The sequence below is a fragment of the Saccharicrinis sp. 156 genome (genome assembly GCF_050589685.1).
GTDB lineage: Bacteria > Bacteroidota > Bacteroidia > Bacteroidales > Marinilabiliaceae > Saccharicrinis.
Window position 1 is genome coordinate 1 of sequence record NZ_JBNGOS010000001.1, and the last position, 57671, is coordinate 57671.

Sequence of the window (57671 nt, forward strand, 5' to 3'; positions counted from 1 at the left end):
AAAGTCCTGTAGCCCGATAAAGTTCTTTAAATTTTCAAAATATATAAAACAAGAACTTAGGGCGGTGGTTCATGTTTGCAATGTGTTTTCGTGCTGGTTCTCAGACACTTTTTGTGAAATTGCAGACTCTTTCACAATTGAAAAGAGATTGAAAAAACAAACGCATCCAGAAATAATTAATTTAATTTTTAATGGCTAAAGTTAACGGCTATGGAAAGTAATCGGGACAATCGTTATGCCTCGTTTCAGTAAAGCCTTGTTTTATTGCACTTTCAATGTTCACGACGAGGTTCTATCGCATAATCCGGGTTTAAAAACGAGGAACGTACTTATTGAACTTTAAAACACCTTGTTCTCCCTTTCCTGCTTTTACTTTGTTGGGTAAACCTTTTACTATAAGGTTGGAAATGGAAAAATCGTGATTTAAAAAGAGACTAGTTTATCTTCAGTGGAATTGTTAGTAAAAAAACAGACTTAAATAAGTTTGGTGCAATACTAAAAAACTATAAAACATCCAATTGATTCTTTCCCTCGCGCTTATCCGTGTAAATTTATTGATAATATTCTTTATTGATCACCTTTTCTTTTATCAATTCCCGTAAGGTAATTTCAGTCATGTCACTTTTAAAAATAAACTCGTTTTGTATATCAGAAACGTATGCCTTTAAGCGCATCTTAATGATACTACGCCTATCTTTCATTTCATTAAAAAAGAGCACTGCCACAGGTTTGTTCAAATAAATATATTTCGAAACCATGGCTGCTTCCAAGGCAATCCTCCTTACTTTTTGTGTATCTACGTCCAAAGGTAAAAAAAACTCCGCCACTACCTGACAATTGGTTTCACCACTGTTTGAGTTAGAGATGGATTGGTTCATCATTTCTCCATTGGGAATAGTCACTACAGAGTCATCCGCAGTAACAATGCGAGTAGAGCGCAATCCTATTTTTATCACTTCTCCATACGCACTTGCAGCTTCTATTTTATCACCGATCTGAAAAGGCCTGTCAAAAAGTATCATTAGACCTCCAAAAATGTTTTTTAGCAAGTCCTGGGCTGCGAAACCTATTGCCACGCCTATTGAAGTAAAAAAGGCTATCACTGTGGCTAAAGGTGGCCTTATAATACCTTGAATAATAATGTAGATCACAAAGGTCCAACCTAGAATTTTAATGATAGGTATCAATCGTTTAACTACAATTCTGTATTGAGCACTTTTTCTGCCAAACCTGTTCAGTAACAACTCAATTATCTTGATAACTAAAACCCCGATTAAAATGATGATCATTGACCACACTATTTTTCCCGTTGTAATAATTTTATTTACAGGAGGCGCGCCTAATTGATTTATTTTTTCCTGCAAACTTGTATTTTTTACTTTTTCTTCGGCTATGGGTTGTTCTTTTGTCTGTTCTTGAATAATTAAAGTATCAGGCTTGCTGGTGCTTATGGTATCTTGAACAGACAAATTACCAATGGCATATATGCTATTGATAAACAAAAAAATAGTTAGTATAATGAATTTTTTCATGCTTTTATGCTTTTTCTCTATTTGCCACATGGAACTTCTAAATGAATTTTAAGAATACTCTTCTACGAATAAATGAATTGTTTCGGTTAAGCGGGTTATACTATTCGTTTAAAATTTAATGTAACAGGTTTCTCGCTTTCAATGCCTCTATTGTAGGTCGGTACAATAATAAATTAATCACATATCTTTTATTGATCTCCATTAATAGGCCGTCATCAACCATTTGAAATAGTTTCATTCTTCCTTGTTCAGGTGGGTATCTCATCACCTTACAAAAGCCATTCAGATTTAAACCGTCGTGCAATAAAATGGCATACAGGCAAAAAAGTTTCTCCTGACTTAAACCTCTAATAAAAGAAATATTGAAATCGTTCATAGAACTTATATATAAGGTATTGTTTTCGATGCGCTTAATGGATTTCAACCAAAAAATAAAGGCTACGCTCAGGTTACCTTTCGCCAGCGAATTGAGTACCTGAAAGTATTGTTTTTCCAATAGGGGCTGTACCTCTACGGGACTTAATTTTGACATTTTTTTGTTCTGAACATCTGCTTTGCTTTTTAAGTAAACCAGATCGTAGCCGCTTACTGTATGTCTTTTTTTAACAATATCAACCATGTCGTCTTTCGAAAATTCACCCAACTTAATGACGTGCCCAAAGTATTCTTCTATAAAAATGGCTTTGTTTAAATAGTTCCAGGCGTGTAAAGTGCACGTACAAATCCAGAAAATGGACTTGTTGGTTTTAGACATAATTTCAAAAAGAAGTTTTAAGGTTTCAAAACCATCTACTTTTTTGAGGTAAGCAAACTGCAAGCCTTCTAAAACAATAATTCCTTTTGTATTATTAAGTTCATCAATAAATAAATCAATTTCATTTAATGGCGTTAAATCTAATATTTCAGAAAGCGTAAAAATGAATTCTTCCTTTTGATATATATTATTGTATTGCTGAAAATTTATAATGGTTGTAGGTAGGTTTTTATTTTTAAGCACATAGTTTATTATAGATGTGATACCTGCCCCTTTTTCTGCGGTAATGGCCAGTGTGGCAAATCGACCTTTCAGCCAATTCAGGTAAATATATTCGAAATCGCCAATCTCCTTAGCTCTTTTGAAATACAAATAACCACCTTCAATGGCTTCCAGTTTAAAAAGCCGTTGGTATAAAAACGGAAGTTTTTCTGTAGAGCTTTCAATATCGCTTAAAAAAACAGAGATCTCATTGTTAATTTGCGCCTGTACTTCCTCTTGTGAATATATTTTTGTTAACTGCTTCGTAATTATAAATCCTTTTGTTTGAAGAACTGACCATTGCGATAACCCTTTGGTAAGCATTTTATTTAAATGTTCCAGTGCAAGGGTTTTAAAATGTGTTGTTTTGCGGATGGCCTTGGCTTTGAGTAATCTGATGTTTAACTCTCCAACCTTTTCATTTTCTGTCAACTCGATTAATGCATTCAATAATGTTTCTATGATTTGGTCAATTCCTTTTTTAATTAAATGTTGTAAATTCTCCAATTGACCAGTGATTACCTCCAGTTTCTTAGTCACCTTTACACTTCCCTCGTCAAATAACGTTGCAACATTATCTTTACTTTGGGATGACTCCGGATTATCCAGAATTGATGTGATGGTTTCGAAATTATATTCCGATATTTGTATCAGGTTCAAAATTTCGGTTTCATAACCTGCAATTTGCAGTAAAACTTTTTGCTTTAAAGTGTCCAATTCAGCAGAAAATAAAGGGAGAATTTCAAATTGAATTAACTCTCTGAGATATACAGCGGATAGATCAGAAAGCTCCATTTGGTTCCATTCCACCTTTTTGCTGGTAATCATTCGTTTGTCATTGGTATTGTCAATCTCGGTAATGATAACCTGCTGTAATTCATTTAAGGCATAAAGAATGGTTTGTGATTGATTCACTTTTGACAAGTAAAATTCATCGGCCGATAGTGCTTCCGTTATTTTTTTGCTTTGCAGCAGTAGCGATTCCTTATTCTTTTTGTTGAAGCCTAAATTACTCTTTGTATGGTTGTAGATGGCAATAATCTTTTCTTTAGCCTGTTGTAGTTGCGCAATTGTGGTACCAATTCTTCCCGAACTTGATTTAATTGCGTTAGATTGATAAGCCATTAAGGCTTTGTTTTTTACGATATACAAATCGGCATTAAAACACCAATCCTCCGATATACTAAATAAAGAAATTTCCCATGCCAGTATCTGTTTTTGTTGCTTTGAGGATATTTTTTTTAAGGCCTTGGTGGTATACCATTTGCTGTTTTTAAGACTTTTTGCTTCGAGTGTTCCCAATTGATTATATTGGGTGGTAATATGATTTGTTTTGGCAGTAATAACTTTAATGATGGATTGTTTGGTGTTATCAAGAAAACCCTTTAAGGTAGATTGGGTATCAGAACATTTTTGTAAAATTTCAACGAGTAACCTTTTAATGTCTTCAAGGTTAACGGGTTGATTAAATTGAATACAGTTGTTGATACGTGTAAATGACTGACTATAATATTCCAATAATTCAATTTCGATACTAACTACTTGTTGGTAGTGCAGCCACAATTGAGGAAAGGTGCTTATATACAACTCATTGGTTAGGTAATGACGTATCGGTATCCATTTTTTAATTTGGATATTTGTTTTGTCTTTTTTGAACAATGATTTTGTCCAATATCTGAATTGTTTTAATTTCTTAACACTCTTGATTATTGGGCTATTATCTGTTTGAGGTATTCTGTTTTCTTCCGGTTCATTGTCGCGGATCTTTTTATCCAATTTTGAAATTAATTGATCTCGTTCTGAATAAAATTGTTTTATCTCGTTTTTACTATTTAATTCAGACCCTAAAGGATATGATTTTTTGTTGTATGCCAGAACACTATTAAGATATTGATTGTGCAACTTTAAAAAATGCTGCATATCCATATTGGCGGCATCTATTTTTTCAACCTGATGATGATAATCGGCATGGATAAGGCTTATTTGTTCCAACAGGCTCGTAACATCGCTAATTCTATTTTCAATAAAAGACATAAATCTGTCATTGTACAGATTTTCAAAATCGACTATTGCTGATGTAAATAAATGTTGCATAAATCAAGATAATTATATGTGCCTATTTAATAAACTATTATAGCTGGTAATCATACATTAGATTAAAGCCTAAGGTAATATACCATAAAAATTAGAAAGTTTTAAATATTCATATAAATTCAATTTCAAATCCCTTTAAGCAAACGCCCCAGGACATCGGCACCTGTTATGATTATTTTTTGATCATTGGTCCAGAATAACACCATGTCTTTTTCAATTGGGTTATCCATGTTTTTATCCATCTCTCCGCGCATTTTTTTTATGATAACTCCTAAGTTGGTATCTTTTTGTCGGATAATGATTGGAATATGGCAGTATTCTTTGATGTCGGTAGGTTTTTTACTGAACACGGCCGAACGTAAAAAACCATCTGCATCCAGCACCCCTATGGGCATTTCTTGTTTATTGGTTAAAATGATCCACTTTTCTCCCGAGTCATTTATTTTCTGTATGAAATGGTCCTCGGTGTTTTGAACGAAAGTAGGAAATATTAGCTGATCATTTTCCGAATCCAGCTGGACAATGCTTTTGGGGTTTACCCGTTCCCCTTCTTCAGCAACAAGCATGTCATCCAACGAAAGGAAATTAATGGCACCTATACCTTCAATAAGGTCAATTTCGTTTTCTCCCCCATACACATGTTTCTTCAGGAAAACCTTGACATTCTTCTCTTTAAAAAACTCGATAGACTCTTTACCTAACCAGGCATCCAGCAACAAAGCGCTAGGTTTGGCAACCGGGTACAGCAAGAACTGGTACAATTTAAGTACCGGGGCTAATAATGAGGCCATTTTTAAGGAATGGCGCGAAAAATAAGCTTGAGGTATAATTTCACCAAACATGGTAATGATGACAGTGGAAAACAGAAATGATGCAACACCGGCCATTACAGAATCAGATAACAAAGTCAACAACACATTGATTCCCACATTCCCCCACAAGATGGTGGTGAGCAAAAAGTTAGAATCTTTTCTCATCTTCAGAACTTTCTGTGCTCCAATGGATGTTAAACTATCTGCCTCAATTTCAAGTCGGAGCCGTGTAAAACTGAAGAAAGCCAGGTTTAGCCCAGAAAACATGGCGGACTGTGTGATACAGAATAGTATTCCAATCCAAATTATCATATCATCCATATTAAAACCATTTATGCCTTTTGAAGAAATACAACATCACCCCGGCTACAGAAAACATAACTCCCCACATTACAAAATAGGCATTTTTAAATTGCAGCTCCGGAACGTATTCAAAGTTGGTACCGTAAATGCCTGCAATAAATGTTAGCGGAATAAAAATGGAAGCGAAAATAGTCAATACTTTCATCACCTCATTGGCCTTATTACTTACATTGGTGTTATATAAGTTTAGCAGGTCGTTTGTCATGCCAAAATAATTTTCCACTGCATCTATAGATTGTTCCACCAGGTCATATAACTCTTGATAATACGGGATGCTTTCAGGGTGGATCATTTCGGTCTTAGAACGTAATAAGCGTATAAGGACCTCTTTCAACGGCCGTATCGTTTTACGGAAATAAGAAATTTCCGTTTTATAATGAAACAACAGGTTACTGAGTTCTTTCTGCGGATTAGAAAGCTTGTCTTCAACACTCTCGATCTGATTCCCCAGCTGTTCCAGGTTAATCAAGTAATTATCAACCAATGTATCCATCAGGGCATATAATAAATAGTCAGCCTGTGACTTTCTTATTTTACCCACATTATTTCTGATTCGGGAACGGACAGGATTAAAATGGTCACCGGTCTTTTCCTGAAAACTTATCACCACCTTGTCCAGAAGAATAAAGGAAATCTGTTCCACGGATATTTTGCTTTCTTCTTTGTGATAATATACCGCTTTGGAAATAACAATAATAGCCTCCTCATCTTCAAAATATTTAGACCTTTGACCTGTATTTAAAACACTTTCCAATCCCAGAAAGGATATATTAAAGTGGTTGCCTACCTGCTTTATAATTTCCGCCTCATGAATGCCATCAATATTCAACCAGTTAATTTGTTTTTTGTCAATGGCCTTAAGTGCCTCCCCGATATCGGAGAATTCATGTTCAGATGATTGGTCTGTATTAAATTTGATCAAATGTATCTTGGTGGCCTCCATTTTTTGATAACCCATAAATATTAGGCTACCGGGTGCGGCTCCTTTAGCTTTAGCCCTACTTTTAAGAAATCGTGCCATGTTCTTATTAATTTACAAATTATTTTTTTGGTCTTTGTCCAGATGAAGCTGAAGCGGAGCAATTTCCTCGCCCCAATAAACTGTGGTATGTGGGAACGGAATTTCAATATTGTTTTCATCGAAAGCAATTTTTAGCCTTTTTCTGTATTCCCTGCCTATCGCCCATTGCATAATCGGTTTTGTTTTAAACCTTGCCTTGATAACCAAAGCACTGTCGGCAAAATCATCCAGGCCCATAATTTCAATAGGCTCAATAATCTTTTCCTTAAATTCCGGGTCGTCCTGTAATTCTTTTCCGGTTTGCTTCATGATTTCCATCACCTGGTTGACATCTTCCTTGTAAGCTACCCCAATATTAAATACCATGGCCGACCATTCTTTGGTCATGTTTGATAAGGTGTTAATTTTTCCGTTCTGGAATACATGAACCACTCCGGAGAAATCGCGCAAGGTGATAGTCCGCAACTCAATTTTTTCAACCAGACCACCCGTACCGTTAATGATGCCTACATCACCTGTTCTAATCTGGTTTTCAAGCAGTATAAAGAACCCTGATATTACGTCACGGACCAGTTCCTGCGCGCCGAAACCAACCGCCAAGCCAATAATACCGGCACTAGCTAATATTGGCGCTATATTGACACCAATTTTTTGGAGGATAATCATAATAACTATCGTGATTAACACAACCTTTGTGACCCCGTATATAATTCCGACGAGGGTATTGATTCTCTTTTCAGCTTCGTTTGAATCAATATGCTTGTTTTTTTCTGCACGATGAATTAATGTCCTCTTTAAACGTTTGAAGGTAAACTTAATGATTTTGATGGCCACAAAAAGAGCAATCAATAAGACAATGATGACAGGGAGTTCCATGATCAACCATTTTTGAATTTTCGAAGCCTGTTCGGCGAGCAATTGATTATCAATTAAATCAAACATTGGATTTATTATTTTAAAGTTATTTTTTTTCTTGTTATGTTACCTGGCAACAAAAGCGTTATCCTTATAGTTTTTTATTTCAACAATATCTGCTGGCAAATAGATACCGTTTTTATTTAAATCTTCCATCATTTTTATAATAACTTTGGATTTTATGTTTAGATGAAATGCCCTTGATTTTGACTCGAAGGTATCTATCCAGTACTGAACCCTGACATTAATGGTACTGGCGGCTAACTCATCCACTACTACCACCGGTTTTTTTTCTCCTTGCAACACTTCTGTAATATCACCAAGGGTATCTTTAATTATTTTTATAATCCCTGTTAAGTCCGTGGAATAATCAATGCCCAATACCACCTCATAACGCATGAAGCCATCAATGGTATAATTAAAAAGGGGAGCCTTGATGATTTGCGAATTAGGGATGTAGACATCCTTGCCATCAAGGGTTTTCACAATGCTCTCGCGCATGTTTAGTTCATTTACATACCCTACCGTACCAACCGTTTCAATTAAATCGCCTATTTTGAACGGACTTTTAAACGCCATCAAAATTCCGGCGAGAAAATTCTCGCCAATATCCTTAAAAGCAAATCCTATAACAAAGGTGGTGATGCCTGCTCCAGCCATTATATGCGCTGCGATACCGCCCAGTCCGACAGTATTCAGGAATAGGACAAAACCTATAATGGTTATAATTAAAGCAACGATTTTACCTAAGAAATCTGCCAACAAGGGGTTTTTGGTTTTTGGCTTAACACGTTTGGTAACTAACTTCTTAATCATCCAGGATATAAACATGAAAATCAGTAATATCAATATTCCGATGCCAATTTTAGGAATCACCTCAATGAATTTTCCGATCATATAATTAAAATCAGTCATACGTGTTAATTTTTAAATAGGTAAATAATTATGGGCTATTTTATTAAATTCAATCAATTGCGTTTGCTCCCATGTTTTATCGTATGCCAGTTCTTGCGCCAGCAATTGAGCTACTCTTGGGGCAATGATCATGGCTGCTTCGGTATCCAGGAACAAGAGCCGTATTCGTCGGGCAATAAAATCCTCAATGCACCTTACCATCTCATGCCTAACCGACCACACCACTTCCCCTTCCAAATAAGGGTAATCAAGGTGCAGTTGATTCCTGTAACTTGTTTTTTCTTCTAACAAAACCTGAAGCCTCGGGGCGTCCGAGCCATAGTAATGCAAAGACCCGAATATTTCTGCATGCTGATGGTATCCATGCATTTGCAAATGTTCCGTTACCGAGGGCTTCGGATTTAAGTCTCCGATTAAAATGGCTTGATCAACAACATCCTGTGCCATCTTTCTGTAAGTAGTCCATTTTCCGCCAGCAATGGACAATAAGCCGCTGCGTGAAATATTGATGGTATGCTCCCTTGAAATGGAAGCCGTATTGGTTTCTCCGCTATCCTTCACCAAAGGCCGAAGACCAACAAAAACACACTTGATATCACTCTGCATAAGGTCTTTGGTAAGATATCGAGCGGCATGTGTGATTAAAAAATCAATTTCCTCAGCCTTGGCAACAGGCTCCAAAGGGAATTCATCCACTGGTGTATCGGTAGTTCCAACAATTATTTTATCGTACCAGGGCACGGCAAACAAAACCCTGCCATCATCGGTATGGGGGACCATAATTGCACTGTCGCCCGGCAAAAAACTTCTGTCCAATACAATGTGTACCCCCTGACTACTTGTCATTATGGGAATAGCATTTTCATCATCTAATGTTCTTATTGAGTCGGTAAACACACCTGTTGCGTTAATAACCACTTTTGAACGAACAGCGTACTTTTCAAATGTTTCCTGATCCTCAAGAACAACACCGCCAACTATATTCTCCGATTTTCTCAGGGAAACCACCTTCATGTAATTCATGACCGTGGCACCTTGCTCCTGTGCCGTTTGCGCTAAATTTATAAGAAAACGGGCATCATCAAACTGTCCATCATGATATTTGACACCTCCCCTCAGATCTATAGCTTCCACGGTAGGAATATGCGCAATGGTTTCTTCTCTCGAAAGAAATTCCGAAGCACCCAAACCTTCTTTCCCGGCCAACATATCGTACAACTTTAACCCTATCCCGTAGAATGGACCTTCCCACCAGTCGTAAATGGGTACCACAAATTCTAAATCGCTTACCAGATGTGGGGCATTACGCCGCATGATTCCTCGTTCTTTTAATGCTTCTAAAACCAATGAGAGATTACCTTGCTGCAAATAACGCACCCCCCCATGAGCAAGCTTTGTGCTTCTGCTGGATGTTCCTTTTCCAAAATCCGACTGTTCAACCAGTAAAACCTTATAACCCCGGGAGGCGGCATCAACGGCCGTACCTACCCCTGTCGCACCTCCGCCAATGACCACAATATCCCAAACTATTGAACCGTCCTTTATTTTGGATAATTGGTTATCTCTTGCCATTGATTCTTGTTTTTATAATGGTCATCACATTTTTATATTTTACCCGGGTATTATAAACCATCGATTGAACACTATATAATGTTTTATTCCATATGTTTCGTTTTTCTTCACCAATAAAATCAGCTATTATTTTAGACACCTCCACCGTCCTTAGGTAACCAAAAGACTTATGCGGATTTTTTTTCCCATTGATTTCATAATCATTGCTGACGATAAAATCAACCGGAAGAACTCCCCATTTATTGGTCGTAAAATTATCGTATAACTTATTGTCCAAGGCTACCTTATCAAACACATCTGCTATATTAAACCAACTTTTGGTGATGCTTGATGGGGATGTTATTGCAGCCGTGTAGTTCAATGTTTTTTTTTGTTCGGCTGCTATTTTACCGACAACAACAGGTAAACCAAGGGGGGAACCCATAGTGATTAATGTGTTTATTTTCATTTCGGGAATGACAAAGCTTAATACATCGAAGGCAACAATAGATCCCATAGAATGGGCTATGATTAATATCTCGTGGTCGGGATATTTTTTTATACAGTCAACTAATCTTTTCCTAATCAAATTGCGGGCTTTACATGTAATGTCATTTGAATCCTTACACTCCACAGTATAATAAGCATCCAAATCTTTAAAAAACGATTTAAGTATTACGTCATATATAAAGCTATAATTTAAGGTATTATCATCATTTAAAAAAACTTTATTCAACTGTTCTGTGACAAAATCGAGAAATGATTCCCGAAATGAATTGTCTTCTTTATTATAATTGTTATTTCCTACTAATGATTTTTGATAAGGTTCATTTAAGAAACATGGGCTTTCATCATCTTTTTCCCATTTGTTTAGTGGTTTTTCATACAAAATATCAGCCCAGTAAACCAATTCGAAAACGGGAAGGCTTTTGGAAATATGATTCCTTTTTAATCCTTCGTTAATGGCATCCTTCCACCATTTCTGAAGCAAATATTTAGGTGGTTTATTACCCAGACCATGAATGCCGATGATTACTTTCTTCATTTGATTACTAATATAGAAATACTTATTATTTGTACCATTAGCAACTTATCTGCTAGAGTCCACGCTTTTGGTTAAGGTATAATTGTTGTTTACGATAATTATTAAAGCTGATCAATGAGCCAGCCCGCCTTATCGGAAGTTATAGCATCCACTTGCATAGCAAGCAGGTTCCTGGCAGATTTTATATCATTCGTGGTCCAAGTATAAACCAATAATTTACATCTTTTAACCTGTTCCACAAAAAGCGCATTTATTTTTTTACCAGCCCAAACATCCACTCCGTCCAGCTTATGTTGTTGGAGTTTGCGAATAATTTTTTGTGTATTCACGTATAACATCCAGGCCGGCAGATAATAGTCTAAATCCAATAACCATAGCACTTTATTCTGAGGCAATAGCTTTTTAACTTTTGCCAATATCTTAATGTTAAACGATATGATTTCGATTTGGTGAGCAGCCAATCCAGAACTTTTAATGACATCCACCAATGGTCCAATAATTTCAGAATCACTTTTAATTTCGATTATTAATTTACCGTTTACAGGAACAGTTTTCAATACTTCTGATAGCTTGGGGATTTGCTCTCCTCGCCATTTTTTTCCTTTGTAAACTCCTATATCCACTTTTCTCAATTCATCAAGTGTCGACTTGGCTATTACATTATTGATGTCACCTGTCCGTTTTGTGGTTTTGTCGTGCATTAGTATTACTTGATTATCCAGCGTTAATCGAACATCCACTTCAACAGCTTTTACTCCTTTGTTCCAGGCAAGTTGGACAGAAGCTAAAGTATTTTCCGGAGCTATAAATGATTCCCCCCTATGGGCAATTATCATTTTATCCTTTTCAGTATCCATCGGTATCGAATGATTATATTAGGTGTAAAAATGGTTGTTTATGCATACTACCTTCGATATATTCTTGGTTAAATATTTCTTTCAGTTTCCGCTATAGTGTAAATTGATGAACCAGCCCCCTATTTCCATTTTCGTTTAAAGATCAAATCAAAGCCGGAATTGCTGTTTTGGTTGGTGGCCTTTAAAACTATGTTTCTAAGGAATTCATATTCCAACATCATTTTTTCGGTATTTACTGTTTTTGTTTTTTTGTCCAAAAGGAAAGCTTGTTCATAACTTAAATAAAGCTTGTTGGTGATATATTTACCCAAGGTCACATTGCTTGTTTTCCAATTGTTCTCGCCGGTTATTTCAATCACGTCTAATCCGGTTGATTGCTTCAACGATTCCTTAACGACAAATGATAGTTGGTCCAGGACAAGGCCCATAGCCAATTCTTCACCGCTGAAAACCTTACTTTTTTGGTTGCTGCTTAACTGATCTGAGCTCTTTTTAAAAACAATATAAGCGATGGCATCCTTTTCAGCTATCTCGTCATCATCCAATACGAATTCCATGTCTGGTTGCAACATTCTTCCGGTAATATGAATTTTCAGTGTGCGCAGTTCCATTTCTATATCCCTGAATTTATAAAGGATGGTGAAGTCCACATATGGATTTAGCTCTTTCCCTCCGGTAAAAGTCAATTCACCTTCCTTGATATTGAAGTTTCTTCCGTACATTTTGTAGGATCCTTTCCTTACTATCATATTCCCCACAATATCTATATCTTCTGTGGTTTTTAGGAACCGCAGCGAACCGTTCATTTCAAAATTCATATTTTTTCCGCGAACCCAGGTGTTGGAAGGTATCTTTAAATCTATCGTACCCCGCAAGTTTTTGAATATGGTGGAGGATGAAATCATAAAATCAGATTTAATGGAGTCGGGCATTCCGGTATCGTTTTGTTCTTCACCCATCGCCTCCAGCAGTAACGGTGGGTTGGGATCGTCGGTTTTTTGATTAGCATATTGCGTTAAATAATCGGCGTTTATTCGCGAACGGTTAAGTGTTACCTGACCATTCAGGATAGGGTGTTGACTGGAACCCACGATCACCATATCGGCATCCATGTTCATATCCATCCTATTGGATCTTAAGGCCTGAAAGCTAGTAGTTTTTAATTTTATAAAAATATTGCTAGAATCGGTAGACAACCCATTTTCCAGGTTAAGGTACCCGTTCAAATCAAGCTTGCCTTTTTTATTGGTCTTGGCACTCAATCCGTTTAGTGTAACCAAACTCTTATAAACACTGGCGTTTAGGTGAATATCCTTATAGTAGGCACCCAACTCACTATCTTCAAATAGTCCTTTCGTTAATTTAAATTCCCCATTAATCATGGGATTAGCGATAGTATTAGAAACCTTGATGTTGGCAAATGCAAAACCTTTAATAATGACATTTTCTAAAGGATTAATACGGTACATGGCATTCACGTCAAGGCTGTCTACATGCAGGGATGCCGAAAACAAAGGGGTATCACGTAATAAATAGATACTATCGCTGAGTGACAAGTGCAGTGGAATGCTAAAAGATGTTCGGATAGGTTGACCGTCTTTTTTGTTAAATATACCGGTATGCGTCAGCAGCTGGTTTTCATAATGCTGGTTGGTGGTGATTTTATCAATACTATATTCGTTAATATTAAGTTGCTCGATAGAGGTTTGATTGTGGATGATAGGATAATGAGCGGTTCCGGTAAGATGGGAATAGGAAGATAAGCTTCCTGATAACCGGAAGGGTACATGGCTTTGCAGCGGCACATGGCTTAAATCAAAGTCTTGAATATCGATTTTCAGGTTTTGTGCTCCATCAAAAGAGAAAACGCCGTGTACGCCAATATTTTGAATTCCTGAATTTAAATTGAATTGATGTACATAAATGTTTTTGGGATTAAGATTGATATAGGTAGAATCCTGGTTGTTGGCCCATTGTACCCCGTTATAATTAATGTCTAATTGATCCACCTGAAGTGTGGGGCTTTGAAAATTCACCAAACCTCCACGAAATGATGCGTTTAACGAATCGTTTACTTCCAGTGTAAGTTGGGTATTTATTATATCCTTGGTAAAATCACCGGTTAAATCCAATGCTTGAAGGTGATAGGAAGTATGGCTTAAATCTGTTGATTTAAGGGTTACTTCACCCTGATATATTTTATCCGAAACATTTAACAGGATATGCGCATTACTGTTGCCTATCCGCAAAGAATCGTATTTAGCCCGATCCAGTGCCAGGTTAATATCAACGTTAAAATCTTCTGCTTTTCCGTTTATCTGACCATTCAGTGTTCCCTGCAATTCAATACCTGGAAGATTAAACTCGGACAACAATGGGCTTATGTTTCTGGCCTCAAAACCAAAACTGATATGATTGCTTTTTTTCAAGTTACCTTTACCTTGGGCCGTTAAGCCAAAATAAGGCGTATCAAAATTTAAGCCAGTGAAACGATAATCACCTTGTTTATAATTGGCCTGAATTTTGAAATCATCGATGGGATAATCCAACAGCATGGAGTTATTGGAATTAACTACCACATCAGCCATTAAATTATCTAATGATGTACCTGTACCAACAACTGAAATGGTACCGTTTAAAAGGGTGTAGATGGAATCAATGCCCGGCAAATGCTGTACGTTTAAGTTGCGGTACCTGGCTTTAACATTATATTTAGGCTGGCTAAAAATTGTAGTGAGACGATAATTGAGCTGAATATCCCCAAAGGAAGCCAACGTGCTTAATTCACCCTTTAAATCCCCTCTGTTTTTCGTACTATTTACTTTTAGATTACGGAAACTGTAATTATCATACATGATCTCTTTAAAACTGCCTTCCAAAGTTATTACACTCTCATGCATATCAAATCCTTTACCCTGCACCTGCATTTTACCGGTAACATGGGATTTTAAGGTGGGATCGTTCGTCCAATAAGCACCGTTAATCCCTTCTAGCAAAAGATTGCCTGAATATGTTGGTTCGCCGTGCCAATCGGATAAAACACTTTTAAGCCGAATTGTTTGCATCGCCTGTTTAATGCTGGCCTCCAGTGTATACTTATCCGAATTACCCTCTAACAAAAAATAAAGGGTTGGGCTACCGTATAATTTTAACCCCGGCAACAAGGCATTAAAATCCGAGAAATCCAACGGGGCAATATTGATATGGGCAGTAATTTTATTCTTCTCATTAAATTCAATATCTCCATCGGTTTTAGCCAATGTGCTGTTTAACTGCACCACTATATCAGTCCAATTCAGTTTATCCAATGTTCTATAGAATTTTCCGGACAACTTAACCACCTTAAAATCCGGATTTTGTGTAGCCAAGTCGAATGCTTTAAGATCTACTTCAAACTGATCACCGGAAAGTTGCAAGGAGGTCTGCAGATTAGATTCAATATAATCCGGAACAGATTGGTTTTTCTCCAGCATATTAATGTTGGAAGTAAGTTGGGACAAGGTGAATTCTTTAATATTCAGATCAAATGTCGAGCCATTGGTCTCCGAACCTTTTTTATCACTTGCTACAAAAACATTAGCCAAATTGAAAGTTGAATCTTGTTCCTGGACCACATTAAGATGCAGCCTGATTATTTTTAAGTGGTTAACCTCAACTTTATTTTGCAGCAAACTCCAAATCCGGTAGTCAATATGCATCGTCTGACAGCTTAATAAGGTATCGCCACCTTGACTAAGATGGATGTTCTCAAGGCTAAAATCAGAAAATATATTTCCCTGTAAAGATTCAATGATTAATTCACCATCCATATTTTTGCTGGCCTGGCTGGATACTATATTGACAATAGTGGTATTTAAATACCCAAACCTAACTAGCATTAACAGCAACAGTAAAAGGCCGATTATACCTCCCAACACATATGACGCTATTTTTATTATTCTGATGATCATTATTTGATACTTAAAAGGTTTGTCCGATTGAAATAAAAAATTGGAAATCAAAAGCGTCTTTAATAACCGGAGATGCCATGTCCAAACGGATGGGGCCTATAGGTGATTTAATCCTAAAACCCAAACCGGCATTATAGTGTAACGAGGCCATGGAATACTGGTAAGAATCTGACCAAACATTTCCAACATCCATAAAAACAACGCCTCCAAAAATATCGTAAATAGGAAACCTCAGCTCAGCGCTTGCTTCCATAAGTGTATTTCCCCCAATGGCAAAACCTTCCTGGTCCACCGGTGAAATACCATGTCTGGTCCAGCCTCTTAACGAGGAGGCCCCTCCGGCATAAAACCTTTCTTCAATAGGTGTTTCGTCCGAGTTTTGGATGTTTTGAATCACACCTGTTTTAAAACGTAAAGCAAGGATTAAATTTTCGGTTAATGCCGAATAATTACGTAGCGACAATTGAAACTGGTAATATTGAATATCATGGCCAAATCCTAGACCTGCATAAGATAATGTACCATCCATTTTATATCCCTGTCTAGGATAAAACCTGTTGTTGGTAGAATTGTACACACTACCAACAGTGAGGATAGATTTGTCATGTTTCAGTTCGCTTTCATCCAATTGCAAATCATTAAGTTCAGTCAGGTTGTCGCGCTCAATGGCATAAGTTAAGTTCACTTTTATTTTTTTATTCAAAGGATACAGGAAATTTATTCCACCGCCCACGCGGTCTATCTGATAGCTTTGTTCCCTTTCTCTTATGAAAAAAGGATTAAAAGAAAAATCCAGGTTATTCAGGAACAAGTCTGGTTGAATAAAATTGAGGTCAATGCTTAAGGGAACAAAATAGGAAGTTTTGCCTTTCAATATCAGCCTTCTAGCGCCGCCCAAAAAACTTAATCGTTTCATCTCTCCCGATAATCTTAACCTGTCTTCGGTGCCGTACCCCACCCCCCCCTCAAAAGCGTAACGCGGAAGTTCTTTTACAATGACTTCAATAGGTATGTTATTCTCGACAACACTGTCTTTCATCGCATTGATAATCACATACTGAAAAAGATCTGTATCAAATATATTTTCCTGTGTCTTGTTTATTTTTTCCTGGCTGTACAAATCAGACTTTGATAATAAGATGCGTTTTCTGATAAATGTCTCTGGTATCAGGGTATCGCCTGTAATGTTTATATCACCAAAAAAACTCCGATTACCGGGATCAACCTTAAAGTACACATTTACAGCCTTTTTCTGTTTATCAAATAGGATTTGATAGGTAGTTTGCAGTAAAGGGTAACCTTCATTTGAAAAATTCTGCCGGAGTATGTTCTCTGTTTTAAAAACATCAACATCCTTAAATCGTTGTTTTTGCTTTAATGGGATTTTGGTTTGTGAGTAAGCAATTATCGCCTGTGCCAGGCTATCCGTTGAACCCTTAAAATGTATGGAATCAACAGTTACATATTCATTTTCAAGAATGGACACAAGGATATTAATATGCTTTTTATGCTTTATGGTATCGAGCGAATAGCTGATTTCAGGATGTATAAAGCCATTGCGGATGTAGTAACTTTTTAACCGGTCAATATCGTTTTTTAGAACAGTCAAAGCAAACTCCGGTTTTTTCTTCCAAAATAACAACCTATTCAATTTTTGGCGCGGAACGGTATTAAACTGTTCCAGAAGCACTTCTTCTGATAAGATACTATTCCCGGTAAAATCCAGGCCTCTAATACGATACAGCTTCTGCGAGTAGGCGGAAAGAGCTGGGATCAGCAAGGTGATAAAAAATATAAATTTCAGTGCATTACGCATTATTACTACCGTTTCTATTCATCTGTGTTAACATCATTCATCTATCTCCCCTGGAAAATGAACAGTAGTAATATAATAAATTTTAGAACATAGTTTTATAAAAGTTGATCGAAAGTATTTTACCGGGGGATACCGCCAATAATGACTGGGTATATTTGTTAGCGTAGTTTTACAGATAGCAAATTGATTATGCCATGATCAGGTAGTCAAACATTTAATACTATGATATTTATCCCTTAGGTATTATGGTACACCTAAGGGATTATTTATGGCCTATATTACTTCTGCTTCATTTTCTTTAAAAAAGCAGTGATTTCCGCAGGCTCTGCACGATTTCTGTAATCGCTGTCTAAAAATGCATATACTATTTCCCCATCGGTATTAATAATATAAGTGGCCGCTAATGGTAGTTCGTTTGAATCATCCCCATTGTATGCGTTTAGATCAAATTTTTCATTATATATTTTGGCTACATCATCGGTTAATTTAAAAACCACACCATAGTCTTTTGCTACTTTATTACCCATGTCACTCAACACCTCAAAAGCTAAATCATGTTTTTCGCTAGTGCTAATAGATTGGTCAGGAATTTCTGGCGTTAGCGCAACTAAATTAGCGCCTTGCGCTTTAATATTGGGTAATTCTTGCTGTAAAAACTGTAAATTGATATTGCAGTAAGGACACCACCCCCCTCTGTACCAAACCAAAACAACAGGTCCTTTTTGCAAATAATCCTGCAATGACACTGCTTTTCCCAGTGCATTTTTTAAGGTAAAACCTGGGGCTGAATCTCCTACATTTTTAGCAGATTTTAATATGCCACTTTCCTTTACTGCTTCTAATCCTTCTTTATAAATTTGTTTCGTTTTTTCGTCGGCCTTTTTACCAAAACTTATTTTACGCTCTTCCAATACTTGGGATTGTGCAATGCTTACTTCCATAGGTTCTTCTTTAATTATAGATGATTTTTTGCCGTTTTTTACATCACAGGCATTCATTACGCTTAATAACATACAAATACTTAAAATATTTATAATCTTCATAATTCATGTGTTTTATTGAGTGACTACTATTGATTGATTTGCTTTTCTATTAATAATATATGCATTGAGAATTGAAAAGAATATGATACCTATGGCAATATATACCAAAGGCCATTTAGGCTGAATACGCAAAAAGAATTCTGCCAACAAAGCACCTACCATGGTAATAAAACCAAATGTATTGGCAAAGACACTCAATTTATAGTAACTCAATGGCGAGAAAAAATATTTCTTACCCATAAATAAAGTATAAAGAGCAGTGGCCATGTATGATAAGCACAAAATTGAAATTTGGACGCCTGTAATTAACCTAAAAAAAGTAGGATTTATGCTTAATGGTTTTGCCATTTCGATAAACGCATTGACTGAAACTTCCCAACCTGCTAATTTGGAAATGGAAAATCGAATTAATACAATACTCATTAGTAAACTACTTACTCCAACTACTATTTTTTCTATTTTATTCATGGTATTACATTTTATTGTTTCTAAACGATTAGTTAGTTATTGTTTAAATTTTTTTAAATATTCTTAAATATGTGACTTATATAGTTCTTTAATTGTGTGTAAGTAAATATTTTGGTAGCCGAAGAAAATCCGAACATGGCGATAAACAAATAATCTGCTTTTTCTTGCACTTCTTCTTCGCTATAAGTAATATTTTCCCTTAATTTTTCGGCAAAAACATCTCTTATTCCAGTGGTATAATAATTTAATAACTGTTGAATTTCCATATTGTTTTCTACTATACATTCATTGGCCGTATTAGTAATAAGACAACCTTTTTGCAAATCACTTTCTTTCGAGAAATTGATAAAATCGTAAAAATATTGTTGTATAGCTTTCACACCACCTGGTGTGTTTTGTAATTTTTCTACAATGGAATTTAGTTTTTGGGCATAACATTTTATGCTTTCTTGCAATAAGCCACTTTTACTACCAAAACTAGAATAAATAGAAAATTTGTTAATCCCCATTTCTTTCTCTAATTGTTGCATAGAAGTAGCTTCATAACCATTTTTCCAGAAAAGATTCATAGCCCTTTCCAGCACCTCTTGTTCGTTATATGCTTTATATCTTGGCATTTGCTTCAAATTATTTGACAAATCTAAACATTTGGTTAGATATAAACTGTTAATAAATTGTTAATGTTTACAAACAAACCTCATGGAGTCAATAATCATTATATTTGAATTGTTTGAAAAAAGATAATTTATTGTGTTACCATTTTTTTTTTTCTAGTCTAAAAAATAAAATTTTAATTTAGAATTTGTTTGGATTTGAGAAAATGGAAAATGAAATAAGCAATGTTCAGCTTAGTTACTTAAATATTAATGATTACGCCGAACTCAAAGAGGTCATGATTAGTTCGTATCATGCCTTAGATAACGCGTATTGGGCGCCGGAAAAAATTGAAAAACTTATCGATATATTTCCGGAGGGACAAGTAGTCATTAAGGTAAACGAAGAAATTGCAGGTTGTGCACTAAGCATAATTGTAAACTCTTCCGATTTAGAAGGCCACCATACCTATGGTGAAATAACCAGTAATTACACTTTTGATACGCATTCGGATGATGGAGATATTCTGTATGGAATTGATGTATTTGTAAAGCCCGAATTCAGAGGTTTAAGGTTAGGCAGAAGATTATATGATTATAGAAAAGAACTTTGCGAAAGGCTCAATCTTAGAGGTATTTTGTTTGGAGGCAGAATTCCAAATTACCATAAATATTCAAAGGAAATTACGCCCCGGCAATATATTGAAAAAGTAAAGGCAAAGGAGATAAACGATCCGGTTTTGAACTTTCAAATATCAAACGATTTTCATCCCGTAAGAATTTTAAAAAACTATTTGGAAGGCGATGTTGAATCGGAGGAGTATGCAGTGCTATTGAGGTGGGATAACGTGTTTTTTGAAAAACCGAAAACCAAAGCAGCATCTATTAAAAAGATAGTGCGGATTGGAGTTGTTCAATGGCAAATGAGGCCCTATAAAACATCACAGGAGTTGTTGCAACAGGTTGAATATTTTGTAGATGCTTTAAGCGGTTACAAAAGTGACTTTGCCTTGTTTCCCGAGTTTTTTAATGCACCTCTTATGGCTGCATATAATCATCTCAGCGAACCGGATGCCATTAGGGAATTGTCTAAATATACCGAAGAAGTTATACAAGCTATGTCCAAACTGGCTATCAGTTATAACATCAACATTATTACCGGAAGCATGCCCGAACTGGTGGACAACAGCCTTTTTAATGTAGGTTATTTGTGCAGAAGAGATGGTAGCATTGAGCGATTTGAAAAACTACATGTTACACCCGACGAAAGAAAAGTATGGGCATTACAAGGGGGCAGTGAAGTAAAAACGTTCAATACGGATTGCGGTAAAATAGGAATTCTTATTTGCTATGACATAGAGTTTCCCGAACTATCGAGATTGCTGGCAGATGACGGAATGGAAGTTTTGTTTGTGCCCTTTTTAACAGATACACAAAACGGATACTCCAGGGTAAGAAATTGCGCCCAGGCCAGGGCCATAGAAAATGAGTGTTATGTGGTTATTGCAGGTAGTGTGGGTAACCTGCCTAATGTTCACAACATGGATATTCAGTATGCACAGTCAATGGTATTTACGCCATGTGATTTTCAGTTTCCAACCAACGGAATTAAAGCGGAAGCAACACCGAATACCGAAATGATATTAATTGCGGATGTAGACCTGGATTTATTAAGAGATTTAAGAAACCATGGAAGTGTTAAAAACATGGCGGATAGAAGAAAAGACATTTATAATTTAAAACGAATTAATCAACATTGATGCTATTTACGTAAAATGAAAAATTCATACTTCGACCTAATTGAGCAAAGCTATTACTTTCCGCAAGAAGGATTTGACCTAAGAAATGATTACCTGACTTTTCATGGGGTATCGCTTAAATATCTAATTGAGCAATATGGCACACCTTTTAGGTTTATTTATTTACCCAAAATTGGAGACCAAATTAAAAAGGCCAGAAACCTCTTTAACAGGGCCATAAAAAACAACGGATATAAAGGCTCTTATAACTATTGTTATTGTACCAAGTGCAATCACTTTTATCATGTGGTAAATGAAGCATTAAAGCACAATGTAAACCTTGAAACCTCATCTTCTTATGACATTGATTTGATTTTACATCTATATAAGGAAAAGAAAATTGATAAGAATCGCACCATCGTTCACAACGGTTACAAAACGGAAGAATATTTAACCAAGATTATCCAACTTCAGCAAGCTGGCTTTCACAATTCAATTTTAATACTGGATAGCGAAAGAGAATTGCATAGGTTGAAAATGTTTAACCTTAACCATAAGGTTAAAATTGGTATGCGAATGGCTATCAATGAGGAAATACAGTCGGCATACTATACCTCCAGGTTGGGCATACCTAGTGGTGAGTTTAAAAAATTTTACAAGAAACATATTCATAACAATGCTAAAGTTGAACTGAAGATGCTCCATTTTTTCGTGGATTCAGGCATCAAAGATACGCTGTATTACTGGGGCGAATTTCAAAGAGCTTTAGGTGTGTATTCCGAGTTAAAAAAGGAGTGCGAAACATTAAATTCAATCAATCTGGGAGGAGGATTTCCAATTCGCAACCATCTGGGCTTTGAGTATAATTATGAGTACATGATTAACGAAATTATTAAAAACATTAAAGAAGCTTGTATTAAGGATAATATACCGGAACCGGATATTTATACCGAATTTGGCAAATATACGGTGGGAGAATCAGGAGCGATCATATTTGAGGTTCTGGAGCAAAAACAACAAAATGATACGGAAATCTGGTATATCATCAATAACAGCCTGATGAACACTATACCGGATGCCTGGTCAATCCACGAAAAATTCATTTTGCTTCCCTTAAATAAGTGGGATAATGAATATCAGCGGATAAATATTGGCGGTATTAGTTGCGACCATTCAGATTATTACAATTCGGAAGATTTGAACCAGGAGATATTGCTTCCTAAGTATAAGGAAACCGACAAGGAACCTCTTTACCTTGGTTTTTTTCACACAGGTGCTTATCAGGATTCAATTAGTGGATATGGAGGTATAAAACATTGTCTAATCCCTTCACCTAAACATGTCATCATCGACAGGGATGAAAAGGGTAACTTTAAGCACTATGTTTACAGAGAAGAACAGTCTGCTGATGAAATGTTTAAAATACTGGGATACAACACAAAAGAACATTCAACAAATCCGGTGCCCAATGTAGAAATAAATAATATGCGATTGCAAAAGGAGGTGAATTAATGAAACCGTTTGGAGGTATTGAACAAGAGTACACACTGTTTTCTAAAGCCAATATACTGCTACAGTCAATCCCATATGATGGAACAAGTACCTGGGGAAAAGGAGCGGATAAAGGTTTTGAAGCTTTCATGGAGGCATGCGAAAACATGGAACTTTATGATATAGAGACAAACTCTGAAGTATTCAAAAAAGGGATTCATATCCTACCTGGGATTTTAGCAGAAGAGACACCAGAAAAGATGTTTGATGGCATTTATAGATCCACAAAAAAGTTATTGGAACTTAACAAATTCTTGACCTTTTTTGGAGGCGAGCACTCTATTAGTATTGGAATAATTAAAGCATTTACAGAGGCTTATTCAGATTTAACCGTAGTGCAACTGGACGCCCATGCCGATTTGCGCGATCGGTACGAAGGCTCAAAATATAATCATGCCTGTGCATTACACCAAGCCTCGTTAAACACAAATCTGATTCAAATAGGCATCAGAAGTATGGATGTTTCTGAAACGAAATATTTTAAAAAAGATAACGCATTCCTGGCTCAGGATATCGCGGGAAAGAATGATTGGATTAAGCAAGCCATTGATAAGATGACAGATAAAGTCTATCTAACCATTGACCTGGATGTTTTTGACCCATCCATCATGCCATCAACAGGAACTCCGGAACCCGGTGGTTTAGGATGGTATGAAACCTTAACATTATTAAAAGAATTATTTAAAGCCAAAAAAGTATTGGGGTTTGATATTGTAGAGTTAGCACCTATAACGGATTTAAAAGCCCCAAACTTTTTGGCTGCCAAATTATATTACAAACTCCTGTCATATAAATTCAAATACAATGAACAATAAAGGGCCCATATCAAATTTTATGCTTGAGCACTATAAGCATTTCAATGCTGCCAGCATAGTTGATGCGGCACAAGAATATGAAAAACAATTGGCCCAAGGAAATAAAATGATGATTACCCTGGCCGGCGCTATGAGTACAGCCGAGATGGGAAAATCTTTGGCCGAAATGATCAGGCAGGATAAAGTGCATATCATATCATGCACGGGTGCCAACCTCGAAGAGGATATCATGAATCTGGTAGCCCATAAATCATATAAAAGGATTCCCGGATACAGAGATTTATCCCCCGAGGATGAGTGGGGGTTATTGGAAGATGGATTCAATCGGGTTACGGATACCTGTATTCCCGAAGAGGAGGCTTTCAGACGATTACAACAACATATTTATGAACTTTGGGATAAAGCACAAAACAATGAGAAAAGATATTTCCCGCATGAGTATATGTACCAATTGCTATTGTCCGGCGTGCTGGAAAATTACTACGAAATAGACCCCAAGCATAGTTGGATGCTTGCCGCGGCAGAAAAAAACCTTCCGATAGTGGTTCCCGGGTGGGAAGATTCTACCATGGGCAATATTTTCGCTTCGTATTGCATTAAGGGAGTTCTTCATCCATCTATAGTTAAGTCAGGAATAGAATATATGACATGGCTGGCTAATTGGTACAAGGAGAATACAATAAAAGGTAAAATAGGCTTTTTTCAAATTGGCGGTGGCATAGCAGGTGATTTTCCAATATGCGTGGTGCCCATGTTATCGCAAGATCTGAACGAAACCAGTATACCTTTTTGGGGCTATTTCTGTCAGATTTCAGATTCAACCACGAGTTATGGATCATATTCCGGTGCAATCCCCAACGAAAAAATAACCTGGGGGAAGCTTAGTACTGATACTCCCAAATTTATCATCGAATCGGATGCAACCATTGTTGCTCCTTTAGTGTTTGCATACTTATTAAACTGGTAAGCCATGAACAAATTCAATGCACAAAACAAAAAAAGAACTATTGTCGATTACCACAAGTTGCCAGTGGACTTGAAAGAACAACTCAAACTGGTAAACAGCGATGGGCTTCATGACGACATAATCACCTATAAGGATTCAAAGGGCCATCAAATATCGGCCCTTAGGTTGGAAACAGACGATGTTGTTTATATGGTACGAATGTCGAAAGAACTTGCTTTCCAGATCATGGACGAAGATGATGATTTTAATGATGATTACAGCTTAAAATCGGGCAAAATGAAGAAATACATAGACAAACATGGTGATATTGACTATATTAGTGAAGACAAGAACAACTCAAAATAAAAATAACCAATTGCGATGTTATTAATTATCGATAATCAAAGTGCATTTATTAAAAAGTTTAAAAGGCAATATTTGTCGGAGCAGGATTTTGATTATGTGTTTTTTGATCATAATCAACCGATCACCTTGTCTGCAAAAAGCAAGATAAAGGGAATCATTTTATCCGGAGGTAAGGGAAACCCGTACGAACCCTTAAACCTGACCTCTAACTTTGTGGCCATGCTTAATTTTAATGTCCCTATCCTGGGGTTTTGTTTAGGGCATGAAATAATTGCGGTAGCCAACAGAGGCCGGATAAAAAAACTACCTGATTATCATGCCAGAAAGGAGATAATCACCATCACTAAACCGGAAGACCCAATTTTTGAAGGTTTAGATAAAACAGAAGTGTCTTTGGTCAAAAGACATTCTTTTTACGTGTCTGAATTGCCGGATTCTTTCGAAAGCCTGGGCACCTCAGATACTTGTACAACCGAAATCATAAAGCATAAAAATAAACCGGTTTATGGTTTTCAGTCACACCCCGAAGTTTCAGGCGAAGATGGATTATTGATGGTGCGTAATTTCCTGAAAATATGTGGTGTCATTCAACAGTAACTTTTAAATACTGATCAAATGGCTCGTTTTCTAAAAAGTAACAAAGAACATATTGGCCTTTCTCCTGATCGCATTATGTTTAGGGGCGAGAAAAAGATAGACGATACGGTCATTCATTTAATCAGCTATGATGAAAAATCATTAATAGAAATTGAGGTGGATGACTTGGCAGATCTATACAGGTATGATTTAGAAAACGTTAATTCCTGGATTAATATTTACGGTCTTCACAATGAACAGATCATGCAAAACGTTTCTAACTATCTGAATATTGATCCCGTAATTATATCTGAAGTCTTAAATACACATAGCAGGCCAAGGGTCATTGAATATGAAGACTGTTTGTATGTCTCCGCCAAGATGGCTAGCCTGGCAAATAACGAAGCCGATAAAGTAAGCACCGAGAATATCGTATTTCTACTTAAAAACAAGCAATTAATCACGTTTCAGGAACGAAAAGGCGACGTGTTTACTCCTGTTCGGGAACGATTAAAAAACACCAGGAAAAAGTTACGGCTATTGGGTTCTGATTATTTAATGTATGCACTTATTGACATTATTATTGATAATTACACCTACATTATCAGTAAAATTGGCGAAAAAGTGGAAAACCTGGATGAAAAACTATTACATGTTACGGATAAATCCATCCTGATGGAAATCAATTTCTACAAAAGCGAAATGATTTACTTACATAAGTCCATTGCACCCTGTAAAGAAATGATATTTAACCTTATAAAACTGGAGTGCGAATATATTAACGATAATAATATAATGTTTTTCAAGGAATTACAGAGCAATATTAACCATGCGGTAGATTCGCTCAACAACTACAAGGAAATTCTTAGTAACCAATTGAATATATACCATACCCAGGTAAGCAGCAGGTTAAATGATATCATGAAATTTCTGACTATTTTTTCCGTTATTTTTATTCCGCTCACGTTTATTGCCGGTATCTATGGAACTAATTTTGAATTTATTCCGGAATTAAAGTTTAAGTATGGATATCCGATGATGTTATTGGTGATGCTTTTAATTGTTGGGGGAATGTTGATTTATTTTAAAAAAAGAAAATGGATTTAAAGCCCGAAATATTTAACCAGCATTTTTTTTATGTTTTCCGCATAAGACTCGCTTATAGTAAATATGTCGGCCTTTAGGTCGACTTTTCCATTCTCTATCTTCTCTATTTCAACGATTGGTTCATATCCAGCGGCAACCCAAGCCGTATTTAATATCTGTAATCTTAAATCAGAAACTATATCATTTATATTTTCGCTTTCTTCAAACGAAAATGACAGTTTTACTTTGGTAAGCCTTTGGTGGGTGCTTTGTGATTTAATTACATGGGAGCGAATTGCACTGTATGAAATGGAATTGGCATCTCCCTGTTTGTCCACAACATCTAACCTAAAATGTCCTGCTCTGATAATATTACCCTTAACATCCTCTAAATCAATATAATCTCCTTCGTTAATCTTATTTTGCGATTTAAGATTAATGCCGACAATAAAATCCTTTAGTAAAGCGATAGAGGGGATAGTAAATATAACAAGTAGAACAGAAACCGCTATCAGCATAAAGTTGTTACCTGAAGAGTAAACCTCGGCAAAAAACCATAAAACAAGGCCGATCCAGCTTAATAACTCTGCGATGGGCAAAACATAAAATAGGAAATGCCTAAAACGGCTTGTCAATGGCAGTTTGCTTTTTATATAGTTTATTAACCTGAAAACAAAAAATAGAAATATTGCAATCGCAACAATGGTAAGTATCATGATTCTGATTTTAAATTAATTCAAAAGTTTTACAACAATAAACCAAATAGGGCTCAATATTTCGGTCTAGCATAAATATTTGCGAGTCTTTTTCAACGATAACACCTGCGTTTTTCATCCCATGTATTAAATTGTTGGCCACCTCCATTTTGTAATTCGTTAAACGGACAAGTTTTTTTATATCAATATGTTTATGTTGAATAAACAAGGAAATTACCAGAAGCCACTCCTTCTGCAAATAACATAAAGGATCGGAATTATATTTCGCCGGTTTCCTGATAGAAATCGTGTCCTTCTCAAACTTGACAATATTTGCTTTCCAAATATTCATCGCAATGCCAGGTATTCCGCCCGATAAATAAAAGTATTGGTTAAACAATAAGGAAAACTTTAATTGCGAAATGGCATCTTCGGTTTTACCTTGATAACTTAAAGTTATTCCACTTGATTTGTGTCTGTTTAAAATAAGATGTTGCAGTTCTTTCGCATTAAAAGGTTCACAATCTACCAATTCAAGCACATGGTTTGAAATATGGTAAATGCTATTGATTACCTTGAATGAATTTGAATCGCAATTCAAAATAAAAAATATTCTATTGCCGTACCACTTGATCAATTCTATTAACTTTAAAATAACATCTCCTCCACCGGGTCGCCGTTCCCACCATAAATCGAGATTGTTAATGACGACTGCGCTTTCGTAAGGCATATTCCTGCAGATACTATCCAAATCGCTTAAATTCGCGATTTCCTTTTGAAACTTTTTCAGCAAGTCATTTGGATCTGCGGAGCCGGAAACGGGCGGATCAATCCAGAATCCATTGTTCTTTTTGAATAAAACTCTCAACGCATGCCTAGACAAGGTGGTTTTTCCAGCACCATGCACTCCTTTAATAACCAAAGCACCTCCTATCCCGTTTTTATGACGTAGTAAAGCATTTTTTACAATTTTAATTTCCCGATCCCTTGGAATCCAAAAATCATTGTTAATAGTTGAGCCACTGCTCATCAGGTTTCTATAAAATACCGGAACCGAGTTATAAATATTTTTAATGGGACTGATATCTTCGATAAAATCAAGAAGCTGTCCGTTGCTAATTTCAGCCGCTTTTTGTTCTTCTATGTATTTTTTAGAAATAAGCAGGCTGGCATTAGTACTATTTATTACATAAATGATGGCATTGTTAATATTTTCCTTAAATTTTGTAAGTTGCCCCCGCAAACTTGAAACAATCTTTTTACTTGGCCTTTGTTCCTTCTTCTCCCCTTTTCCTTCCTCGATAATGGCATGGTAAAATAGCTTGGAGAACGAGTTGTGCAGATAGTTGATGGATTTACCGTTTATCTTGTTCAGCTCCAACTCAATTTTTTTCTTTTCTCCTTCTACCTGCGATATCACCTTTTTATAAAAGGCCTTGTCTATTGTATCATTCGGTGCTCCTTCGGTTTCTGTATTCTCAATGTTATTAATATGAAAGACGAATAAACTGCATGCTTCTTTAATTTCGATAATGGCATAATCCACCACTTTGTTCAGTTTTTCGACATCCCGGTAGTAAGGTTCGCGGAACAACGTGTCCGTGTAGTTTGCAGCCAATTTGTTTGGGTACACCACGCGTTCCGTATAAGCCAACAAACGTATCGGTTCCGAATCTTTGGAAATATGTTCGGGAACACTCATTTCTTCCGGCAATTTCTCAATATTTCCGATTACCTTTTGAATCAGCTCATTTACAATTGCGATGAGTTCAATTTTATCCTCCAGATCTGGCAACTTAACCTTAAGAGACTGATTCACACTAAATTGATTCACAATATCCAAAATATCTTGTGCCGGTTTCAAAATAATATCAGAAACATGATTATAGATTTTGTCATTCCCTGCTGTTATGATATTGTCGGCTATGTCCTTTTGAGCTAAGATATTCATATCCAACAAAAGCGTATTGTTTAATAAATTTGCACCTTTACCCCACTCCTCTGAAAAGGACTTTAACAGCTCAATATTGACAGGATTCTTTACGCTCTTGTGTTTATTGGATTGAGCGATACGTTCAATATGTTGTGTGTCGCTTGCCAAACTACAAGTCACCTCACGAAAGGCAACCATCAGACTATTTCTTGAGTTATTTTTTAACGCATTTAATTTTTGTGCAATCTCGCTTGTTTTTTCTATTTGTAAGTCAATGTCCACAAATATATTATCCTTGTCAATGTTATTTACAAAAGTGAGTTTCTGATAGGAATCATTAATACCCATAATGCTTTTTCGGATATCCATTAAAAAGCCCAACGTCCCTTCTTCAATATTTTCAACCAATGATTTTAAATTAACAAACACGTGTTTGTCAATATGGTAATTCAGGTTTTTGCGAAATTGATATTTTATATTTTTCTCTTTGTTTTTCTTTTCTAAAAAGAATGGGATCAAAATGGTTTCCGGTGATTCAAAAACATGGTTGCCTAATTCGGAAATCAAAAGTTGAATGCCATTTTGTAATATTTTTCCGGCTTCACTTAAATACTCCTTATTTTGTGTATCAACAATTGAAGTCATTTTCCTAAGGTATTGTTGATGGTTTCTGGCAACAGCCTTTTGGAATTCGATTTTACTATACTGAAATACCTCTTTTTTGAGCATGGCAATATTTTGCACGGAAACTTCTTGAATTTTACCCAGAATTAATGCCAACTGTTCTACGGTTGAATCAAAAGCGGTGTCCACAAATTTTTCCCCCATCGAGCACAATTTATGATCAAGCTTTTCAAGTCGGCTTCTAACAACAGCGTTCTCCATTGAGGGAAGTGCAGGCAAAGGCACCAGTTCTGATTTCGTTTCGGCAGTTTTAACCTTAACGACCTTTTTATCGATTAAATTTAACTCTTCAAACTCAAGCGATGGAAGAATTAACAGTGTACTTGCTGTAAGCTGGGTTATTCTGTTTATTTTATCAATGTACTCTTTAGATAAGTTAACATTGGAAGAAATGCCCAACATCAGCAAATCCGCAGCATTCGATTCCGAATGGATAATATCTTCCGTCGTTCTTGAACCAAAATCATCCGACAATATTTTAATATCGGCTTTTATACGTTTCTCGGATAGTAATGCCGATGTTTCTCTGAATATATTGTCGTGGATAGATGAGTCGCTGTTAATAATCAACAGCCTAACACCAGAGTCACGCCATTCAGCGGACGTTTGCAGGAATTTCAATAAATTTAACGCCAAACTTAAAAATCGCCCTTTGCCGTTCCACCATATATCTATGTTTTCCTTTTTCCCAAATCCGTTGTTCCTGTCATAATCTAAAAAAACGGTATTCATTTTTTTAGCTTTCAAGTTGTTCAAAACCCTCACTAAAAATTCTTTGTTTTCAACTTGTTTGCTCCAGCCCATTAGAACTGTATTGGGTTCGAAACCGCTAAATCCATATACGTTGGTCACTGTGCTTATCCCTTCCTCAATAGAACTGCAAGGTAAATCTCTGCGAAAATATTTTAGATTTTGATCTTTTTTCTCGTTTCCCCGTGTTAATGTGCGTACCGCATTAACATCCAGTCTCAAGTTGAAATCGGTCAGTGCTCCAAGCTTTCCGGAAAGATCCAGTCCTAACTCAACCAAATGCGGTCTGACTTTTTCTCCTCCACTGAACAATACAATATTGGGTCGCCAATTACGCGAATTATCTTTTTTTGCACTTAGTTTGAGTAGGGCCTGTTTTGCCATATTCGTCCAAAAACTGCTCCAGGCGTCGCCGCTTTCTAATATCAGCTCTTTCCGCTGCAGGTAGAAATAAAGTAGTCCTAATACGATAGTTGCGCCTGCCAAGGCCAAAAAATCGAGCAGAATCATAACAATAAAAGCGGCCAATGCCCCTATCACACTTACAAACCTTGGAATTTTAAATGCAGGCCTAAAATCTGAACTCGACCAGCTTTCAATGGCTGAGGCTAAATTCAGAAACGCATAGGTGGTAATAAAAAACATGGAAACAATACGGGCGATAACATCAAGTTCACCAATCAAAATACCTGCTTCCGCAATAACAAATGCCAGCAATAACGCATTGCGTGGCTCATTTGTTTTCCCGGTTCCTTTTGCTAAAAACCCGGGTGCTATTTTATCCATCGCAATTGCCTGAAGTATCCTGGGCGCCCCAAGAATGCTTCCCAATGCGGAAGAGAGCGTTGCCCCCCATATGCCCGCTATGACCAATGCCGGAACAAGTGAAATTTTAAATAATATTTGAGGATCGTTAACCAGGGCATTTGCATCGACCGTAAAGGCATAAAAAAAGGCCAAGCCAATGTATACAATAAAACCAATACCAACGGCCATCATTGCACCAACAGGCAGTGACTTGCTGGGGTTTTTAAGGTCTCCCGACATGGAAACACCAGCCTCAAAACCTGTTACCGCCGGAAAAAATATTCCAAACAAAACCATAAAAGGGGCAGCAGTGGCCAACGGCGCTATATTTATTTCGCTCGGGGCAAAATCGTGTTTCCCCAAAAATATAGACAGCAACGATAAACCGATTGCCGCCATAATGAAATACTGGGATTTAATAGCAAGCGATGTGCTGATAAATGTGATGGTTGTAACCGCAATCAAAACAATCGTTCCTGTTATTCTGATTGTTTGGATATTGTTGGTTAAACCCCAATATTGCAAGAAGCTTTCTGAAAAACCGATTAAGTAAAGACTAACACTAAAAGATAACCCAACAAACAAGGCCAAACCCAACGTGCCTCCAATCGGGAGCCCCAGGCTTCTGGAGATCATGAAATAAGTACCTCCGTTTTGAACTGGTTTATCCGTTGACAAGGAGGCTACACTTAAACTAGTGGTGATAGAAATAATGTGCGCCACAACAACAATTCCGATCGTATTTATTAAACCAGCCTGACCAATAATTGCAGGAAAGCGTAAATACATGATTACTCCAAGAATTGTTAAAATAGAGGGTGAAAATACTCCACCGAAAGTTCCAAACTTTTTAATTTTTCCCACAATCAGGTATGTTTTGTTAATCAATAAATCTAAAAAAGACCACTAAGTTAATATCTTAAAGGTACTATTTCTGAATCTTATTTCATTATTTCATTTGGCAATATCAAATTGATCGCCATTAAAATTTAATATATTGATATTGTCATGCCACACCCGTACCCTTCAATTTCCTATAGGGATCTGCGCCGATGGGCTCCTTTAGGAAAATAAGAGGTATGTGAGGTGTAATATTTTTAAATGCGTGCCTTACTTACAGTAGGTAAAACTATACTTAAATTCAAGCAACTATTCATGAATAAGTTAACCGAATTTATCAAACTTAAGTGGCACTGCTCCTATAATTTATAAATATTTATTTATAGTTAAAAAATTATTCTGTATCTTGAATACCACGACATTCATGATACTGTTAAATGTTGCTCTAATCTCTAGTAATTATGACTGGCACTCTAAATTTGGTCACAATACTTATTTATTGAGAACTACATTCTGATATTTTGAAAAAATGACCATTGGGATGTTACGTGACCTGCATAAGACATTTAGTCATAATATTAAAAAATGTTTATATGAAAATATTATTTCCTTTTGAACTAGATAACCCATTATACACCGATTGTTATGTGTATGCGGTTAAATTTGCGCGAAATTTAAATGCCGAACTGATATTGCTAAATGTTTTTGATATCGAATTGGATAATAATATCACCAAGGAAAAATATAACTCTTTAGTTAAAAACAATTGGCTTTGTGCTTATAACCAAATTACCAGGTTCAATAAATATTATATCGAACACCATGCTAAAACCGATAACGACCTAAAAATAAGGTTTGACCACAGATACGTGCACGGTGAATGGTTAAGTGAAATCAGAAAAATACTTAAGGAGGAAACCATTGACTTAGTGGCGTTACCTATATCAGAAGATGAGAAACAAAACAAGAAGCAATTTAAAATAATCAATGATGACATCTTTGAAAGAAACAATGCCTCGGTATTAGTTGTTCCGCAAAACTGTCCTTTTAAACCAATAGGTGAAATTGTATATGCAACCGATTTAAAAAAGTTAAATTATAACGAGCTATACATAAAAGATGTTTTATCGTATGCAAAAGCTTTCGATTCAAACATTCATTTTATACATATTACAAAATCGGAAACCGCTTTTTTCCCTCAAAGTATAGACGGGTATAAAACGATTATGAATGCGATTAAAAAAAACAGGAAACATGTATTTAAAAGTTTTCAGGGAAAAAATGTGATTGATGCAATAGAGGATTATATTTTAAAGAGCCAGGCGGGCTTGTTGGTAACCATAAAACATGAACGATTTTTTCTGGACACTATTTTCCACAAAAGTATAAGCGATGAATTATTGCTTAAGTCAACGATTCCTGTTTTAGTAATGCGAGAAAAGGACGATTTGCAAGATTTGAAAATATAAATTATGGTACACTACCACTCAATAGAAAACGATCCGGAATATATCAATCTGCAAACAGAATTGATTAAACTCCAGTATGATATTGTTGAAAATAGAAAACGATTACTCATCATATTCGAAGGGAGAGACAGTGCTGGAAAAGGAGGAGCCATTATGCGATTCATACGTTTCCTTAACCCCAGGTTTTACAGGGTAGTTGCGCTTAATAAACCAACTGAGATAGAAAGCGGGCAATGGTATTTCCAACGCTACATTGAAAAGTTACCTAACCCCGGAGAAATAGTTTTTTTCGATCGTAGCTGGTATAACAGAGCTGTTGTTGAACCGGTTATGGGTTTTTGTTCCGATGATCAGTATCAATTATTTTTAAAACAGGTTGTGATGCTCGAAAATATGTTGGTGGAAGATGGCTTGGCAATAGTAAAACTTTGGTTCTCCATCAATCCCGAAGAACAAAAAAAACGCCTCGACGAACGCAAGGTAAACCCACTGATTCAATGGAAACTAAGCACGGTTGATATGCAGGCACAACTGAAATGGAATGATTATACGCACTATAAAAAAGAAATGTTTAAGCACACCAGCACCGTTGAATCGCCCTGGGTAATCATAAAAGGCAATGATAAAGACGATGCAAGAAAGGAAGCCATAAGGCACGTATTAAATACAATGTCGTATAAAGAGAAAGGAATAACAAGTGAAAGGCTAACCCCGGACGATTCTATTGTATCTATCGTTTAATATGTCCAATATTCATATAATCCATAAACCGTTTTGTCATCCCAATAAAGTATAAACTTTATTTTAAGGATATATTAATTGGTGGAACCATAGGGGAATTGCTATTAATATTTACTTTTTTTTGTATGCCTTTCCCCATCCATAAATTACCTATTGTGAACCGTGTGCAGGGTTTCCTTAAGGCAGAAAAATAAGTGTGCTGCGGGAATAATGTTTTAAATACGAATTCACAGCAGATCTATTCTTTCTGCCAACTTTATTAAAAAGCGGCCAAAGAAATAAGCATGATAGATGGGAAGCATGTATCTTATAGGTCGTATGGACTACTCTTAACTATAGTTTATCTAACTATTACACTATCCCTTAAGCAAAAACTACGAGTTTCTCTTAGTTACTTATTCATAAATCTCTTAGATATTAAGAAATACAATGACCTAAAAATTACGCTTTTTGTCTCTATTATGCGCCTTGCAATACATATAAATTTACATAAACAATTTAACAGATTAATAAAGTAAAAAATGAAGAGGTCAGAGTATTCAAAACAATCAGATGAAGTATTAATCCAGGCTTACTATACCGGAGATAATAGCTGTATGGAACTTTTATATCATCGATATTATTTAAAAGTGTTTAACAAATGTTTATCATTTACCCAAAATACCGACGACGCTTTTGATTTGACACAAGATATTTTCATGAAGGCCTTTGCAAAAAAAAGTGCTTTTAAGGGAAACTCAAAATTCTCCACCTGGCTTTATGCCATAACATTTAATCATTGCGTTACAGCGCAAAAAAAACAGCAGAAAAGCAAAGTGGAACCTTTTGATTTAGTTACCCACTATATTCCCGATGATAGCGACCTGTCCTCCATTGAGGAGCGAAAAGAAAGAGAAGAAAGAGAGGTGGAATTGTACAAGGCTTTGGATGAAATACCGGAGCAGGACAAAAAGTTGTTGGAATTAAAATACAGAAATAATTACTCTGTAAAAGATATCCAGACTGAATTAAATATTTCAAAAAGTGCTATTAAAATGAGGTTGATGAGAGCACGCCAGAAAGTTGGTAAATACTACAGCAAGGCAATTTAATATATTTTTATATTGTCATTAATACGCAATGTCATGAAATCGAACATTTTATTTCCATTTAATCTGGAGAATTCAAATCTAGAATCACAAGGTATTGTAGTTGAATTAGCGAAAAATTTAAACGTTGACTTACGGCTGTTGGTTATTTTTCAAAACAATGACTTTCTCTACAACGAATACCTGAAACGCCCTAATTCGAAGGATGAATCTGCTAAAGCACTATTTAACAATCTAAAAAAGAAGTATCCCGATATCATTTTAGGTAACGAGAAACAAATTGGCTTTAAAAAAGGAACCGTAATAGATATTACCTTTGAAAATTTTGCAGAACAGCCAATGTTGAATAGATTAAATGAAGACTATTTGTGGGTTTTTGATTTTCATGATTTTATTTCAAATATAATACCCACCGGATTCATAAACCAGCTAAATAAACATAACCGCAAAGTGTGGGTTGTTACAAAAAACCGAAGTGGAATTTTAACCCAAACAAAACAAATTGTTGATCAATATAATGAAGATAACAGCACATTCGACCAAATGTATTGGGATGCTCTTCCATTAGATTTATTGTAATGAGGAATGATAAGCAATCGTTAAAATAACTCATTTTAGTATTAAAAAACAGGTGACCAATTGATTTTCTCATGTCTTAATTACGTAGCTTATTAAAAGATTTGTCTAACTCTTAATTTCAATGAAAATGATACCAAAACTTAGAGGCTCATCTATTTACCCTAGTTGGGTGGATGATTTATTTACCGGTTCTGTGTGGCAAAATCTTGATTCAAAAATGAATACTTCCATGCCCGCCGTGAACATCAAAGAGGATGATAACCAGTTTATTATTGAAGTAGCTGCTCCTGGCATGGACAAAAGTAATTTTAATGTAGATTTAAACCACAATGTTCTTACTATTTCAGCTAAGAAAGAAGAAGAAAGGGAGGATAAGCACACAAAAGTAACAAGAAGAGAGTTTAATTTTTCTTCTTTTCAGCGCTCTTTTACCTTACCAAATTTTGTGGTTGGCGAAAAAATTAAAGCAGCATATCACGATGGGATTTTAAATATCTCTATTCCTAAAAAAGAAGAAGTTAAAGCTAAACCTCCTAAAAAAATAGAAATCAATTGATTAAACCATCTGAAGCGCTGATGCTTCTGCTGCTTTAACAAAGGCATGTATTTACAATACATGAATGATTTGAGATTAGGTTTAAATGACCGGGAACAGAGGTTTTGTTTCCGGTTTAGTCTATTAATCCTTTGCTCAGTGCATATTTAACCAACCCCACATTATTCTTTATACCCAGCTTCTCAAGCAAGTTTCTTCTGTGTGTGTCCACAGTCCTAATGCTGATAAATAATTTATCAGCGATCTCCTGGTTAGAATATTCCTGGCTAATTAGTTTTAGTATTTCGATCTCCCTTTTCGATAGCGGGATATTTGTTTTTTTTAGTTTCTCGCTAAACGGATTCTGAATCTGTTTCATCAGGCTTAGAGAAACCTCTTTACTAAAATAACTATCACCTTTAGCCACACATTTTATCGCGGTTAGCAATTCGTCTTTACCTGCATTCTTTAAAATGTAACCTTTAGCTCCAGCCTCGAATGCCTGCATAATAAATTCAGGTAATCCTAACATTGATAATATTAAGATATTACTATTGGGGTTTTCCCGGGTTAGCTTTTCCGTCACTTCAATTCCGTTTGGGGTACCCATATCTATGTCCAGAACAATGACATCGAATTGGTTGGTAGCGGTTAAACTTAAAACTTCTTTCCCCGTAGATGCTTCTGCAATGGAATCTATCTCTTTTTCTTTACAAAGCAGGGATTTAATACCTTCCCTGAAAATCTTGTGATCGTCAGCGAGTAACATTTTTAGTTTCTCCATTATGAATTGCTTTTTACAGGAATTTCTATACTAACTACCGTGCCCTCCCCAATTTCCGAATCAAGGTTAAATTCTCCTTCCAGAAGTTTAACGCGGGTTTCTACATTGGTTAAGCCAATTCCGTGATGATCCGGTCTTAGCTTCATCTTATCGAATCCAACCCCATCATCTTCCACCATTAAAATAATACTGTCACTATGAAGAATAATTTGCACCAATATATGGCTTGCTTTAGCATACTTTATTGCATTATTCAATAGTTCTTGCGCACACCTAAAAATATTTAGTTCAATTTCGTCATCAAACCTTAATTCACTACCCATATTGGTATAAAACTCCACATTTACCTTTTTGGATTCATTAAGCTTAAAAATAAGGTTATGAAACGCAGAATATAGCCCGAATTCATCTAAAGTTCGCGGAACCAATTTATGCGATAACGAACGCAAGTCTTCTGATACTATGTCAATGGTTTCGTTAATGTTTTTTAATAACTCAGGCTGAGAAATGCTTTGGCTATCTATCTCCTCAACAATGGCATCAAAGCTAAATTTGATATAGGACATCAGTGGCCCTAAACCATCGTGAATCTCCCTTCCTATTCTTCTCCTCTCATTTTCCTGTCCCTCCAGAATGGCCTGGACGGATTCAACTTCAACATCTTCCGTTATATTAGTCCGCTCCGCAATAATGATGACCTCTTCATGTGATACAGATGCCTTCATAGTATCTTTAACATTTGGGGAAACATCAAACGAAAATGAAAATGATTTTAAACTTTTGGATCTGTATGTATTAACCTCATTTATTAGCTTTTGCAAGTAGACATTTGGGGGTGATATTTCATTGTTTTTACACTTAGCCCCTGTCATACGAAAAAAAGTTTCATTATAAAAAATCACCTTGTGATCCAACCCCAAAACTAAAACGCCTATAGGTAAAGAGTTTGCTAACCTATATTGCTGGTCAATCGTTAATGAGTGCCTGGTTGTATTCATTATTGTGCAAGAACTAAATTAATATAAAAATACAGTAAAAGAATGTGACCTACTGCATTTAATTGAGTCTAATTAATAAAAGTTTATTCTATTACATTTGGTATTTAACTTATAGCAATGTCGAAAACCATAAAACGCGAAATTATAAAGAAAAAGGTGAAGAACCCTCCCAGAAAGGAAAAAGGTTCGAAAACAAACCTCCGTTTTCACCTATTAAAAGAAGTTGAAGAGCAGTAGACTTCTTGTGTAGCCTATTTTCAGGCCAGTCCGGCATTAACGTGCATTATCTAGCCAGCAATATGGAGTTCCTTTCATAAAGCTGGCTTTTTATTTAACTTGTATTTCGGACAAACTATTTAAGCATCATTTTCTATGGATTTTCTATTTAATTTTATTTTAATTAGATAATAGCCAAATGATAGGGAACCAAGTAATATGCCTAGTGCGATAATTAAAATAGGGTCTTGTTTGGTAAAGTCAAGCACTATAATTTTTCTGGATACGGCTACGATCCCGATCATAAGCATTATTTCACCGTGAAATGTCCCGTCATCTAAATAAAGCTCAATAGTTTCAAATAATTCGAATGCTATTAGTACATTAAAAAAGAACCCAAAAAGTGTCACTAATCCAGTCGATCCAATAATAATACCTGATTCAGGAACAGGCTTAATTATTTCTTTAATTAGGACCACTATTAAATCGTACGTGGATACAAGGATCAATACTGCCATAAAAAAAAGTAACGCTATAATCGTACCTTTTTGAAATAGTTTGAACATCTTATGCATACTATATTGGTTATTTAGTATAAAACTTTTTTATTTCATCCTCGATTTTCCTGTCCCATATTCGATCCATTAGATCCGATGCTAATTTTTCATAATAATTAGCTTTATCTATTTTATTAATTTTCTTATACAACTTTGCGATACTGTAATGTGCCGGAATATGCATACTATTTATTTTTAAGCAAGTTTCATATTGAGTTATTGCCTCTTCATATAAACCACTTTCTTCCATTTTTTTTGCAATCTCCACATGGGTTTCAATACTTTTAATTTCATTATCAAGTTTAAGATTTATGATATCTATCGACTTTGTGGTTATAAATGAACAATTAACATGGCGAACAACTTCTTGAGTAACACTTCCAATTAGTGCCTTACCTATACTATTTCTACCTGTTGTACCCATTATTAAAAGGTCAATACCGTTTTTTTCTGTATAATTCAAGATTTCCTCCACAGGATCTCCATCAATAATATCTAAAGAATAGTTTAAGTCATTAAGTTTTTGCTTGGATATAAATTCATTCACTCTACCAATATATTCATCTTTACTTTTTTTGTTCTCATCTTCTAGATCCGCTTCTATCCATATAGATAAACTTCTTATTGGCGTAAATACACTTATGATGGATAATTTAGCTTTAAAAATGCGCGTAAGTATTATTGCATTGTTCAACGCCCTTTCCGATGCACTTGAAAAATCAATAGGGCATAGTATATTTAAATTATCTATCTTCTTTCCTTTTTTAATAACCCAAACTGGTTTTTCTGCCCGTCTAATTATTTTTTCGGTGTAAACACCAAGTTTTTCTTTATTATGATTGCATAAATGAGAAGGAAGAATGATGACATTTACATTATGTACCCTGGCGGTTTTAAGTACATTTTCTACAGGTTCACCATACACAATTGAAGGTTCAGAGGTCTTGATGTTTTCAGCGTTCAACTTTTGATTAATTTGATTTATCTTCGTCGTCACTGATTCTTTAATCAGATTAAAAACAGATTTTATTTTGGCATCCTCGGGCAATAAGGCCAATATAATTACTTCTGATTCATATATTTTTGCAATTGGTATAATGTTATCAACTTGTAAATCTGTAGATTCGCTAAAATCTATAGGTAGTAAAATTTTTTCTAATAGTTTCATACGTATTTTATTAAATTAACAAAACAAATCATAGGATCACATAGCATGTAATGCATGATATAAATTAACTTATTTTTCTGGAATTTAAAGATAAAAAAAACAAGAAATACAATAGAACAACATCTTTTCTATGTACTCAAAGGCAACATATGTTGGTTACAAAGGGCTGTTGCCGGTTTTATTTGCGTGATTTTAACCACTTAACCACCAAAATTATATCTTCGTTGTTTTTAATGGAATTAATAATTGGGTCGATTCCATCATTTGTTTGTTTCTATTTCTTTGAGTTCTTAAATAATATCACAGGAGTCTTGGTGTTTTTTATCGAATGAAACAAGTTTTCTAAATCTGAGATCTCAATTATTATAAGATAAGGAGTGTTGAAAGAAGTAAAGTTTTCCAAGCTTCCGGATATGCCGTTTTTAGTTATAATAACTTCATATGGTATTTTTGTTTCACTTAATATTCCGTTGATAACTTTAACAAAGTCAAGCTTTAAAAAGTTATCCTTCCTTAATACACTATTTTTGTGGTTGTTAGATTTAGTATTTTCTTCACCCGAATGACAAATACAGCTTAATTTAGAATTAGAAGCAAATGCCAATTTGTAAGCATATTCTAATATATACTTGGGTTCACCGCTTAAATTTACCGGAACTATTATCTTTTTTAAAGGCATACAAAGTCTTTTGCTATTTAGACTTAAAGGAAATATTAGGTCACACATGATAAGCCGGATAAACAACAGGTGACCAAATCGAAGTATACAGTCTTAATAATATATTATAATTTTAAAAAAGACAAAATGAAAAGAAAATCGCTTGTTTTTATTTCGATGTTATTTTTAACTGTAACATTTGTTTATGCCCAAAATGTTATGGTTCCTAAAGCAGTTAAAGCTGCTTTTGGCGAAAAATTTCCAGGAGCAGAAAACCCTGTTTGGAAAAAAGCAAATGATAATTATCAGGTGCATTTTTTATATGACACAGAACATCATGCTCTTTTTGCAATTGATGGGAAATGGTTGAAAACGGTGGCCATCATTTCTGAAGACGATTTGCCTGAAGCAGCATCTGAATATATTTCAGAAACCTACGAAGAGTTTGAAATTAAACAAGCTCAGCAAATCGTTACTAACAAAGGAAAAACAAGTTACCAGGTAATTCTATTAGTTGATGAAGATAAGGTGAAACTTGATTTTGATGCATTAGGTGATTATGTTGAAAAATAGAAAAAGATAATAGATCAGGGTGCTACATTAGCACCCTTTTTTAATAAAGTTTAAAATTCTTTCAGTCCCACTAATCTCCAATGTACTTATTAAAAGTGAAAGGCCTATTGTGTCTATTATGATTTGACAAGCATAATCTTGTATTATAAACCATTGAACCAAGCACAAGGCTAAACTCTCCAATTTGATAGCGTATTGCTCCGGCAAATAAAATTTGGATTCCAAACTTCACAAAATATCCTCAATACTGCAACATTTATACTGCTGATCATGAAAATAAATCATTGATATCCTCAGCTTGCAGTGTTTTCATAATATTTTCTTCTGTTTGCACAATATCCCCTGCTATTTTTTTCTTTTTGTTTTGTAGTTGAAGGATCTTCTCCTCTACCGTGTCCTTACAAATCATGCGATAAGCAAAAACCTTTTTGTCTTGTCCAATTCTATAACAACGGTCGATAGCCTGATTTTCCACTGCCGGATTCCACCAGGGGTCAACAATATAAACGTAATCGGCCGCCGTTAGGTTTAATCCCGTGCCCCCAGCTTTTAAACTGATTAGGAACACCCGCAAATCCTCGTTTTCCTGGAAATAATTAACCGATTTTTCGCGCTGAACGGTGGTACTTTGCCCATCCAGATATTCATAGTCAATATTTCTCCTGTTCAGTTCAGTTTTTATCAATCCTAACATCTTTACAAACTGGGAGAATATCAATATTTTATGATTGGCTGTTTTATCGGTGATATGCTGCACAATCTCTTTTATTTTAACCGATTCTGTTGTTGCTATACTATCATCGTTTAACAAAGCAGGCGAGTCACAGATTTGGCGCATTCGCGTTAAAGCTTCCAGCACCATCAGTTTCGATTTCTCGACACCCTTGTTTTCAACTTGTTGGAGCAACTTATTCTTAAATTCGTTTCGATAGGCATCGTATACCTTGCGTTGCTCGCTCTCCATCTCGCAATAAATCACATCTTCGGTTTTTCGGGGGAGTTCGGAAGCTACTTTTTCCTTGGTCCTGCGAAGTACAAAGGGATTGATCAATCGCTGAAGTTCAGCTGCAATATTATCATCACCTTCTTTATCGATGGCATTTGAAAACTGGGACCTGAAGCCAGTAGCTCCGCCAAAGAAACCTTTGTTCACAAAGCTCATTTGCGCATATAGGTCGAAGGTACTGTTTTCGATAGGCGTACCGGAAAGTGCAATTCTATTGTTGGCTTGAATTAAATTAGCCGCCTTAAATCGACGCGAAGCAGGGTTTTTGATAGCCTGCGATTCGTCCAGAACCGCGTAATTAAACCTATACTTGCACAGCATTTCAATATCGCGCAGCAATATGCCATAGGTCGTAAAAACCAAATCAAAATCGGTGAATTCATTTACATCTTTGGTACGGTTGATCCCATAATGATAATACGCTTTTAAATTGGGTGCAAACTTCGCAATCTCGTTTTCCCAGTTAAAAAGCAGCGAGGTTGGAACTATAATAATATTGGGTGTTTTATCCCTGATGACCACATGCTGCAAAAATGTGAGTACCTGCAGCGTTTTACCCAAGCCCATATCATCGGCCAGGATACCACCCCAACCCATTTCATCCAGAAAATTAAGCCAGTTTAACCCCTCTTTTTGGTAGGCACGTAAATCAGCGTTAATCTCCTGGGGCACCCGGGTATTGCTGATCTCCTTAAAATTGGCCAGCCGTTGTCGCTTTTCAGCAATATCGCTTAGTATTTGCGCATCGTCCAGGTCCTCGAACAATTCGTCGATAATTGCGAAGCGCATTTTTGAAACAGAAAGTTTGTCATCCTTCACTTCACCATGCCTGAAGAACTTTTCGAGCTTATGCAGCCATTCATTGGGTAACATCCCCACACTGCCATCTTTTAGCTGAATGTATTTTTGTTGGTTGAGTACGGCTTGTTTTATGTCTTTCAGATTAACCCGGGTATCGCCAAAACTGACTTTCACATCCACCTCGAACCAATCTTGTCCGCTACTGATTGTGGTTGACACCTTTCCTGCAAACGGGGAATATTTAAAATTCTTCAGTTCCTTGAGTCCGAATACTTCCACTTCTATTTTCTGCATCTGCTCAAAGAAACGGTAGAACCACATATCCTCCGTAAAGGTATCGTAATGCAGGTAAAAACGTTTGTCTTCAATTTGTTCTTCAAAATAGGGATGAAGTTCGGCAATGGTCTTAATAAAGTCTTCTTCCAGTTCAATATTTCTTTTATATTCGGTTACTTCTCCGTTTTCATCTACCAATACGTTGCCCGACTGGTTCAGCATGACGGAAACGCCATTGTGATATTCTACCTGAGGTGTGATAATCAGAAAATCGTGCAGTTCGGAAAGAAACACCTGTTTTTTCCTGAAATCCAGTTCTACCGATTCGATATCAAAACCAGAGTTACCAAAATCTATTTCGAAGTTTTTAGAGAGTGGCATCACTATTTCGTTAAAAAAGTGTTGTCTATGCGATTTCACCATTTTTAAATCCTGCTGCCAGGTTTCTATATGCCGGGCCACGTTATAACTCACCGGCACACTAATTTTCCCTTGATATAAATAGGCTTGTGCCTTACGAAAAAACAAATCAATTTCGTTGGCGTTGATTGTTTCCCCGTCAATAGTTAACATGAGCCTCAAGCCCACAAAGGTATCATCTTTAAAGGCCACATACTTTGCGGTAACCGGTTGCTTTAATACTTGTACGCTTCTTAATTCCGATTTTTTGACCTTAAACTCACTCACCGTTCTGTAATGAACAATCTTTTCCTTTGCCAACAAATGAATCATTTGGCGTTTTATCGAGAACCTGGTTTTTGCGGAGCGCGTATCTTCAAACCTTTCCAAACACCTGATGATCTCCTGTGCGTTTTTCGAAACCTTTACCTTATCCATATCCTCATATTCATCCCACCGTTCAATATGGCTGGTTAATTGCGTTCTTTCTTTATTTGGTTTGCCTACAACCGGAATAACAGTAAAGTTTGCTTCCCCGTCATAGTCCTCAAAATCGTCCTGGTTAAACTGAAGAATAAAACCCAACAACCTTTCCTCATTTTTCCTGGGGATGTCATCCAACATCAGGTCATCTTTGTTTAGCTCGTCTACCAAGCGACGGAAGCTGGTTTTAACATGCGGATTGATGGGCAACAGGCCTGTTTGATCGGGACGGAACTTAATGACCAAACCACTATCGGGATGAAACATATAAGAAAAATATTTTCCGAAATCTTCGGTTTCAGGCAAACCGTAGTTTTCCAGAGTCTCCTTTTTTTTGTCTTCCAGTTTCGATGTAAAAAGAATATCCAACAAATCGGGGTTGGCCGATCGCGCAATCAGCAACAAAGTATGTGCTTCAACCTTATTTAACTTAGGAATGGGTTTTTTGCTGCTACTCGAAATATAAACCCTTCCATTAATAAATTTAATGGTCGCATTTTGCCTATCATAATAGCTGGTATACTCAAAAGTAATTTCATCATCCCCGAATATAACATCTTCCAGTATAAGATTGTTATAACCGTGCAATATATCGTTGATGACGCTTACCGAGGTGTTGTCTTCGATATCATCTATGGACACAAAGCGGAACTTCTCATACATATAGCCATGAACAGTTCTCAGAGAGGATATAGTGGTACTGCTATCCTTTACTGGCTTATGTTCTCCCCCATCTTTTATATACATTAATGCAGCCACCGTGTGTTCGCAAATACTACCCCAGGTGGTGGCACAAGAACATGTCGTTTTTAGGTCCTGTCTGTTTAAATCCTTAATGTTTACAGTATATAATTGCGCACCCTGCACCTGGAAGTGCCAGGTATCCGAAGCATTGTTGGCATATTTAAGCGCCACTTCTCCATTGTTATATATTTGCTTTCCGCTTTCAATAACCTGAGGAGAAGCTTTAATGCTTACAATCCGGTCGATGTAATCTTGAGAATCTGATAGAGACATATGGTTTCCATGAAAAAAATGAAGCAGTAAAGATAGTAAGAGCAATTGGCATAGAAAACTTTCTTTTTGAACAAGAAATGCAACTTCCTTAAACCATATACATTACGAAGCAAAAAAAAAGCACCCTCAAATGAGAATGCTTCTATTACGAATTAAACTTATTAATAAATACGGTATTATTGAATCATTATTTTGGTTGCTTTTGAACCAATTTTAACCATATAAACTCCTTTATCAAGGTTTAATGTTTCACTGTATGATGAGCCCGAAAATTCACCTTCAGCTACGGCAACTCCACTTAGGTTATAAACTTTAAATTGAGTCATCGTAGATTCAACATCTTTTACGTATAAAGTATTTCCAACTAAAAATATCTTACTCTCACCCGATTTTATATCATCACCAAGCGCCAAAGGAATTCCTTTTTCAAGCTTTACATTATCCATAAAAACAAACGGACCTCCATTTTGGGTACTTGCCGTAAAATAAACATCTGTTGCGTTATAAATTTCTGTATTTAAAACTGTAAATGGACCTTTTGCCTGGCTTATTGAAGTCGTTAAATTTTCCACTACAACGTCAACTGTAAATTCCCCTGCTGTAGCTTCCTTCATTACATAATAACTCACTCTGATTACATCACTAACCAAGTCGTTAGAGGCTGGAATATCAGCAGTTGCTACTCCGTCTGCAGTTAAACCTTGTATGTTAGCTCCCATATCTTCAATACCCGGAATATAGGCATCTGTATTATTTGTTGATCCAAAATATGGGAAAAACTTTAAAGACCCACTGGGAATCGAACCAACCGGGTTTCCGGTCCATTGATTTTGTTCAAATCTAAAACCTAATGTACTTTCAACGTAAGTTGATGCTGTTGTTCCATTTTGACCTCCTGTGACATCGACATTAGTAGTTAGACCAAAATTGCCAAAAATTCTAGTCTTCAGTCTTTTTTCAATCGGATCACCTACTTCTGCTGAAAAATCAACACCTAAATCAACAGTTATACGCACCTTCTCTCCAGGTATCCAACCACTTAACGGATTACCGGATTGTGTACCACCTCGCCATCCAGCAGGAGGGATCACTAATCCATTTCCATTTGCAATCCAACCATTTGTATTTCCTACACCAATCCAGTTCTCATCATTTTGGATTCCGACACCATCAGCCCAATCATCAAACGTTTCTTCAAAAACAAGAGTTTGAGCATTAGTAACAACAATCGTTAATAAGAAGGCAATAAACAACAAGTAAACTTTTTTCATATTCAATAAATTTAAGGGTGATAATAATTTTTACATTCGCATTTAGCCAAATTTAAAAGACAAACCCTATTTTAAGTGGAAATATTTCCTTCTTAAAAAGGGGGTATTCTCAAGTTGTGTAGAGGAGACAAATTATGTACCCCACAGTTTTGTAGCAATCACAGGGTATTTGCATGTCAAATTACTGATTTTAATTATCTAAATATTTTTATAACTTTAAAAAACACAGAGTTACAATCCCTTATTTTTAATTAAAACGGATAGACATGAAAAAAAACGGACTTACTATTGGTATTCTTACCGGAGGAGGTGATGTGCCCGGACTTAACCCTGCTATCAGAGCGGTCACATTACGGGCGATCCGCGAAGGTTACAATGTAATCGGTATTAAAAACGGATGGAAAGGTGTTATTAGCATCAACCGTTCCAAATCATTAGATGAGCAGCCTTATTGTATCCCACTATCCGAATTAACCGTAAACAAAATTGGACGAACCGGAGGTACTTTTCTACATTCCAGCAGAACCAAAGCTACGAAAGTTGCATATAAAAATTTGCCTGAACACCTAAAGGGTACTTATAAAGAAGAATATAACGACCTTACAAATGAAGCCGTAGCCAATTTAAAGCACATTGGCATCGACTACCTGATTCCAATTGGAGGAGACGACACGTTAAGTTACGCGGTTAGGCTGCACAAGGAAGGAATTAAGGTGGTTGGTATCCCGAAAACCATGGACGGAGATGTTCCCGGAACGGAATATTGTATTGGTTTTAGTACTTGTATCACCAGAACCATTGAGTTGACCCATGAGTTACGCACCTGCGCCGGGTCGCACGAGCGTTTTCTGGTTTTGGAGGTGTTTGGCCGGAATGCGGGTTTTTCAGCTTTGCTCCCTACCATTGGTGGTGCGGCCGACCGCTGTGTAATACCGGAATATGCTATTAACACGGAACACTTAACCGCCCTGATGGTGGAGGACCGCAAAAACAATCCTAGCAATTATTCGGTAGTTTTGGTATCCGAAGGGGCTACGTATGATGGATCGGACATTATTTATGCAGATGCAGAAACAGATGCCTTTGGACATAAAAAGTTGGGTGGTATTGGTGAACAAATTGGCAAAGAACTTAAAAAGCATTCGGCAAAGTATAATAACGGACAGGAAATCAATATTATCAATCAAAAATTAGGATACCTTGTTCGCTCGGGGCAACCAGACGCGCTGGATTCAATTATTCCAACCACATACGGCAACATGGCACTTGACCTGATTAAAAAAGGAAAATCAGGATACATGGTTTGTGTAAAGGACGGGAAATTTGATTATGTGTCTATTGAAGCTGTTCAGAAAGATTCCAAAGGAGAAAGTGTAAAAAAGGTAAATGTGGCCAAATTCTACGATACCGATAGGTACAGACCCATCTACCAGGATATCATAGGTTCCCCCATGATGTTTTTAACAACCGATTTAACCTAGCATTTGCGATAAAACAACTAAAGCAGGAACAATGTAAATATGAATAACGAGGGTTTCTCAATTCGGTGAAACCCTCTTCTATTTCCGGAAGATCTATTTATCAAGATTAGGTCTTTCTTTTTTTGCGAATAACTGTGGTTAGCTTACATTTGTTGTTGAATCAGCAAAAATACGCCAATGCCCAAGTATTCTGTTATTATACCGGTTTATAACCGTCCCCAGGAAATAGATGAATTACTGCATAGTCTAACGCTTGTTAATTATTCCGATTTTGAAGTTATTGTTATTGAAGATGGCTCGAACCTTTCCGCCGAACATATTTGCATTCAGTACAAGGACCAATTTGACCTCAAATATCAATTTCAGGAAAACACTGGTCCGGGACCCGCCAGGAACAAAGGTGCCGAACTCGCGACAGGCGAGTATTTTTTATTCTTCGATTCGGATTGCCTCATTCCCCCGGAATATTTTAACTATGTAGATAATAAATTGAATAACACAGACTGTTTTGGAGGCCCGGACATGGCTCACGAAACTTTTAACACTATTCAAAAAGCGATCAGTTATTCTATGACCTCTACCCTAACCACAGGTGGAATTAGAGGTGGCAAAAAGAAATTGGATAAATTTTATCCGCGTAGTTTTAATATGGGAATTAAAAAAGAGGTTTTCAGAAGTCTAAAAGGTTTCGAAAAACTTCGCTTTGGCGAAGATCTTGATTTTAGCATGCGTATCCTTGAAGCAGGATACTCGACTAAACTAATTGAGGAAGCTGCTGTATTTCATAAGCGCCGTAATAATTTCCGTTCTTTTTTTAAGCAGGTTTATAATTCGGGAATCGCACGTATTAACTTAAACTATCGCCATCCGGGATCATTGAAGTTAGTTCATGCTTTACCCGCGATATTTACTTTCGGTTATGCGGCATACCTTCTTGCTTGCATCTTTTTACCTATTTTATTACCGCTCGCATTGTTGCCCTGGCTTGTTTTTTTTACAGACGCTACAATTCAAACACGAAGTTTAAAGGTTGGTATTGCCTCCAGCATGGCAGCTATGGTACAAATTATAGCTTATGGATCAGGATTCCTGACCGCCACATTAAAACGCAAGATCTTTAAAAGAAAAGAATTTACTGCTTACGAGAAAAATTTTTACAACTAATTTATGCCATACCTAAACAGTTTAGATCCGTTTTGCAATGGTGACGTATGGTCTTTGGAGTACCGGAGGATATTGTCTACTACTCTTTTGGGTGGCTCCAGATTTTCATCTTCGAAAAAACTATCCGGTAATTTGTCGAAAAAATCAATCATAGCTAAACTATACGCTTCTAGTTTAGCCAAATCTTGGGTAAAACTTGAATTCATAGGCGTTCTTTTTCTCATTTTTATTACAACCAACATTGTCAATTGCACCACAACACACAATTGTGCAACTAACATCTTAAAGTCTTAATTCACTAAAACTTTAAAGCAATATCGGTATCAAACTTAACACACAGTTAAAAAACGCCGTTTATTATATATTATTGCGAGAAAATTACATCGTAAGTGAAATATTTTTTTCTTCTACTATTGCACGCATATTAATCAACGCATAGCGCATCCTCCCAAGCGCAGTATTTATGCTTACTCCAGTCTCTTCTGCAATATCCTTAAAACTAAGCCCCATAAAGTGTCGCAGGCGCACAACCTCTTTCTGATTATCGGGCAGTTGTTCCAGCAATTCAACCACTTCGGTTAATATTTGCGTATGCACCATTTTATCTTCAACGTTAGCCTCGGAATATTTGGTAGAGTTTAACAAATCGTAATCGTTGGCATCATTGCTCACCACTTGCATATGCTTTTGCTTACGATAATAATCAATGATCAAATTGTGTGCAATCCTCATAACCCAGGAAGGAAACCTGCCGTTTTCGACATACTTACCCCTTTTCAGGTTTTGAATTACCTTAATAAAGGTATCCTGAAAAACGTCCTCGGCCAACTCCTGCTGTTTGACCATCATTAAAATATACGAATAGATTTTGTTCTTATGCCTATCGATTAGAACTTGCAAACAATGCTCTTTGCCTGACATGAACGATTTTACCAATTCATCATCCGACATACCTTGTATGTACTTCATGCTTAAGTATTTTATAAATTAAGCGTAAATGTTTGCAATAGGCATATATTTTTTGCGTTTAGGATTCTATTTGGAAGGTGCAAAAAACTAAAAAAAAGATTAAAATCCAATTCTTTCCTATAAAATCTTTTCTAACCTTTTAATTGTTGAACCATGTTAAATATTTAAAATTTAAAATATACGGCCTATTCAACCTTTTATTTTTTAATTTTACATTATAGTTTTGAAAGAGTGAAATTTCTAAATATTTTCCATACCCCCAATTTAAAGAAAGCGTACATTCAGCAAAGTCAATAATAGATTCAACAACCCCAATAAACGTTATCCAAATATTTAATAAAATACTTTTTTCAGAACAATACCCCGGCTTTTCTAATTCTACCACATTGATAGTATTATGAACTTTTAGGTGATAATTCGACATTATTTATTGTACATTTATTATAAATAGTTACTTTTATACCCACATTAACAAAATACGATATCCAAATAAATTAAAATTATCAAGCTACATGTGCGGATTTGCAGTTTACACGGGAAGTGATATGATGGACAAACTATTGTTTGCCAGTGAATTTAACAGAATTAAATACAGAGGTCCGGATAATTCTTTTGTTAGGGACTTCGGAAAGGAAGGCTGGATGGGCTTTCACCGTTTGAGTATTATGGATGTTTCAAGCAACGGTAATCAGCCTCTTGTTTATAACAATATTAATTTAGTTTGTAACGGTGAGGTATACAATTTTCAGCAACTCCGTAAAAAATACGAACATGAATATGAATTCAAATCTACGAGCGATTGTGAAGTAATTATTCCTTTATTTTTGGATAAAGGTATTGAAGAAACGGCCAAAGCTTTAGACGCTGAGTTTGTATTTGTTATTTACGACTCTGTGGCCAAAAAATATTTTGCAGCAAGGGATCCAATCGGAATTCGTCCATTATTTTATGGCTATACTGCCGAAGCTGAGATTATGTTCGCCAGTGAAATGAAAACATTACATCCCATCTGCGATGTAGTAAAACCATTCCCTCCGGGACACTACTATGCCAATGGCGAATTTGTTTGTTACAAGGATATTTCCAAAGTAGAAAAATTCGTAGATCACGATTTGGGTGAAATCTTTAAAAATATCAACGAAAAACTTACGACCGGAATTGAAAAAAGACTGCAAGCAGATGTTCCTGTGGGATTCCTTTGCAGTGGCGGGTTAGATTCCAGTTTAGTTTGTGCCGTTGCAGCCAAAATGTTGGATAAGCCTATAAAAACTTTTGCCGTAGGTATCGAGGACGATCCTATTGATACCAAATACGCCAGAATAGTTGCCGATTACCTGGGAGCGGACCATACGGAAGTATTATTTACACGACAACAAATTTTTGATACCCTAAGTACTTTAATATATAATACAGAGACCTGGGATATTACCACTATCAGGGCTTCAATGGGCATGTACCTTATATGCAAATACATTAGGGAGAACACGGATGTAAAAGTGTTGATGACAGGTGAAATTGCCGACGAGATTCTGGGATATAAATATACGGACTTCGCTCCCACCCCTGAAGCTTTCCAGGAGGAAGCCGAAAAGCGAATCCGGGAAATCCACATGTACGATGTGCTACGTGCGGACAGATGTATTTCATCCTGCGGGCTTGAGGCGCGAGTGCCATTTGGGGATCTTGATTTTGTGGACTACATCATGAGTATTGATCCGGCAAAAAAGATGAATACGTACGGTGAAGGCAAATACTTGTTGCGAGCCGCGTTTGAAGGAGATTACTTACCCCAGGAAATTTTACATCGTGATAAAGCAGCTTTCTCCGATGCGGTGGGGCATAGCTCCGTTGATTACTTAAAAGCCTACGCCGAAGAAATGTATTCGGATGAAGACTTGTCAAATGCTAAGATAAAGTATCCCAGCAACACCCCGTTTACAAAGGAATCGTTGATGTATCGCGATATTTTTGAAAAGCATTTCCCCGGAAGAGACAAAGTTATTAAATCGTTCTGGATGCCAAATAAAGAATGGGAAAACTGTGACGTGGACGATCCTAGTGCACGTGTACTTCCTAACTATGGTAAAAGTGGAGAATAATTCGAATAATTGATATTGAGGTAAAAGAGGTGGCTTATAATGGGCCACCTCTTTTGGGTTATATGAAGCTTGCTATTTAAAAATTAGCAAGTCGATTTCAGAAATAAGATTAGATTACAATAAATTTCAAAAGCCGGGAGAATCTTTCCTGCTTTTTTATTTACATATGTTTAAGAATGGTTGTTTGATGATACCAAAGCGATTAGATCGCACTTTTTGAGTATTCCGTTCCCACCCGGATACCCGTTCCTTTGTGATCGTTTTAGCGATCTGTTTACGTTCAGCCTCGTGCTTACCGGGTCTTCCTTTTCAAGTAAAAACGGTTTTGATGTTATTTTTCATGGCAACCTCCGTTTTTTTGATGGCATTAATGGCACCGGCAAGCCCGCGCTTGGTTTTGGTGAGGAGCAGGGTGTAGCACACGGTGTAATGAAAACGGGTGCCTTCGTTGAAAGCGTTCAAACCCAGGTGTCGGATAAAGCTTATACCGTTTATCTGCAACTTGTTGAACCTGGCCATGAACTCGACCTTCGTGATTTCCTTTCCCAAGACATTGGAACGTATATCGCTTTTCGAAAGCCTCACTATACGGTCTTTGATTTTTCGCCGGTATCGGAGAGTTGCTGCTGGAGCAATTCAACCCGGAATATGGATTTTAGGTTCGTCATGAGCATTTAAAATACCATAAAACAAGAAGCTGCTGAAACGTTGCATAACACCGCTCTGGATATTTAAAACAACTCCGTGAAACGCCTTGTTTTGAAGTCGTAGGATTGCGTAACAGGATTTCTGATGCATATGGTGGGTTCAACCATATCTAGTATGCAAATCAGGTAAATCCCTGTCAAGAAGGCCACTACTTAAAAAGCCTTCTTGGTTTGGTCTATCTTTTTAATAACAGCCATAAACAGTTGTGCCATCCGCAGAGAAATGTTATTAGGCATCTGAAAATTCCTAATGACACCACGTATGAGTCAATATAGGTAATGGATAAAAGTATGGGCTTCCTTAAAAAGTTAGTTCATCCTAAATTGGGCAAGTAAAAACCAAATAAATAAACTAAGGTCTGGTAGGAGCCCATTCCCTAATTCTTTTCTTATGATTTTTAATAAACGAGCTTACCTGTTCTTCTTCGAATAACTTTTTATGGGTCAACCTTCCAAAATTCATTAATATACCCCTGGCCATAAAGCGTATGTCACTACGTGCAGAATTCCGGGCTAATCTCTCAATTTCCGGCAAATATGGCTCTATGCTATCCCCCAACTCTTCGAGAGCCGACATCGACATTGTATTTCCCTTTTGTGCTTGCGCTATCAGTATCCCAACACCTTTCTTTTTCATTCCTGCATATACCAATGCTTCGGCTGCAGTAACCCGAACACATTTCCCTTGGTCTGTTGCAGCCAATATTAGCTCATCCGGAACATCCTGCAAGATTCCATTAAACGCAAGGTTGGCTAATCCGGATGCAGCCCAAAACCTGAATTCTACTTTTTCATGTGCAAGCATCTTTACAAAGAATTCTTTGTTGCTGGCATCTGCCATCGAAGCTTTTTCAACCAAAAGATGAAGAGTCTCAATTGGATAATTATTTTGTCTGACCCAGTCGTACAAAGCAATATTTTGTTTTTTCAACTCGTCTCTAACTTCCTTAGGCAAAAAACCAATATCCCAGCTACTCCTGATATGTGACGCAACTTTTTTGCGCATTTTTATTAATACATCTTGATATTCAGGATTATTTGCCAAATTATGCAACCCGAATGGGTCTTCCTCCGAATCAAACAATTGTTCCATTGGTTTATCCTGATAATATGTTTGATGTTCAGAATTGCACCCTCCAGCATAATACAAACTGTCCCAAGCGGTCTGTGCCGGCATTCCCCATTGAAAAGATTGCTTTAAAGCATGAACTTTATATGGGGTATAATTTCTTATATACTGATATTTACCATCCAAAGCCGATCGCGATGGATCGAAGTGTGGTCCTGTGTTGGTTCTGAAACAATAAGCATGTTCGCGTTGCCCTTCCCCATATTTTCCCATGAAAGCTTTCCCTTGCATATGCTCAGGAGGTAATGCGCCTGCGATGCTTAATAATGTTGGGCCAAAATCGGCAAACTGAACCAAACGATCTGTCCTACTTCCGACTTTCCCTGGCAATAAATGTTGCCATTTTTCGGGAGCATACACCATCAATGCCGCCCTGAATCCTGTTTCGTATGGAAAAGCCTTACCTCTAGGCAAACATCCTCCATGATCGGAAAAGAAGAAGATAATGGTGTTATCAATTAAATCCTTCTCTCTTAAATCATCCAAAAACAAACCTACCCAATTATCTGCAGAAACCACACCGTCCATATGCAATGCAAAATCAGACCGTATAGCAGGTAAGTCAGGCACATGGGGAGGTAATTCAATGCTATTGGGATCTACCTTGGTTGGCTTTCTGTAATCCACACTTACCGTTGTCATTCTACTCATATGGGTAGTGGCATTGTTAAACTGGGCAAAAAATGGTTTGTCACCTCGTAAGGTATCGTTATAACTCACATTCTTTTTATCCCCATTTATATTTCCGCTATTAAGGTCCCATGCTACTTTATAATATTTTTTTTGAGCCTCTTTGGTAATATTATAGTCTGTTTTCCCTGCATTCACACAAAAGTATCCTGCTTTGCGCAAATACTGAGGAAAGAAATATTGCTGCGGAACCACGTTACCATTACGATGCCAGTCGCACCCGTACGTGGTAGCGTAAGAACCACTGATAAGCGATGATCTTGCCGGTGAACATTGTGGCCCGTTGGAAAATGCATTGTTGAAAACCACACCATTTTGTGCAATAAAATCAAGATTTGGCGTTTTTATCGACTTGTTTCCATAGGCCGGGAACAGATAGGGCGAAGAATCTTCTACAACCAGAAATAAAACATTAGGTCTATCCTGGTTATTGCCTACTTGTGAACCAAAACATTGAATAGAAACCAGAAAGGCAAACAACAAGCTAATCGAATAATTCATGTTTTTATTATTTTATGATTTTTTACCTGGTGACATAACCGTCAAGGTAACGATTCATGTCGCTACGTATTAGGTAATATCGCTCCCTTCGTCATCCTGCAGATCAGACTCTCCATTATACAGGGAGCTTATTCCTATTATTAGGACGATATTTGTGCACCGGAGGGAAGAAATTTGAAAACTAATTACTTGAGGATGCTTTTATAAATCGATTAAGTTGCCCCGGATTTTTCACCCTTACCTCTCTGTTCAAAAACAAATCTTCATGAATCATCCAGGTAATGGTATCCCATATTTGGCCTTCGGTCCATAATGGGGAATCCAATTCTTCTTCCCAGCATTCCAGGTTGTTCATCAAACTACTATATTGTTCCGGGTTCTGACTTGACAAATCATTATTTTCTTGCAAATCAGCCTTTAAATTATATACTCTTTCACCTAAATCTTCTACCCTTATCAATTTATAGTCACCTTTTCGTACAGCAGCCATTTTGTCTTTTCTCCAAAATAGTTTATTATGAGGTTCTCCTTTCGATTTCCCCTTTAAGTAAGGTATTAAATTGACTCCGTCCAACGGGGATTGAGTGTTAACTTTTTCTCCGGTAACAGATATGGATGTAGCAAAAACATCAAGCGCAGATGTAAGTCCATCGTACATACCCGAAGCTATTTTATCAGGCCAATGTATAAAAAAAGGTACTCTGTGGCCTCCTTCGAACTTGTTGCCCTTAAATCCCTTTAATGGTTTGTTGCTCGATTGGTTATTATGTGCTCCGCCGTTATCACTCAAAAAGAATATCAATGTATTGTCCAACAAACCTTCATCTTCAAGTTTTGAAACCATACTACCTACTGCCCTATCCAAAGCCCAGGTCATGGCGGCCAGTGTCTGACGAGGGTGGTCTTTGAACAAAGCTAAATCTTCTTTAGTGGCTTCCATAGGTGTATGCACTGCATTGGGCGCCCAGTACATAAAAAAAGGTTTATCCTTGTTGTTGTCGATAAACTCAACGGCTTTATCACCAAGTCTATCCGTCAGGTAACCTTCAAAAGTGGCATAAGTGTCATTTTCCCGAATAGAATGCGTTTCCCCCTCCGTATCGTCTTTATCGTTGCTGAAATAGCTCCGGCCGCCGGCAAGAAAACCCCAGAAATAATCAAAACCGCGAGCATTAGGACGGTATTCGGGCAAGTCGCCCAGGTGCCATTTACCAAAGGCGGCGGTTTTATAGCCTGCCTGTTTCATAGCTTCTCCGAGCGTTGTTTCATTCAGGCTAACGCCCGTAAAGTCGCGGGGAGGATTACATTCGAAACCAAACCGTTGTTGATAGCGACCTGTCATAATACCCGCACGGCTGGGCCCGCAGACCGAGGCCGACACATGTGCATCGGTAAAAACAACACCATTGGATGCGAGTTTATCGATATTGGGAGTTTTAAGGTCTTTGCAGCCTGCAAAACCAAAATCGGCATAACCTGCATCGTCGATTAGCAAAACCATTACATTCGGTTTTGATGATATTTTTTGTTGATT

Annotated in this window: 44 protein-coding genes; 17 read left to right on the top strand and 27 right to left on the bottom strand. The window is 36.6% G+C overall.

The window, feature by feature from the left end; all coding sequences use genetic code 11:
- Nucleotides 1-551 precede the first annotated feature (551 nt).
- The 14 genes from ACRD64_RS00005 to ACRD64_RS00070 all read right to left on the bottom strand — a co-directional run bounded on the left by ACRD64_RS00005 (nt 552) and on the right by ACRD64_RS00070 (nt 20014).
- The gene (locus ACRD64_RS00005; RefSeq protein WP_430931086.1) at nt 552-1532 is read right to left on the bottom strand and encodes a mechanosensitive ion channel family protein; all 981 of its coding nucleotides are present in this window, start codon (nt 1530-1532) and stop codon (nt 552-554) included.
- 115 nt (nt 1533-1647) lie between these two features.
- Entirely contained in the window at nt 1648-4641 is a 2994-nt protein-coding gene (locus ACRD64_RS00010; RefSeq protein WP_430931087.1) for a hypothetical protein, read from the bottom strand.
- Nucleotides 4642-4766: 125 nt separating this feature from the next.
- Nucleotides 4767-5774, bottom strand: coding sequence for a DUF21 domain-containing protein (locus ACRD64_RS00015; RefSeq protein ID WP_430931088.1), 1008 nt, complete (start codon nt 5772-5774; stop codon nt 4767-4769).
- Nucleotide 5775: 1 nt separating this feature from the next.
- Complete coding sequence (gene corA, locus ACRD64_RS00020) at nt 5776-6837, bottom strand: magnesium/cobalt transporter CorA (protein ID WP_430931089.1); 1062 nt, start codon at nt 6835-6837, stop codon at nt 5776-5778.
- Between the two features lie 12 nt (nt 6838-6849).
- A complete protein-coding gene (locus ACRD64_RS00025; protein WP_430931090.1) occupies nt 6850-7779 on the bottom strand; it encodes a mechanosensitive ion channel family protein in 930 nt (309 codons plus the stop codon).
- A gap of 39 nt (nt 7780-7818) precedes the next feature.
- Nucleotides 7819-8667, bottom strand: coding sequence for a mechanosensitive ion channel family protein (locus ACRD64_RS00030; RefSeq protein WP_430931091.1), 849 nt, complete (start codon nt 8665-8667; stop codon nt 7819-7821).
- Between the two features lie 12 nt (nt 8668-8679).
- A complete protein-coding gene (locus ACRD64_RS00035) occupies nt 8680-10239 on the bottom strand; it encodes a glycerol-3-phosphate dehydrogenase/oxidase (protein ID WP_430931092.1) in 1560 nt (519 codons plus the stop codon).
- The gene (locus ACRD64_RS00040) at nt 10226-11263 is read right to left on the bottom strand and encodes a hypothetical protein (RefSeq protein ID WP_430931093.1); all 1038 of its coding nucleotides are present in this window, start codon (nt 11261-11263) and stop codon (nt 10226-10228) included. The genes ACRD64_RS00035 and ACRD64_RS00040 overlap by 14 nt, the downstream gene beginning before the upstream one ends.
- Nucleotides 11264-11364: 101 nt before the next feature.
- Nucleotides 11365-12120 (bottom strand): glycerophosphodiester phosphodiesterase family protein, encoded by a 756-nt coding sequence (locus tag ACRD64_RS00045; RefSeq protein ID WP_430931094.1) that lies wholly within the window; start codon nt 12118-12120, stop codon nt 11365-11367.
- Nucleotides 12121-12239: 119 nt separating this feature from the next.
- Nucleotides 12240-16070, bottom strand: a complete 3831-nt coding sequence (locus ACRD64_RS00050; RefSeq protein ID WP_430931095.1) for a translocation/assembly module TamB domain-containing protein — start codon at nt 16068-16070, stop codon at nt 12240-12242.
- A gap of 10 nt (nt 16071-16080) precedes the next feature.
- Entirely contained in the window at nt 16081-17886 is a 1806-nt protein-coding gene (gene bamA, locus ACRD64_RS00055; protein WP_430931096.1) for an outer membrane protein assembly factor BamA, read from the bottom strand.
- A 278-nt stretch (nt 17887-18164) separates the two neighbouring features.
- Nucleotides 18165-18929 carry a peroxiredoxin-like family protein gene (locus ACRD64_RS00060; protein WP_430931097.1) on the bottom strand — a complete coding sequence of 255 codons (765 nt, stop codon included), beginning with the start codon at nt 18927-18929 and terminating at the stop codon, nt 18165-18167.
- 12 nt (nt 18930-18941) lie between these two features.
- Nucleotides 18942-19397, bottom strand: coding sequence for a hypothetical protein (locus tag ACRD64_RS00065; RefSeq protein ID WP_430931098.1), 456 nt, complete (start codon nt 19395-19397; stop codon nt 18942-18944).
- 53 nt (nt 19398-19450) lie between these two features.
- A complete protein-coding gene (locus ACRD64_RS00070) occupies nt 19451-20014 on the bottom strand; it encodes a TetR/AcrR family transcriptional regulator (RefSeq protein WP_430931099.1) in 564 nt (187 codons plus the stop codon).
- A gap of 203 nt (nt 20015-20217) precedes the next feature.
- On the opposite strand from ACRD64_RS00070, the gene ACRD64_RS00075 reads away from it, so the two are divergent.
- The 7 genes from ACRD64_RS00075 to corA (ACRD64_RS00105) are packed head-to-tail and all read left to right on the top strand — an operon-like array spanning nt 20218 to nt 27090.
- Nucleotides 20218-21750 carry a GNAT family N-acetyltransferase gene (locus ACRD64_RS00075; RefSeq protein WP_430931100.1) on the top strand — a complete coding sequence of 511 codons (1533 nt, stop codon included), beginning with the start codon at nt 20218-20220 and terminating at the stop codon, nt 21748-21750.
- A gap of 15 nt (nt 21751-21765) precedes the next feature.
- Nucleotides 21766-23241, top strand: coding sequence for an arginine decarboxylase (locus tag ACRD64_RS00080; protein ID WP_430931101.1), 1476 nt, complete (start codon nt 21766-21768; stop codon nt 23239-23241).
- Complete coding sequence (gene speB / locus ACRD64_RS00085) at nt 23241-24095, top strand: agmatinase (RefSeq protein ID WP_430931102.1); 855 nt, start codon at nt 23241-23243, stop codon at nt 24093-24095. Before ACRD64_RS00080 ends, speB begins: the two co-directional genes overlap by 1 nt.
- Nucleotides 24085-25062 (top strand): deoxyhypusine synthase family protein, encoded by a 978-nt coding sequence (locus tag ACRD64_RS00090; RefSeq protein ID WP_430931103.1) that lies wholly within the window; start codon nt 24085-24087, stop codon nt 25060-25062. Before speB ends, ACRD64_RS00090 begins: the two co-directional genes overlap by 11 nt.
- A 3-nt stretch (nt 25063-25065) precedes the next feature.
- The gene (locus tag ACRD64_RS00095) at nt 25066-25407 is read left to right on the top strand and encodes a hypothetical protein (RefSeq protein ID WP_430931104.1); all 342 of its coding nucleotides are present in this window, start codon (nt 25066-25068) and stop codon (nt 25405-25407) included.
- Nucleotides 25408-25422: 15 nt separating this feature from the next.
- On the top strand, nt 25423-26004 hold the full coding sequence (locus ACRD64_RS00100; protein ID WP_430931105.1) for a glutamine amidotransferase-related protein: 582 nt from the start codon (nt 25423-25425) through the stop codon (nt 26002-26004).
- An 18-nt stretch (nt 26005-26022) separates the two neighbouring features.
- A complete protein-coding gene (gene corA, locus ACRD64_RS00105) occupies nt 26023-27090 on the top strand; it encodes a magnesium/cobalt transporter CorA (RefSeq protein ID WP_430931106.1) in 1068 nt (355 codons plus the stop codon).
- On the opposite strand, the gene ACRD64_RS00110 is transcribed toward corA (ACRD64_RS00105), so the two are convergent.
- Together ACRD64_RS00110 and ACRD64_RS00115 are read right to left on the bottom strand one after the other, a co-directional pair.
- On the bottom strand, nt 27087-27785 hold the full coding sequence (locus ACRD64_RS00110; protein ID WP_430931107.1) for a hypothetical protein: 699 nt from the start codon (nt 27783-27785) through the stop codon (nt 27087-27089). The genes corA (ACRD64_RS00105) and ACRD64_RS00110 overlap by 4 nt on opposite strands.
- Nucleotides 27786-27795: 10 nt before the next feature.
- Nucleotides 27796-32802 (bottom strand): hypothetical protein, encoded by a 5007-nt coding sequence (locus ACRD64_RS00115; protein WP_430931108.1) that lies wholly within the window; start codon nt 32800-32802, stop codon nt 27796-27798.
- A 569-nt stretch (nt 32803-33371) separates the two neighbouring features.
- Here ACRD64_RS00115 and ACRD64_RS00120 point away from each other — a divergent pair.
- The 5 genes from ACRD64_RS00120 to ACRD64_RS00140 all read left to right on the top strand — a co-directional run bounded on the left by ACRD64_RS00120 (nt 33372) and on the right by ACRD64_RS00140 (nt 37211).
- Nucleotides 33372-34247: a hypothetical protein gene (locus ACRD64_RS00120; protein WP_430931109.1), complete on the top strand. Its 876-nt coding sequence runs from the start codon at nt 33372-33374 to the stop codon at nt 34245-34247.
- Nucleotides 34248-34250: 3 nt separating this feature from the next.
- On the top strand, nt 34251-34988 hold the full coding sequence (gene ppk2 / locus ACRD64_RS00125; RefSeq protein ID WP_430931110.1) for a polyphosphate kinase 2: 738 nt from the start codon (nt 34251-34253) through the stop codon (nt 34986-34988).
- Between the two features lie 521 nt (nt 34989-35509).
- On the top strand, nt 35510-36079 hold the full coding sequence (locus tag ACRD64_RS00130) for an RNA polymerase sigma factor (RefSeq protein WP_430931111.1): 570 nt from the start codon (nt 35510-35512) through the stop codon (nt 36077-36079).
- 33 nt (nt 36080-36112) lie between these two features.
- On the top strand, nt 36113-36655 hold the full coding sequence (locus tag ACRD64_RS00135) for a hypothetical protein (protein ID WP_430931112.1): 543 nt from the start codon (nt 36113-36115) through the stop codon (nt 36653-36655).
- Between the two features lie 127 nt (nt 36656-36782).
- Nucleotides 36783-37211: an Hsp20/alpha crystallin family protein gene (locus ACRD64_RS00140; protein WP_430931113.1), complete on the top strand. Its 429-nt coding sequence runs from the start codon at nt 36783-36785 to the stop codon at nt 37209-37211.
- A gap of 115 nt (nt 37212-37326) precedes the next feature.
- On the opposite strand, the gene ACRD64_RS00145 is transcribed toward ACRD64_RS00140, so the two are convergent.
- The 5 genes from ACRD64_RS00145 to ACRD64_RS00165 form a co-directional block, all read right to left on the bottom strand.
- Nucleotides 37327-37974 (bottom strand): response regulator, encoded by a 648-nt coding sequence (locus ACRD64_RS00145; RefSeq protein WP_430931114.1) that lies wholly within the window; start codon nt 37972-37974, stop codon nt 37327-37329.
- Nucleotides 37974-38699 (bottom strand): sensor histidine kinase, encoded by a 726-nt coding sequence (locus ACRD64_RS00150; protein ID WP_430931115.1) that lies wholly within the window; start codon nt 38697-38699, stop codon nt 37974-37976. The genes ACRD64_RS00145 and ACRD64_RS00150 overlap by 1 nt, the downstream gene beginning before the upstream one ends.
- Before the next feature lie 629 nt (nt 38700-39328).
- Entirely contained in the window at nt 39329-39763 is a 435-nt protein-coding gene (locus tag ACRD64_RS00155; protein WP_430931116.1) for a phosphate-starvation-inducible PsiE family protein, read from the bottom strand.
- Nucleotides 39764-39773: 10 nt separating this feature from the next.
- Nucleotides 39774-40913: a universal stress protein gene (locus ACRD64_RS00160; protein WP_430931117.1), complete on the bottom strand. Its 1140-nt coding sequence runs from the start codon at nt 40911-40913 to the stop codon at nt 39774-39776.
- A 274-nt stretch (nt 40914-41187) separates the two neighbouring features.
- Nucleotides 41188-41592, bottom strand: coding sequence for a hypothetical protein (locus ACRD64_RS00165; protein ID WP_430931118.1), 405 nt, complete (start codon nt 41590-41592; stop codon nt 41188-41190).
- 126 nt (nt 41593-41718) lie between these two features.
- Between ACRD64_RS00165 and ACRD64_RS00170 the strand changes: the two genes are divergently transcribed.
- Nucleotides 41719-42144 carry a PepSY-like domain-containing protein gene (locus tag ACRD64_RS00170; RefSeq protein ID WP_430931119.1) on the top strand — a complete coding sequence of 142 codons (426 nt, stop codon included), beginning with the start codon at nt 41719-41721 and terminating at the stop codon, nt 42142-42144.
- Nucleotides 42145-42412: 268 nt separating this feature from the next.
- Here ACRD64_RS00170 and ACRD64_RS00175 read toward each other — a convergent pair whose 3' ends face one another.
- Together ACRD64_RS00175 and ACRD64_RS00180 are read right to left on the bottom strand one after the other, a co-directional pair.
- On the bottom strand, nt 42413-46126 hold the full coding sequence (locus ACRD64_RS00175; RefSeq protein ID WP_430931120.1) for an SNF2-related protein: 3714 nt from the start codon (nt 46124-46126) through the stop codon (nt 42413-42415).
- Nucleotides 46127-46302: 176 nt separating this feature from the next.
- Nucleotides 46303-47397 carry a T9SS type A sorting domain-containing protein gene (locus ACRD64_RS00180; RefSeq protein WP_430931121.1) on the bottom strand — a complete coding sequence of 365 codons (1095 nt, stop codon included), beginning with the start codon at nt 47395-47397 and terminating at the stop codon, nt 46303-46305.
- A gap of 266 nt (nt 47398-47663) precedes the next feature.
- Between ACRD64_RS00180 and ACRD64_RS00185 the strand changes: the two genes are divergently transcribed.
- Together ACRD64_RS00185 and ACRD64_RS00190 are read left to right on the top strand one after the other, a co-directional pair.
- Complete coding sequence (locus tag ACRD64_RS00185; RefSeq protein WP_430931122.1) at nt 47664-48878, top strand: 6-phosphofructokinase; 1215 nt, start codon at nt 47664-47666, stop codon at nt 48876-48878.
- 177 nt (nt 48879-49055) lie between these two features.
- On the top strand, nt 49056-50042 hold the full coding sequence (locus ACRD64_RS00190; RefSeq protein ID WP_430931123.1) for a glycosyltransferase: 987 nt from the start codon (nt 49056-49058) through the stop codon (nt 50040-50042).
- Here ACRD64_RS00190 and ACRD64_RS00195 read toward each other — a convergent pair.
- On the bottom strand, nt 50039-50266 hold the full coding sequence (locus ACRD64_RS00195) for a hypothetical protein (protein WP_430931124.1): 228 nt from the start codon (nt 50264-50266) through the stop codon (nt 50039-50041). The two genes, ACRD64_RS00190 and ACRD64_RS00195, sit on opposite strands and share 4 nt — an antisense overlap.
- Nucleotides 50267-50420: 154 nt before the next feature.
- Complete coding sequence (locus ACRD64_RS00200) at nt 50421-51011, bottom strand: RNA polymerase sigma factor (RefSeq protein WP_430931125.1); 591 nt, start codon at nt 51009-51011, stop codon at nt 50421-50423.
- A gap of 512 nt (nt 51012-51523) precedes the next feature.
- On the opposite strand from ACRD64_RS00200, the gene asnB reads away from it, so the two are divergent.
- Both asnB and ACRD64_RS00210 read left to right on the top strand, forming a co-directional pair.
- The gene (asnB, locus tag ACRD64_RS00205) at nt 51524-53110 is read left to right on the top strand and encodes an asparagine synthase B (protein ID WP_430931126.1); all 1587 of its coding nucleotides are present in this window, start codon (nt 51524-51526) and stop codon (nt 53108-53110) included.
- A gap of 216 nt (nt 53111-53326) precedes the next feature.
- Nucleotides 53327-53788, top strand: coding sequence for a hypothetical protein (locus ACRD64_RS00210; protein WP_430931127.1), 462 nt, complete (start codon nt 53327-53329; stop codon nt 53786-53788).
- Between the two features lie 381 nt (nt 53789-54169).
- Here ACRD64_RS00210 and ACRD64_RS00215 read toward each other — a convergent pair whose 3' ends face one another.
- Both ACRD64_RS00215 and ACRD64_RS00220 read right to left on the bottom strand, forming a co-directional pair.
- Nucleotides 54170-56137: a sulfatase-like hydrolase/transferase gene (locus tag ACRD64_RS00215; protein WP_430931128.1), complete on the bottom strand. Its 1968-nt coding sequence runs from the start codon at nt 56135-56137 to the stop codon at nt 54170-54172.
- A gap of 181 nt (nt 56138-56318) precedes the next feature.
- A complete protein-coding gene (locus tag ACRD64_RS00220; protein WP_430931129.1) occupies nt 56319-57638 on the bottom strand; it encodes a sulfatase-like hydrolase/transferase in 1320 nt (439 codons plus the stop codon).
- Nucleotides 57639-57671 lie beyond the last annotated feature (33 nt).

Excerpts from the sequence above, each read along its gene's own strand:
- ACRD64_RS00145 (WP_430931114.1), bottom strand. The coding sequence starts at position 37,974 with ATGGAGAAACTAAAAATGTTACTCGCTGACGATCACAAGATTTTCAGG.
- ACRD64_RS00045 (WP_430931094.1), bottom strand. The coding sequence starts at position 12,120 with ATGGATACTGAAAAGGATAAAATGATAATTGCCCATAGGGGGGAATCA.
- ACRD64_RS00180 (WP_430931121.1), bottom strand. The coding sequence starts at position 47,397 with ATGAAAAAAGTTTACTTGTTGTTTATTGCCTTCTTATTAACGATTGTT.
- ACRD64_RS00140 (WP_430931113.1), top strand. The coding sequence starts at position 36,783 with ATGATACCAAAACTTAGAGGCTCATCTATTTACCCTAGTTGGGTGGAT.
- ACRD64_RS00060 (WP_430931097.1), bottom strand. The coding sequence starts at position 18,929 with ATGAAGATTATAAATATTTTAAGTATTTGTATGTTATTAAGCGTAATG.
- ACRD64_RS00090 (WP_430931103.1), top strand. The coding sequence starts at position 24,085 with ATGAACAATAAAGGGCCCATATCAAATTTTATGCTTGAGCACTATAAG.
- ACRD64_RS00100 (WP_430931105.1), top strand. The coding sequence starts at position 25,423 with ATGTTATTAATTATCGATAATCAAAGTGCATTTATTAAAAAGTTTAAA.
- ACRD64_RS00185 (WP_430931122.1), top strand. The coding sequence starts at position 47,664 with ATGAAAAAAAACGGACTTACTATTGGTATTCTTACCGGAGGAGGTGAT.
- ACRD64_RS00200 (WP_430931125.1), bottom strand. The coding sequence starts at position 51,011 with ATGAAGTACATACAAGGTATGTCGGATGATGAATTGGTAAAATCGTTC.
- ACRD64_RS00215 (WP_430931128.1), bottom strand. The coding sequence starts at position 56,137 with ATGAATTATTCGATTAGCTTGTTGTTTGCCTTTCTGGTTTCTATTCAA.
- ACRD64_RS00195 (WP_430931124.1), bottom strand. The coding sequence starts at position 50,266 with ATGAGAAAAAGAACGCCTATGAATTCAAGTTTTACCCAAGATTTGGCT.
- ACRD64_RS00035 (WP_430931092.1), bottom strand. The coding sequence starts at position 10,239 with ATGGCAAGAGATAACCAATTATCCAAAATAAAGGACGGTTCAATAGTT.
- ACRD64_RS00080 (WP_430931101.1), top strand. The coding sequence starts at position 21,766 with ATGAAAAATTCATACTTCGACCTAATTGAGCAAAGCTATTACTTTCCG.
- ACRD64_RS00010 (WP_430931087.1), bottom strand. The coding sequence starts at position 4,641 with ATGCAACATTTATTTACATCAGCAATAGTCGATTTTGAAAATCTGTAC.
- ACRD64_RS00110 (WP_430931107.1), bottom strand. The coding sequence starts at position 27,785 with ATGATACTTACCATTGTTGCGATTGCAATATTTCTATTTTTTGTTTTC.
- ACRD64_RS00175 (WP_430931120.1), bottom strand. The coding sequence starts at position 46,126 with ATGTCTCTATCAGATTCTCAAGATTACATCGACCGGATTGTAAGCATT.
- ACRD64_RS00155 (WP_430931116.1), bottom strand. The coding sequence starts at position 39,763 with ATGCATAAGATGTTCAAACTATTTCAAAAAGGTACGATTATAGCGTTA.
- ACRD64_RS00220 (WP_430931129.1), bottom strand. The coding sequence starts at position 57,638 with ATGGTTTTGCTAATCGACGATGCAGGTTATGCCGATTTTGGTTTTGCA.
- ACRD64_RS00025 (WP_430931090.1), bottom strand. The coding sequence starts at position 7,779 with ATGTTTGATTTAATTGATAATCAATTGCTCGCCGAACAGGCTTCGAAA.
- ACRD64_RS00065 (WP_430931098.1), bottom strand. The coding sequence starts at position 19,397 with ATGAATAAAATAGAAAAAATAGTAGTTGGAGTAAGTAGTTTACTAATG.
- ACRD64_RS00040 (WP_430931093.1), bottom strand. The coding sequence starts at position 11,263 with ATGAAGAAAGTAATCATCGGCATTCATGGTCTGGGTAATAAACCACCT.
- ACRD64_RS00165 (WP_430931118.1), bottom strand. The coding sequence starts at position 41,592 with ATGCCTTTAAAAAAGATAATAGTTCCGGTAAATTTAAGCGGTGAACCC.
- ACRD64_RS00095 (WP_430931104.1), top strand. The coding sequence starts at position 25,066 with ATGAACAAATTCAATGCACAAAACAAAAAAAGAACTATTGTCGATTAC.
- ACRD64_RS00070 (WP_430931099.1), bottom strand. The coding sequence starts at position 20,014 with ATGCCAAGATATAAAGCATATAACGAACAAGAGGTGCTGGAAAGGGCT.
- asnB (WP_430931126.1), top strand. The coding sequence starts at position 51,524 with ATGTGCGGATTTGCAGTTTACACGGGAAGTGATATGATGGACAAACTA.
- ACRD64_RS00130 (WP_430931111.1), top strand. The coding sequence starts at position 35,510 with ATGAAGAGGTCAGAGTATTCAAAACAATCAGATGAAGTATTAATCCAG.
- ACRD64_RS00075 (WP_430931100.1), top strand. The coding sequence starts at position 20,218 with ATGGAAAATGAAATAAGCAATGTTCAGCTTAGTTACTTAAATATTAAT.
- speB (WP_430931102.1), top strand. The coding sequence starts at position 23,241 with ATGAAACCGTTTGGAGGTATTGAACAAGAGTACACACTGTTTTCTAAA.
- ACRD64_RS00005 (WP_430931086.1), bottom strand. The coding sequence starts at position 1,532 with ATGAAAAAATTCATTATACTAACTATTTTTTTGTTTATCAATAGCATA.
- ACRD64_RS00170 (WP_430931119.1), top strand. The coding sequence starts at position 41,719 with ATGAAAAGAAAATCGCTTGTTTTTATTTCGATGTTATTTTTAACTGTA.
- ACRD64_RS00120 (WP_430931109.1), top strand. The coding sequence starts at position 33,372 with ATGAAAATATTATTTCCTTTTGAACTAGATAACCCATTATACACCGAT.
- corA (WP_430931106.1), top strand. The coding sequence starts at position 26,023 with ATGGCTCGTTTTCTAAAAAGTAACAAAGAACATATTGGCCTTTCTCCT.
- ACRD64_RS00050 (WP_430931095.1), bottom strand. The coding sequence starts at position 16,070 with ATGATCATCAGAATAATAAAAATAGCGTCATATGTGTTGGGAGGTATA.
- ACRD64_RS00160 (WP_430931117.1), bottom strand. The coding sequence starts at position 40,913 with ATGAAACTATTAGAAAAAATTTTACTACCTATAGATTTTAGCGAATCT.
- ACRD64_RS00150 (WP_430931115.1), bottom strand. The coding sequence starts at position 38,699 with ATGAAGGCATCTGTATCACATGAAGAGGTCATCATTATTGCGGAGCGG.
- ACRD64_RS00190 (WP_430931123.1), top strand. The coding sequence starts at position 49,056 with ATGCCCAAGTATTCTGTTATTATACCGGTTTATAACCGTCCCCAGGAA.
- ACRD64_RS00015 (WP_430931088.1), bottom strand. The coding sequence starts at position 5,774 with ATGGATGATATGATAATTTGGATTGGAATACTATTCTGTATCACACAG.
- corA (WP_430931089.1), bottom strand. The coding sequence starts at position 6,837 with ATGGCACGATTTCTTAAAAGTAGGGCTAAAGCTAAAGGAGCCGCACCC.
- ACRD64_RS00030 (WP_430931091.1), bottom strand. The coding sequence starts at position 8,667 with ATGACTGATTTTAATTATATGATCGGAAAATTCATTGAGGTGATTCCT.
- bamA (WP_430931096.1), bottom strand. The coding sequence starts at position 17,886 with ATGCGTAATGCACTGAAATTTATATTTTTTATCACCTTGCTGATCCCA.
- ppk2 (WP_430931110.1), top strand. The coding sequence starts at position 34,251 with ATGGTACACTACCACTCAATAGAAAACGATCCGGAATATATCAATCTG.
- ACRD64_RS00135 (WP_430931112.1), top strand. The coding sequence starts at position 36,113 with ATGAAATCGAACATTTTATTTCCATTTAATCTGGAGAATTCAAATCTA.